Genomic DNA, 48,227 nt, shown 5'->3' with positions numbered 1-48,227 from the left:
AGCATTGGAACCACCTGATCCCATCCCGAACTCAGCAGTGAAACGATGCATCGCCGATGGTAGTGTGGGGTTTCCCCATGTGAGAGTAGGTCATCGTCAAGATTAAATTCCAGAACCCCTGTTTGCTTACGCAGACAGGGGTTTTGTTTATGTAGAAGTCCATGAATTTCATCGGCACGTTGCTAACGCGACGGTTCGATACACAGAATTTCTTGACGACCATAGAGCATTGGAACCACCTGATCCCATCCCGAACTCAGCAGTGAAACGATGCATCGCCGATGGTAGTGTGGGGTTTCCCCATGTGAGAGTAGGTCATCGTCAAGATTGAATTCCAGAACCCCTGTTTGCTAACGCAAACAGGGGTTTTGTCGTTTAGAGGCGAACGATCACGTCATGTTTTCTCTCTCCGCGACAATTCACATTCGTAGACTCATCTGGACCGACCGAAGCAGGCTGCTGACTACCGCTGGTCTATTTCCTACGTAAAAAGCGACTTTTTCCCACAACTTCCTAAGTTTTGCGTCGATTTGGCCGAAAGCCTGATGAGCCATGCGTGCACCGAAACAGTGCGGACTGACAGTCCGCTCACATACCGTTCATGGAATGTTTCACCTTGCACGCTCATCCCCCTTTGGCAAAAGAAGTCGATGAAATGAATCTCAAGTTCAGTCATAAAATTCTGTTGGCCGCGTCAGGCGTTGTGGTTCTAGCCTTCGCGTTGTTCACCCTTTACAACGATTACCTGCAGCGCAGCACAATTAAACAGAACCTGGAGTCGTCCATCCAGCAATCCGGTGAACTCACCGCCAGCAGTGTGCAGAACTGGCTCAGTGGGCGAATACTGGTGCTTGAAAGCCTGACGCAAAACGTTGCCCACCAAGGCAGTGCCGCCGATCTTCCAGGCCTGGTCGATCAACCTGCGTTCACCTCGAACTTCCAGTTCACGTATGTCGGCCAAACCAACGGCGTGTTTACCCAGCGCCCGGATGCAAAAATGCCCGACGGTTATGACCCCCGTCAGCGCCCCTGGTACAAACAAGCCGTGGCGGCGGATAAACCCATGCTCACGCCGCCCTATATGGCTGCCGTAGGTGGGCAGATTGTCACTATCGCCATGCCGGTGAAAAAGAACGGCGAACTGCTTGGTGTCGTCGGCGGCGACCTAAGCCTGCAAACCCTGGTGAAAATTATCAACTCGGTGGATTTCGGCGGCATCGGCCATGCGTTCCTAGTCAGTGGCGACGGCCAGGTCATCGTCAGTCCTGACGAAGACCAAGTGATGAAAAACCTCAAGGACATCTACCCCGGGACCAGCGTTCGCATTGAAAAGCTCAACCAGGATGTCGTCCTCAAGGGCCAGGATCGTATTCTGTCATTCACTCCGATCAGCGGCCTGCCAGGCGCGGATTGGTACATCGGTCTGTCGATCGATAAAGACAAGGCCTACGCCCCTCTGGGGAAATTCCGAACTTCCGCATTGATCGCCATGTTGATTGCCGTCGTTGCGATTGCTGTGCTCTTGAGCTTGCTGATTCAAGTCTTGCTGCGCCCCCTGACCACCATGGGCGTTGCGATGCAGGACATTGCTCAGGGGGAGGGTGACCTGACTCGTCGTCTCGCCGTTACCAGCAAAGATGAGTTTGGCGAAGTGGGCAGTGCGTTCAACCGGTTCGTGGAGCGTATCCACGCCTCGATTTCCGAAGTATCGTCCGCAACACGCCAGGTTCATGACCTGTCGCAACGGGTAATGGCGTCGTCCAACGCCTCTATTATCGGTTCTGACGAGCAAAGCGCGCGCACCAACAGTGTGGCTGCGGCAATCAACGAACTGGGTGCTGCCACCCAGGAAATTGCGCGTAACGCCGCTGATGCTTCACAGCACGCCAGCGGTGCCAGCGAGCAAGCTGACGACGGACGCAAAGTGGTGGAGCAAACCATTCTGGCAATGTCGGAGCTGTCGCAAAAAATCAGTTTGTCCTGTACTCAGATCGAAACCCTAAACGCCAGCACGGACAACATTGGTCACATCCTCGATGTGATTAAAGGTATCTCCCAGCAAACCAACCTGTTGGCACTGAACGCCGCGATTGAAGCCGCACGTGCGGGTGAGGCAGGACGAGGCTTTGCCGTGGTCGCTGACGAAGTGCGCAACTTGGCTCACCGTACCCAGGAGTCCGCCGAAGAGATTCATAAGATGATCACTTCTCTGCAAGTGGGCTCGCGTGAGGCGGTGACCACCATGAACGCCAGCCAGGCCTCCAGCGAGGAAAGCGTCGAGGTCGCCAACCAGGCCGGTGAGCGCCTGGTCAGCGTGACGCAGCGGATCGTCGAGATCGACGGCATGAATCAGTCCGTCGCGGCCGCCACCGAGGAGCAGACTGCCGTGGTGGAAACCCTCAACGTAGACATCAACCAGATCAATCTGCTGAACCAGCAGGGCGTGGCCAACCTCAACGAAACGCTGAAAGATTGCGATGCGTTGTCGCAGCAGGCTAATCGGTTGAAGCAACTGGTCGACAGTTTCAAGATCTGACCCATCACCTGTGTGCGTAGGAGCGAGCCGTCGCGCTCCTACGGCCTGCTCAGCAAACGACGTACATTGTCCAGCGCGCTGTCTGCGAAGTCCTGCACAAACTGTTCAAACCCCTTCTGTGCCGCCTCTACGGGCTCGGCAATGATGGTCCAGGTGACTCTGGAACAACGCGTTCCCAGAGCCTCGACGTTAATGGCTGCCCACAATCTGGCCACACCCAGGGTGTTGTAGATCGTGGTCCATGTCATGTGCATGCCGTGCTCATCCCGGCTGTTGAGCTGTTCAACCACACGGTTGCCATCTCGGAAGAACTTCGTGCGCAATGCACCTACGCCGGTACCGGTCATTTCAATATGCGTCAGGTCGGTGATGAATACATCGAACCTGGAAAATTCCCCCACCATGTCCCACAAACGGCAGGCCTGGCAGTCGACCACTACAGAGGCCACTATCGGCCGGCCAGTCGGGTTGTGGATTAACGTATCGGGTTGCAGCAGATTCATGAGGTTGTCCTGGGGCCGTTCATAGAAAGCCGATAGCCTTGAGGTAATTGCAGCCTTTGCTCAATAGCGTGGGTTCTTTGTCGGGATACCTCTCGCCCATCTGCTGAACGCCATGGCGCGCGTTGTCGTGAAGGATCATCCCGGTGTCGCCGATGTCTTCATCCAGGCCATCAAGATAAAACCCGAGTACGCCGAACAGCGCGTTGTCCTGGTCCACAGTCCTTAGCGCCTCCTGCCATCGCGCGAGGCTCACTCGCTCGAACGTGTGACCCGACCGGCTGAACGCATCCAGATAGTCCTCCCAGCTCAAAGGTTGTGGGTTATGTAGGTTGAACACGTTTCTATCGGCTTGGAAACGACCACTGTGGAAGGCAATGAAGCGAGCCAGGAAATCCACCGGCATCAGGTCGAAATTCAGATCGAGTCGTGGAAGCAGGCCCAATTGCAAAGAGCCTTTGAGCATCAGCAACAGGCGATTTTTTTGCGGCTGACAGACCCCGTTACGGCTGTTGAAACTGACGTTTCCAGGACGATGAATATTCACCCAGGCTCCCTGTTTGAGTGCATGTCCCAGACGCCGCTCCGCCACCCACTTGGACAGGTTGTAGCCATTCTTGATGTACACCGGCAATGTGGCTGCGGCGGGGGTTTCAAGTACATGACCAAGCGTGTCGACGCTACTGCAGGCTGATAACGTCGATACAAAATTGAAGACCTTCTTGCTGCCTGTCTCGCACAAACGCAGGCATTCGAATATAGGGTCGACGTTGTCGCTGGCCAGTGAGGCATAGTCCATTACGTGGTTGACCTGTGCCGCATTGTGCACCAGCACGCCGAAGCCTTCGACGAGGTAGTCGTAGACGTTACTCGCCAAGCCCAATCGAGGCCGGCTGATGTCCGCGGCAAATACCTGCACCCTGCTCAGGTCCAGGTGTTCCAAACGGTGATCACGCAGCGCCTGGTTAAAACGCGCCATCGCTGACTGTCCCGGTCGCTCTCGCACCAGGCACGCCACCGAAGTTGCGCCATTGGTAACCAGGGCTTGGACGATATGTACGCCGACAAAACTGTTGGCACCGGTGACGATCACTTTGTCTGGATCGCCGGCGAAGTCCTCGTGCAGCGTGTTGAGCGTCCACTTGCGTTGGGCATCCCGGACCGCCTGGCCGAAGCAGGCGTCGGGGCGCTCACTTTCCTCGATCAGCGCCGCGAGTGTACGGACCGTTGGTGCTTCAATGAACGGGCTCAGCGCAAAACTGCGGCCACATTGCTCGCGAACACGTAGCAACAACGTCGACAGCAAAATCGAATGGCCGCCGAGGTCGAAGAAGCTGTCATCGAGCGCGACGTTCTCCACCGGCAGCGCCAAAAGCTCGCCCCAAAGGTCGCGCAGCCGAGTTTGCAGCGGGGTGTGAGCAGGACAGGAGGCCAGCTGCACCAGGGGAGGTGGCGGCAGAGCCAGCAGCGCCTGGCGGTCGACTTTACCGTTTGCCGAGTGGGGCATGCGGGGCACCTCAAGCCAGGATCCCGGTTGCAGATAATCCGGTAGCCACTGCCGTGCATGTCTGCGCAGCGCCGCTACGGTGGCGCCTGGTTCAGGCTGGGCGGCAAAGGCGTGGATCCGGCGGTCACGGTCAATCACCACGGCCAGCTCGCGATATAGCCGGCTGTTGCGCAGACATTGTTCAATCTCTTGGGGTTCGACCCGAAAGCCGCGAATTTTGACCTGATCATCACGCCGCCCGCCCAACATAATGCCCTCTGCGGTCCACTGTGCAAGGTCGCCGCTGCGGTACGCCTGAACGACGTGGCCACCTGTCTGCAATTGGACAAACGCGCTGGCGGGCTGCGACGTCGCGCTCACATACCCCAGGCTTACCCCAGGGCCAACGATGTAGATTTCGCCCGTTACCTGTTCTTCCACGGGCTGCAGTTTTTCATCGAGGATCAGCACTTGGCTGTTGGCAATGGGGTAGCCAATGTTGCGACAGTTATCGCCGGGAGCCAGCGTTCGGTGTGTGACCAACACTGTGGTCTCGGTGGGACCGTAGAGGTTGTGAAGCTGGCATTGCCCGGCCAGTTGCTCTATCACATGGGGCTCGCAGGCATCGCCACCGGTCAGCAGGTGCGTCACCCCCAGCGGCTGATCCAATGGCAAGGTACTGAGCAGCGCGGGCGGGATGAATGCATGGGTAACGCGCTGCCGGCGCAGTAACGCCACCAGTTGCAGAGGATCGCGTCGTTGCTCCTCGCTCGGGACAACCAACATGGCGCCTGAGATCAAGGAGGGAAAGATATCGATCAACGATGAATCGAAACTCAAGGGCGAAAACTGCAACACCCGACTGTGTTTATCCAGTGCCATCCGGGCCTCGAACCAGGCTGTGAAATGCGCCAGGTTGCGTTCGCTGAGCAGCACGCCCTTGGGCTGGCCAGTGGTTCCCGATGTGTAGAGCATGATGCACGGCGCATTCAGGCGATCGCCGGTGTCTGTTGGCTGGAACAGCGGCCCGGTGTTGCCCGTGCCGACCGCGCTGACATCCAGTGAAGGGAACCGCTCCCGCAAAGGGTGCTGACCGGTATCCAGCAATGCCCGGGCCCCAGCGTTTTCAAGCATGACCTCATGCCGTTGAGCAGGCTGCTCCGGTCCCAGCGGCAAGTACACCGCACCACAGCCCAGTACCGCGAGTATGCCGGCATACAAATCGACGGATTTTTCGAGGCAGACGCCGACCACTGGCGGCGCAGTGCGCGTCTCCAGCAACGGGTGCAGGCGCTGCTGGATTGCCGCGGCGCGGGCATGCAACTGGCGGTACGTCACCTCCCGCCCGTCGATGCTCAGTGCTGGCCGGTCGGCGAAAGCGTACAGGCTCGCGTGAATTCGTTCGATCACCGGCACCCTGGCCGTTTGCATCAGCGCGAGGTTTTGGGTGCGATTGAACCGATGCATAAAGGCCAGCGTTTCGAGTGCCTGCAAACCCTGTTCGGGCCAGTCCGTAGCGATCGCACTCATAGAAAAGTAATCAGGGTCTCTTGAAAAACCACTGACGTGCAGCGTCACCCAATCGACCAATGCGCTGGTCACCTGCCGACACAGCCGTTGCCCGTTGCCGCTGGGCTCCTCGGCAATGTTCAGAACAGCCGACAACCGTCGATCACGGTCGTAGGCACGCACTTGCAGCGCAGGCAGCCCGCACTCGGTTATCGGGCCAATCCCCGCGCGCAGGCTTAAGCAGGGGGCGTTGCCCGCGTCATCCGGGAACGGCAGGCTACCGTCTTCAATGCATAGGTCGAAGGCTTCTTGCGTCGACACATGGCCGTACTGTTCCAGCACCGGCCTGATAGCGGCTAGTGCATTGCTGGTACCTCTCCAGCCGATTGCCAGGCGCCTCATACAGGCACCGGCAGGTAGTCGTGCATTGCCTGCGCCACGCTGGGTGTTTGCAGCAGGCCGCTGTGGCGCAGGAAGCTCACGATATTGCCCATCAACGGGTGCCGGTGGGTGATGGGAAACGCCATCGCGAGGATTTCAGCGCGCAGTGTGCTGCGCAGGTCGCTGCCGATATTCAGCTGCTCTATCAGGTGCAGATCGAAGTTTTTCTGCAACTCGTTGGTCAGGTAGCGCGCCAGGAATATCGGCAATACCTGGGCGATGACGTCGCGATCGTCCGGGCTGGCCGTGCGCCAATAGCGTTGTACCAGGCGAGTCCAGAATTGCGCGTGGCGGCCTTCGTCAAACAGATGGTCGGCCATCAAGCCACGGATGGAGGCTTTTACAGTGAGGTCCTTGGAAAACGCGGCCACATCCTGGGTGACGGTATTTTCGGCGATGGCCACGGCAATCAGCTCTACCGCATCGTGCAGGTAGGCCGGCGCATGAGCCTTTGCCGCCGAGAGCGCTTTGCTCAGCTCGATTTGCTCTGGCAGTTCGAGCGGTTGTATGCCGGTCATCTCTACGGTTTGTTGCAGGAAGTCCAACGCGACGAGGGCGTGGTAGTCCTCGTCCACCACCACCGTCATCGCATCAATGCGGCAGGCGAGGGGAAAAGGCACCGAGAAGCGGTTCTTGGCGATGTCGCGCGCGGTCTTTTCGACAATTTCGGTCTCGAAGATCACCACATCATTGATGAATTTGTAGAAGCTCTGTGCCAGGACGAAGTCGCGACATTGCGGGCAGTGCTCCATAAAGCTTGCACTGAGTACCAGGGGCTGGCGGCACAGCGGATAGATCAGTTTGTCGTCGTTTTCCAACAGGCGGCGGGGCCGGGTGCGAATGGTTGCGCGGCGTTCCCAGTCGTCGGCAATCGAGGTGTAGGCGGCAACCTTCATGGCTGCACCTCTTGCAGCGCGGCCTGCACCTCGTCCCAGAGCGTGATCCGGTTTTGCATGGCACTCAGGGCTGCATCACTGGCGTGCCTGGGGTAAGCCGGGTCTTTAGCCACCAAGCGGTCGAGCAACTGGGCAGCTGCCGGCCCATGACTCTGCGCGTCCAACTCAATATGACGTTCAAGGTAGCCACGCAAGACGGGCGCCTGAAGCCGGATGAGCGGGTCTGACTGCAAGAGGCGCCTGAACATGCTCGGGATGACGTGCTCGCGTCCGTAAAAAAACGCCGCTGCCACACGGTGGGTGGGGGCGTGCCGCGCAACGTGCAACGTCTCGCTGACGAACCGGATTGCGCCAGCAGGCGCATCGATCATGTGCAGGGCGGTGCTTGCTTCCACGCCTTCGCGTTGCAGCGTAATGAAACGGTTGATCGCCCGCGTGTTGGCGCCGACTTCGGCCATGGCTTCCAAGTACCACTCGAAATGGCTGCAGTGGCCGTGCCTGGGGTGTTCGTCTGACTCTTCGCCCAGCACAATTTCATTGATCAAGCGGGCGGCCTGCGGGTCCGCGGGTGGCAGCCAGGGCAGGCGAGTGCAGGTCAGGTCCTGTTGCAGGCGTTTGGTGAGTGTCATGAAATCCCAAACAGCGAAGATATGGTGTTCCATGAAAACCTGTAACTTGCGCTGTGAGGTTATTTCCGAAAATAACGAATGGCCACATAACTGATGTTGTTTTTGTTCAATTAACGATGATTGCATGGATGATGCCTATTAGTTGTTGCGTCTGCCGACTGACAGCGTTGGGCCGTCGTGAGCAGCAAGGAGATAAACAGCTATAAACCAGGCTTTGCGCGCCCGAACGCTCACGGGGGTGAGGCGGCGCTATTGAATGAAGAGTCTGGTTTAGCCGTGAAAGATAATAGGCGGGATAAATAAGTCGACGAGCGTATGAGTGTATTAGATGTTTTTCTAAATAATATTAGCTGTCGGTAAGTTGCTTTGTGATAGTAGGAAGTTTCTTCGGCGCGGGGCACTATCCGTTAGATAGACGTCCCCGACACGCAGGCGGCGCAACACCAGTGTGTAGACACTTTGTTAAGTTTTTTGCTTGCGAGCGGCTTCGAGCCCGCTGAGGTATTGGGTAATCACCTCCATTCCTCGCATCAAGTGATTACGTAAAGTCAGGACGCTTTCCTCGACTTTCTTTTGTGCCACCAGGTTCAACAGTTCACGGTGGTCTGCCTGAGACATCTGGCCCAGCCCCATCGCTTCAAGGTTGAAACGCAGGAACCGCTCCTCCTCGTTCAATCCATGCTCCACCAATTTGAGCAGGCGCTGGTTAGGGGCCTTGCTGTAAAGGGCCATGTGAAACAAACGATTGAGGCGGCCGATCTCGGCGTAGTCTTTTTCCTGCTCCAGAGCGTTGATGAATGCATTGGCCTCGGCGATGTCGGTGTTGGTCAACAACGGAATCGATAAGCGCAAGGCTTCGGACTCCAGCAGCATTCGCAGTTCGTAGGTCTCTGCCGAATTGTCCTCGATCAAAGGGGCTACCACGGCTCCTTTATGGGTCACCACCTGCACCAGTGACTGCGCCTCCAACTGGCGCAAGGCTTCACGCACCGGCATACGGCTTACCCCGAACAGGCTGGCCAACTCCTGCTGACGCATGGCGGTACCGCAGGGCAATCGGCCATCGAGGATGGCATTGCGCAAGGTTTCTTCAATCACGGAGCGAGCAAGGTGGGCGGGAATGGGACCGCTGACCTTGATGCTGTTCAAAGGGGTCGGCTTCTGCGTCACGGTTACGTAATGCTCCTTGTTCGGAGGGTGCTGGCTAATTGGATCCAATGAACACTAGAGACTGCCCAGAGGCTTGTCAAACAGGCACGGTTTCGGCTTGTAAGCGTTTCAACACGCGGCTCCCACAGCCCACGAACGTGTTTTGGAAGGTCTTACACGCCGCGGGCACCGTGCGTCATTCCTCGCATATATATATTCTTTAACGGTATTTAAAATTAATTTCTTATACCTATAAAGTCATTTCCCTGTCCGACCGGGAGTGAACTCATGTCCGCCGCCTCTGCTGTTTTACCAGTGACCCCTACCGCCCAAGTCTTCGAGGTTCGCCCCTTGCCGGGCAGCGTGGGTGCCGAGATTATCGGCCTGGACGTGTCCCGGCCAGTCAATGATCAGGATTTTGCGCGTATTCACCGCGCGCATCTGGATTATCACGTGGTGGTCTTTCGCGACCAGCGCATCACCCCTGAGCAACAGATCGCGTTCAGCCGCCGCTTTGGCGTGTTGCAGATTCATGTGCTCAAACAGTTCCTGCTGGCAAACCACCCGGAAATCCTGATCGTCTCCAACATCATTGAAAACGGCCAAGCCATCGGCCTGGGTGATGCAGGCAAGTTCTGGCATTCGGACCTGTCTTATAAAGAACTGCCCAGCCTGGGCTCGATGCTGCACGCCCAGGAGTTGCCCTCTGAAGGCGGCGACACCTTGTTCGCTGACATGCACAAGGCTTGGGACCAACTGCCCGAGCACCTGCGTACCGCCGTCGAGGGCCGCAGCGCCGCGCACTCCTACACCGCGCGCTACAGCGAGACCAAATTCGAAGGCAACTGGCGCCCAACGCTCACTCCTGAACAATTGGCCCAAGTGGCCGAAGTGGTGCACCCCATTGTGCGCACCCACCCGGAAAACGGCCGCAAGGCGCTGTTTGTCAGTGAAGGCTTCACCACCCGCATCGTCGGCGTGCCGGAGGACGAGAGCCGCGACCTGCTCACCCAGCTCTATGCCCACAGCGTCTTGCCCCACAACATCTATCGCCACCAGTGGCAGCCCCACGACCTGGTGTTCTGGGACAACCGCTCGCTGATCCACCTGGCAGCCGGCTGCCCCAGCCACCTGCGCCGCAAGCTGTTTCGCACCACCATCCAGGGCGACGCGCCTTTCTGATTGGGAGCATGACCATGTCCAAGAACATTCCATTGGCACGCCTGGCCGCCACGTTCGGCCTGGGTCTGAGCCTGTTGGCCGGCAGCCTGGTAGCGCCGGCGGCGGCCCAGGCCGAAGGTGAGATTCGCATCGCCGAACAATTCGGCATCGTCTACCTGTTGCTCAACGTGGTGCGCGACCAGCACCTGATCGAGAAGTACGGCAAGCAGGAAGGCATCGACATTAAAGTCGACTGGACCCAACTCTCCGGTGGCGCGGCGGTCAACGACGCGCTGCTCTCAGGCTCCATTGATATCGCCGGCGCCGGCGTCGGCCCGCTGCTGACCATCTGGGACCGCACCCACGGCAAGCAGAACGTCAAGGCCGTGGCGTCCTTGGGCAACTTCCCCTACTACCTGGTCAGCAACAATCCCAAGGTCAAGACCATCGCCGATTTCACCGAAAAAGACCGCATCGCGGTACCGGCGGTGGGGGTGTCAGTGCAGTCGCGCTTTTTGCAATACGCGGCCGCCAAACAGTGGGGCGACAATGCGTTCAATCGCCTCGACAAGTACACCGTCGCCGTCCCGCATCCGGACGCCACCGCTGCCCTGATCGCTGGCGGCACCGAATTGACGGGGCATTTTTCCAACCCTCCGTTCCAGGACCAGGCCCTGGCTAACCCCAATGTGCACGTGGTGCTCAACACCTATGACCTGTTGGGGCCGAACTCGCCAACGGTGCTGTTCGCCACGGAAAAATTCCGCAACGACAACCCCAAAACCTACAAGGCGTTCGTCGAGGCACTGACCGAAGCTGCGCAGTTCGCCCAGAACGACAAAGGCGCTGCCGCCGACACCTATATCCGCGTGACCAAGGCCAGGATTGACCGCGCCGAACTGCTCAAAATCATCGATAACCCGCAGTTCGAATTCAGCGTGACACCAAAAAATACCTACCCGCTGGCCGAATTCCTCTATCGCGTCGGCGCCATCAAAAACAAGCCTGAATCGTGGAAGGACTACTTCTTCCAGGACGCCAAGCCCCTGCAAGGAAGTTGAGATGAACGCACCCTTGCAAGGCCTCGCGGCCAGCAACCTGTACACCGCCGAGCCCTTGCTGGCGGTGGATAACGTCAGCCTCGAATACCGTACGCCCGAGCGCGTGGTGCGTGCCACGCACCACGTCAGCTTCGAGATTGACCCGGCCGACCGCTACGTCTTGCTCGGCCCGTCGGGCTGTGGCAAATCAACGTTGCTCAAGTCCATCGCCGGGTTTATCAAACCCTGCGAAGGCGAGATCCGATTGCTGGGGCACAAGGTCGAGCAGCCGGGCCCGGACCGCATCGTGGTGTTCCAGGAGTTCGACCAGTTGCCGCCGTGGAAAACGGTCAAGCAGAACGTGATGTTTCCCTTGCTGGCATCCAACACGCTCAAGCGTCGCGAAGCCGAAGAACGTGCGTTGCATTGTCTGGACAAAGTTGGCCTGAGCGCCTTCGCCGATGCCTACCCCCATACCCTGTCCGGCGGCATGAAGGCCCGCGTCGCGATCGCCCGTGCCCTGGCCATGCAGCCGAAAATCCTATTGATGGACGAGCCCTTCGCCGCGCTCGACGCCCTCACGCGACGCAAGATGCAGGAAGAGTTGCTGCTGCTCTGGGAGGAAGTGCGCTTCACCCTGTTGTTCGTCACCCACTCCATTGAGGAGGCGCTGGTGGTGGGCAATCGCATCCTGTTGCTGTCGCCACATCCGGGGCGGGTGCGCGCGGAAATCCACAGTCATCAATACGACTTGCACAGCCTTGGCGGTATGGACTTCCAAGCGTCGGCGCGACGGATTCATCGCCTGCTGTTCGATGAGGCCAGCGCCGCCGAACCCGAGTTGGGTTTTGCTGACATCCGCATCGCTTACTAACGGAGCAACCCATGCGCCAGGAATACGAAATCACCCTCGAACCGCTGCTCAGCGTGCCCGTGGAGCGCGAACTGCCGCTGCGCCAGCGCTTGTGGCAGCAAGGCTGGCTGCGCAAGGGCCTGATCCTGATCGTACTGGCGATCCTCTGGGAAGCCGTGGCGCGCTACCAGAATAACGACCTGTTGCTGCCGAGCTTTTTGCAGACCTTTCACGCGCTGTACGACGGCCTGCTCAGCGGCGAACTGTTGGGCAAGGTCAGCATCTCGCTGGTGGTGCTGGTCAAGGGTTACCTGATCGGCATTGTGCTGGCGTTTGCCCTGACCACTTTGGCGGTGTCGACCCAATTGGGCCGCGACCTGCTGAGCACCCTGACGTCTATGTTCAACCCGCTGCCGGCCATCGCCTTATTGCCGCTGGCGCTGCTGTGGTTCGGGCTGGGCCAGAACAGCCTGATTTTCGTGTTGGTGCATTCGGTGCTGTGGGCGCTGGCGCTCAATACCTATTCGGGGTTTCTAGGCGTGTCCGAAACCCTGCGCATGGCCGGTCGCAACTATGGGCTCAAGGGCATGCGCTTTGTGCTGTTCATCCTGATCCCGGCGGCCCTGCCGTCTATCCTCGCGGGCCTCAAAATCGGCTGGGCGTTTGCCTGGCGCACATTGATCGCCGCCGAACTGGTGTTCGGCGCCACCAGCGGCAAGGGCGGACTGGGCTGGTACATTTTCCAGAACCGTAACGAGCTGTACACCGACAAAGTATTCGCCGGGCTGGCCGTGGTGATCCTGATCGGCCTGCTGGTCGAAAACCTGGTGTTTGATACCTTCGAGCGGCTCACCGTGAAGCGGTGGGGCATGCAGCGCTGACACGGCCTTCCCGGCGCGGGGCAAGCCCGCTCACCACGACAGCGCGTTTCGCGCAATGGATATGAGCCGTCAGGGGCGTGTGTGCGGTGCCGGGTTCTGCAGAAACACCACATACCCCCGAAACCACTCACTCCCCTTCAAATACCCCGGCTCTTGCCACTCGCCACCCTGGATCAAGCCAATCTTGAACGGCAACCCCAGCCGATTCAGGCGCGGTAAATACGCAGCGTAGTCCGGGATGCTGTGGCGCCCCTGATAGGTCTGCACCACCACCTCATCCACCACCCCCTTGAGCTGGGCGATGGCGGCCGGGTCGGCGTTGCTGCTCCAATCCATCAGGCCGGTGATGCTCAGACGCAGCTCAAAGGGCAGACGTCGGCGCAGGTCACGCAGGAAGTCGGCGTAGTCGTGCAGGTACTGGGTGCGTGCGTCGAAGTCGATCTGGATGCCCACCACCGGGTTGCCGGCCTCGCGCCAGCGTTGTACCTGGCTGAGCAGTTGGCTGTAGACCCGCTCCGGCCAATGCAGCGTATGGGCGCGGTACACCACCCAGACTTCACCTTGGGTGATGCGCGGCACGCCGGTGCCTTGGGCAATCATCCGCACACCACGCTGTGGCGCGCGGCGGGTGGAGTTGATCTGGCCCTGAAGGATGTACAGGGTTTTGGCCTGCTTGAGCACCGGCTGGGGCGTGACGCCGCTCCACAGCCAGAAAGCGTCATAGTCGCGGGCGTCGACGGCGGCGAAAGCCGGGCTCGCCAGCAGCAGCAAGCCCAGCCATAGGTGTTTCACCAGTAGTACTGCAGCGATTTGCCCCACTGGGTGTCGGCAAAGCCGCTCTTGAGTTGGCGGAACCAGGCCTTGCGCACCGCAGGTTCGACATCCTGGCCGCCGCAGCTGTTGTAGCCGGCCGGGGCGTAGCAGTTGATGGCGCGGAACAAGGCGTAAGCCTTGTCGTTCTTCGGCGCCTTGGCGTTACCGATCACCTGTTTGTAACCGTCGAGGCGCGAGAAGGTTTCACCCTTGAAGTCCGAGGCGGTGCTGCCCAGGCTGCCGGCGGCGCGCGCCTGCTCCAGGGGCATGCCATCCAGGCCGTTACGCAGGATGAATTCGCCGAAGCAGTTCAGGGCTTGCGGGTTTTTCGCGTCGCCTTGCAAGGTGGCGGCGGTTTGCACGATGCTCGGGCAGGTGTAGCCGGATTCGGCTTTCTCGCCGTTCCACTGGAACAGCTTCAAGGTCTGGCCGCCGCTGTACACATAACCCAGGCTGGTGCCCAACTTATCCTCCGAGGGCGAGGCCGGCAGTTGTTTGAGGTCTTCGGCGAAGGTGGCGAACTGGCCGCGCAGCAGGTCTTTGTAGAGCAACACGAATTGCGCGGTCTGGCGCTCCAGCGGGTCGCTGGCCTGGGCGCTCTGCTGACGCAGTAATTCAGGCCCGGCGACGTTGCGCAGCAGGATGTAACGCACCTGTTTGGCGCTGATCGGTGAGTCGTCGGCAAACACCTTGGCCAGTTGGCCGCTGCGCTCGTAGTTCATGGCCAGGGCCAGTTCCAGTTGGTCGCGTTGCAGCGGCAACTTGGCCTGGGCGAGCAGCGTCAGCCACAGGGCTTCTGCGCCTTTCCAATCTTTTTTGTCTTCCAGTGCCAACGCGCGCAGGGTCTGTTGGCTGAAGGCGAAGTAGTCCAGGTGCGACGGCACGTCCTGTGGCAGGTGCTTCAGGGCGTTGTCGGGTTGGTGCTCGACGTACAGGGCGTAGGCGGCCTGCAGGTAGTCGAACAGCGCGGGCTCGTTGGCAAAGGTGGCTTTCTGCTTGTCGAGGGCTTCGCGGGTCAAGCTCGGCGGGGTGTGAGCACGCATCAACATCAGGTCGGTGACCACTTGCAGCATCGGGTTCTTGAGGCTGCCACCGCTGACCATCAGCAATTTAAGGTCGGCTTCTTCCACCAATTCGTCCAGTGACACATTGCGCTGAGCCTCGGTGGCTTCGGTCATCTGCCAGGCGAAGTCTTCGGAGAGCTTGTCGGCATCACCTGCCAGCCAATGCACGCGACGCAGCAGGCCATGGGCGGACGTGGCGTAGTCGCCCTGTGGATAAGTCTTAAGGTACTCAAGGAAGCCTTTTTCGGCCCGGCCCACTGCCGACTTATCCACATGCTCAAGCTGCGGCATGCCGTACTCGTCGAAGGCCTGGGCCTGCGCCTGGTTCAGGGCGGTGCGCGCGGTCATATACAGCGCCGTCTCTTTCAGCCAGGGCTGGTCGCTGCTGCCGGCAGCGGCAAACCCGCGTTCGGCTTCGCTGAAACGCCCGCTGTAGAAGTCGGCGGCGGCTTGCAGGTAAGTGCGCAGCAGGCGGCCATTGGACGACTCGATCGGCTCGGCGACCACCGGACCATCCCAAGTGCAGGCGGTGAGCAATTGCAGGCGCGCGTTCGCCAGCAACTGGCGCTCGGCGCTCGGCATGTCGGCCTTCACCACTTGGCGGACAAACGCCGTGGCGCTGTCATCGTCATTGCTGCGGCAGCGGCTGCCTTCGCCATCGACGAACGCTTCACCGGCGGTTTCGTAGGCTTCGCGCTTGATCCCCAGGGAGGTCAGCAGAGTGTCGAGTTCGGCGGTAGACGAGTCGTCCGAGTCGGGCTCGGTTTCTGCGCTGGACGCGGCAGTCAGGCGATACACCGCAAACGGCACCGGGCCAAAACCCTGGGCCAGGTCATCTTCGCTCAAGGCATTCGGGGTCAGCGGCGCGTTTTTCTTGTCCGCCAGCAACAGGCGCAGGTTGGCGCGGCTGTCATTGCCGGGGCTGAGGAACGGCAGGTTATTGCACGGGTCGAGGCTGTCACGCGACACCCGCCAATCCGGGTAGCATGAATCATCCGAGCTGGCGTGGGCCTGCAGGGAAATACCGGCCAGCAGAGCCAATGTCAGGGGTGACAGAAAACCGATGCGCATGACGTGTCCTTGATCCTGGGTCCTTGGAGGGCGCCAATAGTAGCCTGATCCGACCTTGGCTTTGGTGAAGGCCTACACAAATCGCAGAATTGTCCGACTGGGAAAGTAGCTATTTGATCTCGCTGGCCTAGACTGCGCTTATGCTCAGGGAGAGACGTTTATGAAGTTGTTGCATGGATGGCTGTTGAGTGTTTGCTGCCTGATGGGCGCTGTACCGACGGTGATGGCGGACGATCCGTTGCTGGATCAACCGGCCACGACCGCCGCGAGCACCGGCAGCGAAGCGCGAGGTGTATTGCGCGCTCGCGACCAAGCGATGCTGGCCAGCGAGTTGTCCGGGCGCATTGTCGATCTGCCGTTCAGCGAGGGTGAGTCCTTCAAGAAGGGCGACACCCTGGCGCGTTTCGACTGTTCGGCCTATCAAGCGCAACTCAATGCCGCATCGGCGGCCAGTCGCGGCGCCGGTGAAGAGCTGGCCCACAATAAACAGTTGGCGGCGCTCAATTCCGTCGGCCGCTTCGAAGTGGCACGCGCGCAAGCCAAACTCACTGAAACCCAGGCCCAGTCCCAGGTCTATCAGGTGCAGGTCAAGCGTTGCAGCGTGCTGGCGCCGTATGACGGCCAAGTGGTGCAGCGCAAAGTGCAACGCTATGAAAGCGTCTCGGCGGGCTCGCCGTTGCTGGAAATCGTCGACAACCGCAGCCTGGAGATCCACTTACTGGTGCCGTCGCGCTGGATGGGCAAACTCAAGCCAGGGCAGGCGTTCACCTTCACCCCCGATGAAACCGGCCAAGCGTTCAACGCCACAGTCAAACGTCTGGGCGCACGCATTGACGAGGGCAGCCAGACCCTGTTGCTGGTGGCCACGGTGTCCAATGCCAGCGGGCTGATGTCCGGCATGAGCGGCACCGCCCACTTCGCACAACTGCAATGAACGCACCGTTGCCAGGCAATACCGAGCGGGTGTTCGCCCAATTTCTTGAGCTTGAACGCCAGACCCGTGCCGCGCGCAGCACCGAGCAACTGGCCTACAGCCTGGTTAATGACGGCCAGCCGCTGTTCGGCTACCGCCATGCGGCGCTGATAATCGCCGGCAAGGTGCAGGCGGTGACTGCCGTGAGCAGCGTCGATCCGAACGCGCCGTTTGTGGCGTTCGTCGAGCAGGCCGTGGCGCAATTGCACAAGCAGGCGCTGGGCCAGACCGCCCGTGTGGTGCCCGCCGATCTATTGAGTGCGCAGGTGCAGGCCGACTGGCAGAGTTTGTCGGCAGGGCATGTGTTCTGGTTGCCGTTGATTGGCCCCCAAGGCCGCGTGTTCGGCGGCGTGTGGCTGGCGCGGGATACGCCGTGGAACCCGGCCGAGCAGGTGCTGCTGGCGCAATTGGGCGACACCTACAGTCATGCCTGGCTCGCGTTGCAACCCCGCCAGCCATGGCGCTTGCGCCTGACCCGTAAGCGTCGGGCCTTGATAGTGGTGGCGTTGCTGCTGTTGTTGTCGATCCCGGTACGCCAGTCGGTGCTGGCGCCCGCCGAAGTGGTGCCGCTGGCCGGGCAAGTGGTGGCGGCGCCATTGGACGGCGTGATTGCTGAATTTCTGGTCAAACCCAACCAACCGGTCAAGCGCGGTGACCTGCTGCTGCGCTTTGAAAGCACCACCCTCACGGCCCAGGCCGACGTGGCTGCGCGTGCGCTGGGCGTGGCCGAAGCGGAGCTTAAGGCCAATGCCCAGCGGGCGTTTGCCGACGCCGAATCCAGCTCGCGCATTGACTTGCTCGCCGCGCGCGTCGAGCAAAAGCGTGCCGAACGTGACTATGCCCGCGAGTTGCTCAAGCGCAGCGAAGTGCGCGCCGAGCGCGATGGTATCGCGGTGTTCGCCGATGCCGAGCGCTGGCTCGGCAAACCGGTGCAGACCGGCGAGCGCCTGTTGCAGATCGCCGATCCCGGCCAGGCCGAGCTGCGCATCGAACTGGCGGTGGGCGATGCGATTGCCCTGGCGCCGAACGCCCAAGTCGCGCTGTTTCTCGACAGCGACCCGTTGCACCGCCATCTGGCGACCCTGCAACGCGCCGCCTACGAAGCCCAGCCCACCCCTGGCGGGCAACTGGCCTATCGCCTGGACGCGCTGTTCGACGACGCACCGCCGCGTATCGGCCTGCGCGGCACCGCGAAAATCTTTGGCGAGCGCGCGCCGCTGGCCTTGTACCTGTTGCGTCGACCATTGGCGGGCCTGCGCCAGAGCGTGGGGCTTTGATGAACCTGCCCAAACTGCGTGAGGACCTGCAACTGTCCAGCGCCGGTGCGGCTCTGGATGGCTCGCCGCGCTGGACTCTGGCCGACCCGGTGCGTGGGCGCTACTTCAAGCTGGGGGCGACCGCCATTCGGCTGCTACGCCACTGGTCGTTGGGAGATGCGCAAAAAGTCTTGCAAGCCGCCAACCGCGAGCCGGGCTTGCCGCTGGGTGGCCGCGAAGTGGACGAATTACTGAGTTTTTTGCGGGCCCATGACCTGATCGCCGCGCTGGACCCCGAACAGCGCGCCAGTTACCTGTACAAAGCCGCTGCGCGCAAGCAAAGCCTGTGGCAAGTGCTGCTGCACCAATACCTGTTTTTCCGCATCCCGCTGTGGCGCCCGGACGCTTTTCTCAACCGCGCCTGGCCGTGGCTGGCGCGCTTTGGGCCGGGCCTGCTGCGCTACGGTTTGCCCATCGTGCTGGGCCTGGGGGTGTTTCTGGTTGCGCGGGACTGGCAGCGATTCCTGGCGACGTTCCCGCACCTGTTCAGCCTGGGCGGCGCGCTGTCGTTCGGGGTGGCGCTGTTTTTTGCCAAGCTGTGCCACGAGTTCGGGCATGCGTTCATGGCCAAGCGCGCCGGATGTCGGGTGCAGAGCATGGGTGTGGCGTTCATGGTGTTGCTGCCAATGTTTTACACCGACGTCAGCGACGCCTGGCGCGTGAATGATCGCCGCTCGCGCTTGATGATCGGTGCCGGTGGCGTGATGGCGGAGTTGCTGCTTGCCTGCGTTGCCCTGCTGGCCTGGTCGCTGCTGCCCGACGGCCCCGCGCGCACTGCCGCGTTCATGCTGGCCAGCGCCACGTGGCTGACCACCCTGGCGATCAACCTCAACCCGTTCATGCGTTTTGATGGTTACTTTTTGATCAGTGATCTGTGGGGCGTGGATAACCTGCAAGGTCGTGCCTTCGCCCTGTGCCGCTGGCGCTTGCGCGAGCTGTTGTTCGGTTACGGTGAACCGGCGCCGGAGCCCTGGTCGCTGACGATGCAACGGCGCCTGTTGTGGTGGGGCTACCTGGCCTGGCTGTGGCGGGCGGCGTTGTTCCTGGGGATTGCGCTGGCGGTGTATCACCTGTTTTTCAAGCTGCTCGGGATCTTCCTGATGCTGGTGGAGCTGGTGTGGTTCATCTTCCTGCCGGTGTTCAAGGAGTGGCGTGAATGGTGGAGCCGACGCAGCCAGGCCCATGCACCGAGGGTTGTCGTCACCGGGCTGGGTTTGCTGCTGATCGTGCTGGCGTTGGTGGTGCCGTGGCGCAGTGCAGTCGAGCTGCCGACGATGCTCGAAGCTGGCCGCGCCAGCGCCTTGCATGCGCCGGTGGCCGCGCGGGTCAAGGCGTTGCACGTGGTGGATGGTCAGGTGGTGAGCCAGGGTCAGGTGCTGATCGAATTGGAGTCTGCCGACCTGGACGCCCGGCAAAGCATCGTACGTCGTGAAGTGGAGATCCTGCAGTTGCAGATGCGTCGCCAGGCGGGACGCAGCGAAACCGCGGCGGATGCCGGCATTAACGATCAGCGGCTGTCCCAGGCCCTGGCCGAATACCGGGGCCTGGCCGCCCAGCGTGAGCGCCTGTTGTTACGCGCGCCCCATGCCGGGACCGTGCGCGATGTGTTACCGCAATTGAGCACAGGCCGCTGGCTGTCGCCCAAGGACGCGTTGGCGCAAGTGGTGGAGGACGGCGCGCGCCTGCGCGGTTACCTCGCTGAGGCCGAGTTGTGGCGCGTGCTGCCGGGGGCGACTGGGCGGTTTATCGCCGATGACCCAATGCACGCTGCAATTACGGTGGAGTTGACCGACATTGATGCCAACGGCGTGGCGTACCTGGATCAGGAGGCATTGGCTTCCGATCACCATGGGCCGATTGCCGTGCGTCGCGATGAAAACAGACGCCCGGAACCGGTACAGGCGCAATACGGTGCGCGATTTAAAAGTGTGCAGCCGATCCCCACGCCCCACCAGCCGCTGCGCGGTGTGGTGGTGCTGCAAGGGCGCAGTGAGTCGGTGCTGGGCTCAGCCTGGCGCCGGGCGGCAGCGTTAGGGGTCAGGGAAAGCGGTTTTTGACAGGAGTGACACACGATGCTGAACAAGGAGGGCGCGTTGGCGCAGGGTTTGGTAGTGCGCCCGTCGCACACGCGCGACGGGCCGTTTTTACAGGGGCTATACCGCTCGGCGCGGGCTGATCTGCAATGGATCGACGGCGAGCAGGCGCTGGTGGAAGAGGTGATTGCCCAGCAATTTCAGGTCCAGGAAAAGGGCATGGACGAGCATTTTCCCGGCGCGCTGCATTACGTGGTCGAGAAGCTCGGTACGCCGATCGGCGCACTGAGTGCCGACTTTGGGGCGAATGAAATCCGCGTGTTGTACCTGGCGTTTATCCCCGCCGCCCGTGGCCAGGGTTTTGGTCGCGCGGTGTTGCAGGGGGTGCAGCAGGCCGCGGCCCAGGTGTGTTGCCCGGTGGCCACGGTGGTGTGGGCGAGCAACCCCCAAGCGCGCCAGCATTACCTGGCGCTGGGGTTTCGGGTGGAGGAAGCGACACCCGCCGCGCAGCGGCTGGTGTGGTACCCGTCTCAGTTGAACACGATGCAGAAATAGCCGCGTTCGGCGTCTCGGCCCATGGCGGGCTCGCGGGACACGAACACCGGGTCCAGGTTCGTCTCCGGCAGTGGCAGATGGCATAAACCGTCAACGAAATCCGTGGGTCCAAGGCTGTTGAGCAGCACGCTGAAGGCCCCGCGCGCACTGCCCGGCAACGTGGCGCGGGGCGCTTCGCGCACGCTCTGGACCTGAATCGGCAGCGCCGAGCCATCCGGCAGATAAAGCACACTGTTATGCCCCAGCAACGGGCGAAAGTGTTCAGGGGTGATCAGGTTCAACATAAGGCGACTCCGTGTCGGAACGGCCGAGGCTTGTAAACCTCGGCCAAGGGATGGCATCAGTCGCGTGTTGGGAAGAGCCCGTTGAGGGCGATGCTGAAGTTGATCACCAGGAACGGGTTCATGGTGCCCATGGGCTGGCCTTGGCCGGCGGGGTCAATTGTGCCGGTCACGGTGGTGCTCACACCGTTGAGCGGCACCGGGCTGGCGCCCTGTTGGTCCGAGTAAATGGTGGCACTGCCTGGCCCGGTGCCGGACGCGCCAATGAACGAGTTGGTGGTGGTTGGCGCGTTGGCAGGATTGCTGGCAGCATTCGCCAGTTGCACCGAGGTGCTGGCCTTGAGCGCTGTGGTGCCATGAGTGTGGGCGGGCAGGTTGGCCAGTGTGGCAGTGACGCTTTCGGTGCCGGAGACTTGGCCAATAACCCGCGGCGTCAAGCCAGCGCCAGCACCCTGGCCGACCGGCAGGCGACCTTGCAGGTTGGGCAGCATGAAATTTGTTGTGCCGGTGCCGCCGTAGGTGGTGCCGATCAGGGCGAACAGCGCCTGGTATTGGCTGAGGGGCAGGGTTTGACCGGCGCACAAGGCCCAGTCTCGGGGGGCGAAATTAAACGCGAAGGGCTGGATAGTGCCGATGAATACTTCCATGGATCGTTCATCCTTGTAGAGGCTCTATAGGGTGTGACGCCACTCGAGTGGGCGTCATCGCAGAGCGTAGACGCAGGATTGACGTACTGCCCGAGCCTTGCGAAACAGCAAGCGCAGGCGGCCCGTTTAACCTAGAGTGGCGCGAGTTTGCGCATGTACGGTTGTTGAGGAATTTGAGGTGCGACGGTCTGTGGTAGAGCAAAACGAAAAGGCTCACGTCGTTGCCCCGTTCAACGGCGCCTGGGCGGGGGCTGGCTGGCTCAGCCGGTTGTGGTGGCTGCCGATCCTGGGGCTGGCCATGGCCCTGCGATTCTATGGCCTGACCGCTGCGGCGATCTGGGGCGACGAAGGCTCCAGCCTGCTGCTCAGCGAATACGCCTTGGACGACTTGTGGTTTCACGCCGCCCATGATGTGCACCCGCCGCTGTATTTTTTCATGCTGCGCGGCTGGATCGAGCTGTTTGGCGACGGGATCTGGTCGATTCGCGGAATGAGCGCGACCCCAGGCGTGGTGGTCGTTGGCCTGGGGATCTGGCTCACCCGCCAGCTGTCGACCCAGCGCGCGGCGGTGTTGGCCGGCGTGTTGCTGGCGCTGCTGCCCACAGCGGTGCGCTACAGCCAGGAAGTGCGCATGTATGCCCTGCTGGGGGTGTGGCTGCTGGGCGCCACGCTGGCGCTGGTGTACTGGGTGCGTCAACCGGCTCGCATGCGCTATCTGGCCACCTATGTGCTGCTGATGTGCGCGGGTTTCTACACCCACTATTTCACTGCGCTGTGCGTGCTGGTGCACTGGGCCTGGCTGGCTGTGCTGTGTAACGCCCAGCAGCCCGGCGAACGCTTGATTGCGCGTCGACAGTGGTGGCTGGCCAACGTCGCCATCGTGCTGCTTTACCTGCCCTGGCTGCCGAACCTGTTGGATCTGGTGCAGCACGTCGACCAACTCAAGGTCGGTGGCGATATCGGCTGGGAAGAACCGGTTGGCCTGCTCTCCGTGCCGTCGATGATCTGGCAATTCGTGCTTCAGGACGAAGGCCTGGACTTCTGGAGGCCGCTGTTCTGGCTGTTCCCATTGCTGTTGATCGCGGCAGTGGGCATGACCGCCTGGCGGGACCGCGAGCCGGACCGTCCGGCCGTGCTATTGGCGCTGTTTTTCCTCCTGCCGCTACTGCTGGTGTACGGGGTGTCGTTTATCTCGCCGGTGTTTATCGAGCGTTACCTCACCGTGTATGCCCTGGCTTTGCCAATGCTGGTGGCGGTGCTCATCGACCGCTTACCGTCGCGCCTGTCATTGCTGGGGGCTGCGCTGTTCGTGCTGTTCGTCGGCGTTGAGGTGTTGGGGTTGAAGAACAACTTCACCGTGGATGAGCACGACCAGTTCAACGTGCCTGTGGAGTTCGTCAATCGCAATTACCAGGAAGGCGACCGCATCGTCCTCAGCGACATGATGTGGTACCTGAGCTACGTCTATTACGACCAGACCGACGCCCAACTGCAGCTCTACACCCCGCCTAAACCCAATGGCACGCCGACCCGACCGAATGCCTATGGCTTCGGCACCCTGGTGGACCAGGATGGCGGACGCATCTACCTCGACCGCTTATCGGAATTGCCGGCCAATACGCGTCGCGTCTGGCTGATCAGCGGCAACGAAGCACCCGACGATTTTGCGCCCTTGCCCGAGGGCTGGCGCTTGATCAGCCAACAGGACGGCGGCGGGGCGAGGGCGCGGCTCTATGTGCTGTGCCGAGGGCCAGGTGCATCGCAACCTGCAGGCTGCGACTAATATCCGTTTGGCATTAACGGCATACCAAAATAATGGCAAATGACCACTAGTTGATACGGTAATCCTCGGCTACGCTCTCACCACAAATGGAATTTTGTCCTACGAAAGTGGTGAAAGGATGCAGTATCACTTTATCTCCGGACTGCCGCGTTCGGGTTCAACGCTGCTCTCCGCGATTCTGCTGCAGAACCCGCGTTTTCACGCCGGCATGAGCAGCCCGGTCAGCCCCTTGTTCAATGGGGTGCTGGCGCAGTGCAGCGCCGGCAGTGAGTTCGGCTCGGTGATCGACGCCGACACCCGCCGCCGTCTGCTGCGCGGGTTATTCGACGCCTATTACGCCGACAAGGCTTCCACCCCGGTGGTGTTCGACACCAACCGCCAGTGGTGCGCGCGCATGCCCGCGCTGCGTGACCTGTTTCCCCAGGCCAAAGTGATCGCCTGCGTGCGCAACGTCGCGTGGGTCCTGGACAGTCTTGAGCGCCTGTACCGCGCCAATCCGTTCGAGAACACCAAGCTGTTCAACGACGATGACGAGCGCAACACCGTCTACAGCCGCTGCGAAACCCTGGCCCAGCGCAATCGCCTGGTGGGGTTTGCCTGGACCGCGCTCAAAGAGGCGTATTACGGCGAGAACGCCGAGTCGTTGCTGGTGGTCGATTACGACTTGTTGAGCCAGGCGCCGGAGCGGGTGATGCGGCTGGTGTACGAGTTCATCGGCGAGCCGTGGTTCGAACATGACTTCAACCACCTGACCTACGACGCGCCGGCCTTCGACCAGGCGTTGGGGCTTGCCGGCCTGCACAAGGTCAAACCCAAGGTTGCGCCACAGGCCCGGCGCACCCTGTTACCGCCGGACCTGTTTGAAAAGTACGCTGCGCTGTCGTTCTGGCGCGATGGGGCTGCCAGTGCGGCCAATGTCATTCGTATGAAAACCGACGCCGCCGTCAACTGACGGTGGCGTTTCTTTTTTCTGTGTTCAAAGCGTTCGAGTCCAGGTGATCGTCATGTGGTGGAGCAAAGGCAAATCGCGGGTAACCGAGGGTACACAGGCCCTGGCATCGCCAATGATCATGTTCCTGGAGCCGCGAATGCTGTTCGACGGCGCGGTGGCGGCAACGGTGGCCGATGCCGCGCAGCCGGATGCCCAACCCACGGCCGAAGCGGCCAAGCCTGCCACCACCGACCAGCCGGCAGACACGCACGCGCCCCAGGGCCAGGTCGATGCGACCCAGGCGGCGGTACCGGGCAAGAGCGTGTTGTTCATCGATTCCAGAGTCAAGGATTCCGCCAGCCTGCTCGAAGGCGTGGCGCCCGGTACCCAGGTGGTACAACTGGATGCGACCAGGGACGGTTTGCAGCAGATCGCCGATTACCTGGACAGCCACCAGGGCGTGAGCTCGGTGCAGATCATCGCCCACGGTAATGCCGGCGATCTGTGGCTGGGCAACAGTTACCTGTCGGCGGATAACGTGCAGGCTCGCGGCGATGTGCTGGCGCGGATCGGTCAGGACATGAACGTCGGCGGCGATATCCTGATCTATGGCTGCTACACCGCCGAAGGCGAGCGTGGCCAGAGCCTGGTGGATTCATTGGCGCACTTGACCGGCCGCGATGTGGCAGCGTCAACCGACCGCACCGGCCTGGGCGGCGACTGGGATCTGGAAATCGCCACTGGCAACATCGAAAGCGCCAACGTGCTGTCGGCCAGTGCCATGAGCGAGTATCAATGGGGCCTGGCCACCTGGACCGCCACCAACAACCTCAACAGCGGCGTGGGCTCCCTGCGTGCGGCGCTGTTGTCCGCGCAGAACGGCGACATTGTCACGTTCAATAGCACCATGACCGTCGCCTTGACCCAGGTGCTGGTGGTCGACAAGAACATCACCATCGACGGCGACCTCAATAACGACAACGTGGCCGACGTGACGCTCGACGGCCAGTACCGCACCCAGATCCTGCAAGTGACATCCGGCACCACGGCCACCCTCGATGGCCTGGTGATTACTCGAGGCATGGCGGCCGGCAATGGCGGTAATGGCGGCGACGATGCGCTGGTGTCCCAGGGCGGCGGTATCTACAACGCGGGCACCTTGACCCTGAGAAACGTCACGGTGACCGCCAACGCCGCGTCGGGCGGTGGTGGTGGCGGCGGCGTAACGCCGCAATACGCCGGTGGTGGCGGTGGTGGCGGCGGCGCGATCACAGGCGGTACCGGTGGCAAGGGCGGCGATACGCTCAACTCCACGGGCGGCAATGGTACTGCGGGGCAGGGCGGCGCGGGTGGCGGCTTCTTCAACATTGGCGGGCGTGGCGGTTCCACCACGGGTGGCGCGGGCGGTGCGGCGTATCCGGGCTACAGCACCGGTTCGGCGGGGGGGACGGCCAGCAGTGGCGGATTGTCCATCGGCGGTGGCGGCGGCGGTGACGGGTATGACGACATCGGCGGTGCCGGTGGCGGCGCCGTGGGGGGTATCTACAACGATACCGGCGCGACCCTGCGGATCATCGGCAACTCGACCATTTCCAACAACGTCGGCGCCGGCGGTGGTGGTGGCGGCGGCGGGGCTGGCGGCAGCTATCTTCAGGCGGGCGGTGCGGGTGGTGTCGGTGTCGGCGCCATCTGGAACAAAGGCTCGATCCTGATGACCGCCGCCAACTTCGCCGCACTGGCCGGCAACGTTGGCGGCAGTGGTGTGGGGGGGACCAGTGCGGGCACCGCAGGTGTTTCGCCTGCGTCGGTGGCCAACATCTACGGCAACGGCGGCACCCTCAACACTAATTATGTGCCGGACGAGACGCCGCCCACGGCTACCGTTGTGGTGGCCAATACCAACCTCAACTCCGGCGGCACCTCGGCGGTGACCATCACCTTTTCCGAAGCCGTGACCGGCCTTACTGCGGCCGACCTGACCGTGCAGAACGGCAGCGTCGGCACCTTGACCAGTGGCGACGGTGGCATCACCTGGACCGGCACGTTGACGGCAGCCAGCAACATCGCCGACACCACCAACATCATCACCCTGAACAACACCGGCGTTGCCGACCTGGCCGGTAATGCCGGCGTGGGCAGCACCGACTCGAACAACTACATCGTCAACGATACCGTGGCGCCCACGGCGTCCATCGTGGTCAGCGACACTGCCCTCAGGATCGGCGAAACTTCGACGGTGACCATCACCTTCTCCGAGGCCGTTTCCGGCTTTACCGCGGCAGACCTGAACGTCGCCAACGGCTTGATCAGCGGTCTGAGCAGCAGCGACGGCGGCATCACCTGGACGGCCACGTTGACACCGGATGCGACGATCGCCGACGCCACCAATCTGATTGTCCTGAATAACACGGGCGTGGCGGACCTCAATGGCAATGCTGGCGTGGGGACGACCAGTTCCAACAACTACGCCGTTGACACGCAGCGCCCGACCGCCACCATCGTGGTGTCCGACACCGCGCTGCGCGTGGGTGAAACCTCTGGGGTGACCATCACCTTCACCGAGGCTGTGAGTGGTTTCACCACCGCCGACCTGACGGTCGCCAATGGCACGGTCACCGGCCTGAGCAGCAGCGACGGAGGTATCACCTGGACCGGGACGCTCACACCAAGTGCCAGCGTCAGCGACACCAGCAACCTGATCACCCTGGATAACACCGGCATTGCGGACTTGGCGGGCAATGCCGGCAGCGGCACCACCGACTCCAACAACTATGCCGTCGACACCCAGCGCCCGACCGCCTCCATCGTGGTGGCCGATACCGCGCTGCGCATCGGCGAAACATCGCAGGTGACCATCACCTTCAGCGAGGCCGTCACCGGTTTCACCCTGGCCGACCTGACGGTAGCCAATGGGATCCTGAGCGGGCTGAGCAGCAGCGACGGCGGTATCACCTGGACCGCGACGCTCACCCCGAGCGCCAGCGTCAGCGATGCCACCAACCTGATCATCCTGGCTAATACCGGCGTGGCTGACGCGGCGGGTAACAGCGGCAGCGGCACCACCAGCTCCAACAACTATGCGGTCGACACGCAGCGGCCGACCGCGAGCATCGTGGTGGCCGATAACGCGCTGAGCATCGGCGAAACCTCGCTGGTGACCATCACCTTCAACGAAGCGGTGACAGGCTTTACCATCGCCGACCTGACGGTCGCCAACGGCACGGTCACCGGTCTGAGCAGCGGCGACGGCGGCATTACCTGGACCGGAACGCTCACGCCAAGTGCCAGCATCAGCGACACCAGCAACCTGATCACCCTGGACAACACCGGCTTGACTGACGCGGCGGGCAACGCCGGCAGCGGCACCACCGATTCCAATAACTACGCCATCGACACCGGGCGCCCCACCGCTACCATCGTGGTTGCCGATACCGCCATTGCTGTTGGCGAAACATCGGTGGTGACCATCACCTTCAGCGAGCCTGTGACCGGTTTCAGCCTGGCCGACCTGAGCGTCACCAACGGCAGCCTGAGCGGCCTAAGCACCAGCGACAACATCACGTACACCGCGACCTTCACGCCATCGGCGGGCGTCAACGCTGCCACCAACCTGATCACCCTCAATAACACCGGCGTGATGGATGGTGCAGGCAACGTCGGCAGCGGCACCACCGACTCCAACAACTATGCCATCGACACGCAGCGCCCGACCGCCACCATCGTGGTCGCCGATACGGCGTTGAGCGTCGGTGAAACCTCACTGGTCACCATTACCTTCAGCGAAGCCGTGACCGGTTTCACCAACGCCGACCTGAGCATCGCCAACGGCACCTTGAGCGCGGTCAGCAGCAGCGACGGCGGCCTCACCTGGACGGCCACCTTCACGCCAGCCCTCGGGGTCAGCGACACGTCCAACGTCATCACCCTGAACAACACCGGCGTCAGCGATGCGGCGGGCAACACCGGGACCGGCACCACAGCCTCCAACAACTACCAGGTCGACACCAACGTGCCGACGGCGACCATTGTGATTGCCGACACCACGTTGAGCATCGGCGAGACGTCGTTGGTCACCGTGACCTTCAACTCGGCGGTCAGCGGGTTCGACAATTCGGATCTGACCGTCGTCAACGGCACACTCAGCACCCTGAGCAGCACCGACGGCGGCGTCACCTGGACAGCCACGTTCACCCCGAGCGTGAGCATCAGCGACACCACCAATGTGATCACCCTGGACAACACTGGCGTCGTCAACGGTGCGGGTAACGTCGGCGTGGGCACCACCGATTCGAACAACTACACCGTCGACACCGTACGCCCGACCGCGACCATCGTCGTGGCCGACACGGCCATTGCCGCCGGTGAGACCTCGCTGGTCACCATCACCTTCAGCGAGGCCGTGACGGCGTTCACCAGTGCCGACCTGACGGTGGCCAACGGCGTGATCTCGGCGCTGAGCAGCAGCGATGGCGGCATCACCTGGACCGCGACGTTCACGCCGGCCACGGGCGTCACGAACGCCAGCAATCTCATCACCCTCAACAGTGGCGGCATCACTGACCTGGGCGGCAACGCCAACATCGGCAGCACCGACTCCAACAATTACGCAGTGGACACCGAACGCCCTGCCGCAACGATCGTGCTGGCCGATTCCAGCCTCAGTGTCGGCGAAACCTCGTTGGTGACCATCACCTTCAGCGAAGCGGTGACCGGTTTCACCAACGCCGACCTGAGCGTGGCCAACGGCACCCTCAGCGCCGTCAGCAGCAGCGACGGCGGCCTGACCTGGACCGCGACCTTCACGCCGACTCTTGGCGTGCGCGACGCGACCAACCTGATCACCCTGGACAACGCCGGTGTGAGTGACGCGGCGGGCAACACTGGCGCCGGCACCACCAACTCGGCCAACTACGCCATCGACACGCGGGTGCCGACGGCGACCATCGTGGTGGCCGATACGTCCCTGAGCCTCGGCGAAACGTCCCTGGTGACCATCACCTTTAACGAGGCGGTGAGCGGTTTCGACAACGCCGACCTGAGCGTCAGCAACGGCACGTTGAGCAATGTTTCTTCCTCCGACGGCGGCCTGACCTGGACGGCCACCTTCACGCCGAGCGCGAGCATTGCCGACACCACCAACGTGATCAGCCTGGACAACACTGGTGTCGTCAATGTCTCGGGCAATAGCGGCGTGGGCACCACCGATTCGAACAACTACGCGGTCGATACCCAGCGTCCGACCGCGACGATCTCCGTGGCGGACAACAACTTGGGCATCGGGCAGACCACCACCGTGACCATCGCCTTCAGCGAGGCGGTCAGCGGTTTCGATCTGTCCGACCTGAGCGTGGCCAATGGCGTGTTGTCGTCCCTGGCCAGCAACGATGGCGGGAAGACCTGGACGGCCACGTTGACGCCGACGGCGGCCATCAGCGATGCCACCAACCTGATCGTGCTGGACGCCAGCCTGGTGAGTGATGCGGCGGGTAACGTCGGCGGCGGCATTGTGATCTCCAACAACTTTGCGATTGATGGTGATCAGCCGACCGCCACCATCAGCGTGGCCAACCCCAACCTGACGGTTGGACAGACCACCACGGTGACCTTCAGCTTCAGCGAAAAAGTCAGCGGCTTTGAGCTCGATGACCTCAGTGTGGCCAATGGCAGCTTGTCCAACCTGGCCAGCAGCGACGGCGGCAAAACCTGGACCGCAACACTCACGCCGACGGCGAATATCAACGACCCGAGCAACTTCATCACGCTGGACGCCAGCCTGGTCACGGACCTGGCGGGTAACACCGGCAGTGGTTTTGCCAACTCCAACAATTTTGCGATCAACACCATCGCGCTCACCGGCGATCCGTTGTTCCGCGTTCCCGTACCGGCTGCGCCCCTGGACGCGCCGAACCAGCCGTTGCAGCCGATCATCTTCGGCCCGCCGGGTGGCGACCTGGGCTCGCCCATTGGTTTCCCGCCCTTGTTCGAGCAGCGGGAAATGGGCGGGGGCTTGCCGCCTATCGGCAGCATCTTCATCAACAACGGCGTGTCGTCTCCGAGCTTTATCGCCCAAGTGTTCAGCACCGACGGCACCGACGGCAGCGGGGACGGCAGTGGCAATGGCTTCCTCGGCTTTGGTGGCGGGGATGGCGGGGTGTTTGGCTCAAGCACCCTGTCGGAGTTGTTCAACCGCGAAAACAGCGGCAGCGACAGCGGCTTCAAGGCGTTCGACAGCAAATCGATCAAGGGCAACGGCGATGCGAGCCAAGGCTTGCGTGGCGTGTTTGGCGCCCCGACCCTAGGCCAGCAACTGCAACAGATCAAGGACATGGAACAGCGTCAGGTCATGGACCTGGCAATCGCACTGAAGCAGGTCGGCATCAGCGAAATGCAGGCTTGAACGGATATTAATTTTGGCGCAGGAACAGGGGCAGTACAGGGATGAAGACAGGTCAAAAGTTGTTCGGCGCCAGCCTGCTGGCGCTGGCGATCAGCGGTTGTGCGGTCACCAGCGAACCGATTGAACGCAGCGTCAGTGAGCAGCGAGCCCGCAGCGATCTGCACGGCATGTACACGGATCAAGAGCCCCTCAGCGGCCCACTGACCCTGCACCAGGCCATGGCCCGAGCGGTGAAATACAACCTCGAAGGCCGCTTGAAGTTGATGGAGGAAGCGTTGGCCAAGCGGCAATCGGACCTTTCCAGCTTCGACATGCTGCCGCGCATGGCGCTGTCGGCAGGCTATGCCGGGCGTAACAACACCAATGCCTCCAGCAGCCAGAGCGTGCTCACCGGCACCCAGTCCCTGGAGCCGTCCACCTCCCAGGACCGCGACCGCCGCGTGGCGGACCTGACCATGGTGTGGAACGTGCTCGACTTCGGCGTCAGCTACATCAGCGCCAAGCAGCAGGGCGACCAGCGCCTGATCATTCAGGAACGCCGACGCAAAGTGATCAACACCATCGTCCAGGACGTGCGCTCGGCCTATTGGCGCGCCGTGGCGGCCGAACGTCTGCTGACCCAGATCGACAGCCTGATGGCGCGGGTCGACAAGGCACAGGTCGACAGCCAAAGCATGAGTGAGCAGCGTATCGGCGACCCGGTCCAGGCCCTCGGTTACCAGCGCTCGCTGATCGAAGCCACGCGCCAATTGCAGGAGCAACGCCGTGCGCTGTCCCTGGCCAAGACCGAGCTGGCCACCCTGATCAACCTGCCCATGGGCACCGACCTGAAACTGGCCACCCCGGACGACTACACGGTGCCGCAACTGAAGGTCAATTTGAGCAGCCTGGAACAGGAAGCCCTGGCCAACCGCCCGGAACTGCGTGAGCAGGACTACCAGACCCGCATCAGTGCTGCCGAAACCCGCAAAGCCATGCTGCGCCTGTTGCCGGGCCTGGAGTTTTCCGCCGGCGGGCACTACGACAGCAACTCGTTTCTGGTGGACAACCGTTGGGCTGACTACGGCGCCAAGATCACCTGGAACCTGTTCAACGTGATCTCCGCTCCGGCGGCCATCGACGTGGCCAAGGCCGGTGAAGAGGTCGCCACCGCGCGGCGCCAGGCCATGTCGATTGCCGTGCTGGCGCAAGTCTACGTCGCCAACGCCAACTATCAGGACGCCGTGCGCCAGTTCAAGACCAACGAACAACTGGCCAACATCGATGGGCAGATCCTCACCCAACTGCGCAACCGGCACCGAGCGGCGGGCCTGGGCGAACTGGACCTGATCCAGGGTGAACTCAACACCCTGCAAGCCGACCTGCGCCGCGACCTGGCCTACGCCGACCTGCGCAATGCCTACGGCCAAATCTTCGCCAGTGCCGGGCTCGACCCGTTGCCGGAGCAATTGGATTCTGACCGCGTGCAGACCATCGCCACGGCGCTGGCCAGCCGCGAATCGGCGTGGGCCGCGGGCAATATCGCCGCACCGGTGCCGCGTGTCGTTGCCCCCTAACCTGGTGGCGCCGACGGCGAGCATCACGCGCCTCAAGCGTGAGGCGCGTAATGGCCATCGCGGCATGGCGATCCTGCTTACCGGTTTGCCTGCCTCGGGTAAATCGACCCTGGCCCAGGGGCTGCACGCCGCACTGTTCGAACAAGGCCGGCAAAGCATCGTGCTCGACGGCGATGCCTTGCGTGGCGGGCTCAATAAAGACCTGGGCTTTGCCGACGGCGACCGCGAGGAAAACATCCGTCGCGCCAGCGAACTGGCGGCGCTGCTGGTGGCGAACGGGCAAATCGTGATCCTGGCGATGATTGCGCCCCTGGTGGAACTGCGTGCGGTGTTTGCCGATCGCCTGGGCACTGACTACCGCGAAGTGTGGTGCAACGCCTCCTTGGCGGTGTGCGAAGGGCGCGACCCCAAAGGACACTACGCCCGTGCGCGAAGGGGCGACTTGCCGGGATTCACCGGCGTCGGCTCACCCTACGAGCCGCCTGCAGATGCAGCGTTGATGCTGGACACCGGTGTGCTGTCGGCGCAGCAATGCGTCGAGCGCTTGCTGGCCTGGCTGGCGCCTGGGCTAGACTGCGCGGAATCGTCTTCTTAGGAGTCCGCCATGGAATCGCCTGTGCATAGCTTGCCGTCACTGTTCAAACAGCTGGGTTTGCCGGATGACCCGGTCAGCATCGAGCAGTTCGTCTCGGCCCATTCGCCGCTCAAGCCGGAGCTGCACCTGGCGGACGCGTTTTTCTGGACGAAAAGCCAGCAAGCGTTTTTGCGTGAGGAAGTCCTGGAGGATGCGGATTGGGCCGAAGTGGTCGATGAGTTGAATCTGATGTTGCGGGGTGGGCGAGGAGTGTAAAAAAATCTGTTGGAAATTGTGGTTTTGTAAAAAAAATGGTGAGCAGTAAAAAACATCTGGGCTCTAATCGGCTGAGTGATTTTTTTCTTGGGTACTGCGCCACCGTGGCGCGAACGCCTGAGTTGGAGGCGTTGTTGGCGCTCAATGTGCTGGTAGTGCCGGGCGGCGCAGCCGCCTCAATAAGACCTCCGCCGTGTGTCAGGATTAACCGAGGCGCAGGTTTACGGCTGCTGCGCAGCCCGGCGCTACCGGGAGCAAGCCCCTCCCACATTGGCCCTGCGCGGTCACCATTGAACCGTCCCACCCATCGCTAAATTGTTTCAAAACTTGACGCAATTCGATCTCTCCACCATATTGATAGTTAGCAAACTAACTGTATGCAAGCTATCCAATGCCCCAATCCCTCGAACAACTCCAGATGAACCTCAGCAGCAGCATGGTGGTGGGCGCCCGTCATTGGCGCAAAATCTGCCAGAACACGCTGGTGAGCTATGGCATCTCTGAAGCCTGCGCCGTGCCGCTGTTGATGATCGGCCGCCTGGGCGACGGGGTGCACCAAGTCAAAGTGGCCCAGGCCTCCGGCATGGAAAGCCCGTCACTGGTGCGCCTGTTGGATCAACTGTGCAGCGGCGGCTATGTGTGCCGCACCGAAGACGCCCACGACCGCCGCGCCAAGGCCTTGAGCCTCACCGAGCGTGGCCGTGAGCTGGTGCAGGCGGTGGAAGCGCAACTGGTGCGCCTGCGTCGTGAAGTGCTGGCCGATGTGGCGTACGCCGATATGGAAGCCGCGCTGCGTGTGCTGCGCGCTTTCGAGGCGGCAACGCTGTGAGCGGATTTTTTACCGGCTTCCCACCCGCCCGTGACTGGTTTTACGGTGTGCGCACCTTCGCCGCGTCGATGATCGCGTTGTACATCGCCATGCTCATGCAAATGCCGCGTCCGTACTGGGCGATGGCCACGGTGTATATCGTTTCCAGCCCGTTTGTCGGTCCCACCAGTTCCAAAGCGCTGTACCGCGCCATCGGTACCCTGATGGGCGCGGCGGCGGCGGTATTGTTTGTGCCGATGTTCGTGCAGTCGCCCTACATTTTGGTGGTGGTAATTGCGTTGTGGACCGGCACGTTGCTGTTCCTTTCCATGCACCTGCGCACCGCCAACAACTACGCGCTGATGCTGGCCGGGTATACCTTGCCGCTGATCGCCCTGCCGGTGGTGGATAACCCCCTGGCGGTGTGGGACGTGGCCGAAGCACGCACCGAAGAGATCTTCCTCGGCATCGCGGTGGCCGCCGTGGTGGGCGCGATGTTCTGGCCGCGCCGCCTGATGCCGGTGTTCGACGGCTCGGTGGCCAAGTGGTTTGCCGATGCCCAGGTCTACAGCCAGCGCTTTTTGACCCGCAACGTGCAGCCCGAAGAAGTCAGCACCCTGCGCAGCGGTATGGTTGCGACCTTCAACACCCTCGAATTGATGATCGGCCAGTTGCCCCACGAAGGCGCGCGGCCGCAGACAGTGCGCAACACCAAGGAACTGCGCGGACGGATGATTCACCTGCTGCCAGTGGTGGATGCCCTCGACGATGCGCTGTACGCCATCGAACACCGGGCGCCGCAGTTTCTCGAGCAGCTCACGCCGCTGCTGGACGCCACCCGGCAGTGGCTGGAAAGCACGACCGAAAGCGCGCCGCTGGAACGTTGGCGTGCCCTGCGTGACCAGGTCGACGCGCTCCAGCCCCACGGCGACGCGCTGGACGACCGCCACACTTTGCTGTTTTCCAACGCGCTGTACCGCCTGGGCGAGTGGATCGATTTGTGGCAAGACTGCCGCAGCCTGCAAGCGGCCATTCAGTGCGAGAGCCAGGACACCTGGCGCGCGGTCTACCGTCACTGGCGCCTGGGCCGGCTTACGCCGTTCCTCGACCGTGGCCTGATGTTCTACTCGGCGTTCTCCACCGTCACGGCGATCATCGTCGCCTCCGTGCTGTGGATTCTGCTGGGCTGGACCGACGGCGGCAGCGCAGTGATTCTGGCGGCGGTGGCGTGCAGCTTTTTCGCATCGATGGACGACCCGGCGCCGCAGATCTACCGGTTCTTTTTCTGGACCGCGATGTCGGTGCTGTTCGCCAGCCTGTACCTGTTTCTGGTCCTGCCCAACCTGCACGATTTCCCGATGCTGGTGCTGGCGTTCGCCGTGCCGTTCATCTGCATCGGCACCCTCACCGTGCAGCCGCGGTTCTACCTGGGCATGTTGCTGACGCTGGTGAACACGTCGTCATTCATCAGCATCCAGGGTGCCTACGACGCGGACTTCCTCAACTTCGCCAACGTCAACCTGGCCGGCCCGGTGGGTCTGCTGTTTGCGTTTGTGTGGACGCTGGTCGCGCGGCCTTTCGGCGCCGAATTCGCCGCCAGGCGCCTGACCCGCTTCAGTTGGCGCGACATCGTCGGGCTCAGCGAGCCCGCCACCCTGGCCGAGCACCGGCACCTGGCTGTGCAAATGCTCGACCGTTTGATGCAGCACCTGCCGCGCCTGGCCCTCACCGGCCAGGACACCGGCAGCGCACTGCGCGACTTGCGCGTGGCGCTGAACCTGCTCGACCTGTTGGCCTACTCGCCGCGCATCCTCGGCGTGCCTCGGGTGTTGCTCAACCAAGTGGTCGAAGGCGTCGGCGCTTACTACAAGGCCTGCCTTAAGGCCGGTGAACGCCTGCCCGCGCCCAGCGGTCTGCTGATGACCCTCGACCGCACGCGCCGCGCCCTCAACGGCCAGGGCTTGCAGGACGAAGACGATACCCGCCTGCACCTGTTGCACGCCCTGGCCGGCCTGCGCCTGGCGCTGTTGCCTGGCGTCGAATTTATTGGCGGCAGCGAACTGCAGGCGCCGCTGCCTGATGGAGCGCCTTTATGATCGGTGATCTGGATATCAGCGGGGTGTTCCTGCCCACGCTGCTGGTGCTGATGGGCATTACGTATGTGTTGTTTCTGGTGGTGCACGGGTTGTTGACGCGCATGCACTTCTATCGCCTGGTCTGGCACCGGGCATTGTTCAATGTGGGGCTCTACGCGCTGTTGCTGGGTGCGGTGGACTCACTCAGTCGATACCTGATGACATGAAAAAACCTTTTTTGACCATCGGCCGTGTAGTCCTGACGTTGTTGATCGTGAGCTTCGCGGTCGTCGTTGTGTGGCGCATGGTCATGTACTACATGTTTGCGCCCTGGACCCGCGACGGGCACATCCGTGCCGATATCGTGCAGATCGCCCCGGACGTGTCCGGGCTGATCCAGCGAGTGGACGTGCGCGACAACCAGTTGGTGAGCAAGGGTCAGGTGCTGTTTGCCGTCGACCAGGACCGCTTCAAGCTGGCCCTGCGTCAAGCCCAGGCCGCCGTGGCCGACCGCCAGGAAACCCTGGCCCAGGCCCAGCGCGAGTACAAGCGCAACCGTGGCCTGGGTAACCTGGTGCCCAGTGAGCAACTGGAAGAAAGCCAGTCCCGCGTGGCCCGCGCCCAGTCCGCGCTGGCCGAGGCCCAAGTGACGGTGGATGCGGCGCAATTGAACCTGGACCGCTCGGTGATCCGCAGCCCGGTGGACGGCTACGTCAACGACCGTGCGCCGCGCACCCAGGAGTTCGTGACCGCAGGTCGCCCGGTGCTGTCGGTAGTGGACAGCAACTCCTTCCACATTGACGGTTACTTCGAGGAGACCAAGCTCGACGGTATCCACGTCGGCATGGCGGTGGACATCCGCGTGATCGGCGACAACGCCCGCCTGCGCGGCCATGTGCAGAGCATCGTCGCCGGCATCGAAGACCGCGACCGCAGCAGCGGCTCCAACCTGCTGCCCAACGTCAACCCGGCGTTCAGCTGGGTGCGTCTGGCCCAGCGAATTCCGGTGCGCATTGCCTTTGACGACGTGCCGGCGGATTTCCGCATGATCGCCGGGCGCACGGCCACGGTGTCGATCATTGGCGATAAACCCGATCACGGAGCCCGGCCATGAAGCAGCTGTTGACCACGGTCGCACTGGGGTTGCTGCTGTCGGCGTGTCAAGTGGTCGGCCCGGATTACCAGGTGCCGGACAAGGCCGCCGTCAACCGTAGCGACCTGCAAGGCCAACTGCCCGTGGACGGCAAAAACGTGGTGTCCGCGCCCGTGCCTGGCGACTGGTGGAAGTTGTACCAAGACCCGCGCCTGGATGAGCTGGTGCGCCAGGCCATGGCCTCCAACACCGACCTGCGCGTGGCCGCCGCCAACCTGCAGCGCGCGCGTTACCAGACCCAACAGGCGCAATCCGCCGGTGGCTGGAGTGCGGGCGTCAAGGCCGAGGCGCAGCGCCTGCAGGAGTCCGGCGAAGCGTTCCTGCTGGCGGACAAAGTCCCGGTCGACAACATCGGCAGTGTGGGCATCACCACCTCGTATCAATTTGACCTGTTCGGTACCCTGCAACGCGGCATCGAAAGCGCCCAGGCCAGCGCCGATGCGGCCCAGGCTGCGGCCGATATCGCGCGCATCACCCTGGTGGCGGATGTGGTGCGCTCCTACACCCAGGTCTGCGCAGCCAACGAAGAGCTGGCGATTGCCAATGAGTCTCTGGAACTGCAAGCCCAAAGCACCCGGCTGACCCAGCGCCTGCGCGACGCCGGGCGGGGTGATGAAACCCAGGTCACCCGCTCGCAGACCCAATACAAATCCTTGCGCGCCGACATGCCGCGCTACCAGGCGGCGCGCCAGGCGGGACTGTTCCGCCTGTCGATGCTGCTGGCCAAGCCGGTGGACCAACTGCCGGCGGGCACCGGCAACTGCGCCGAGCTGCCGCACATCGCCCAACTGTTGCCGGTGGGCGATGGCGCGGCGCTGCTCAAGCGCCGCCCCGACGTGCGCCAGGCCGAACGCCAATTGGCGGCCGCCACCGCACGGATCGGCGTCGCCACCGGCGCCTTGTACCCGGACATCGCCATCGGCGCCACGGTGGGCACCGTCGGCCTGCTCGACAACCTCGGCCAGCCGGCCACCAACCGCTGGGGCTTTGGCCCGATGATCAGCTGGACCGTGCCGACCAATGGCGCCCGTGCGCGCATCCACGAAGCCGAGGCCGCGACCCAGGGCGCCCTGGCGCATTTTGACGGGGTGGTGCTCAACGCCATCCGCGAAACCCAGACCGGCCTTGCCCAGTACACCGCCATGTTGCAGCGCCGTGACGCACTGGCCGACGCCGAGCAATCGGCCCAACAAGCGGCGGACCAGACCCACCGGTTCTTCCAGGCCGGGCGCGAATCGTTCCTGGCCGACCTGCAAGCCACGCGCACCTACACCGCGATGCGCGCGCAATTGGCGGCGGCCAACACCCAGGTCGCCATGAGCCAGATCGACCTGTTCCTGGCCCTTGGCGGCGGTTGGGAAAGCGGACGAACGCACGCTGCGCCAGCCAGCAAACCCTGAGCGAATAGCTATGCTTTGACAGGCGGACCCGTGGTGGCCCGCCTGACACTGCTCGCGTTTGCTCATGGGGATTCCAATAATGAAAAACCCTTATGCTCCCGCTTTCTGGTGCGTGCTCTTCGCACTGGTGTTGTTATCGGCCGCGTATTTCTATGGCGTCATGCTCGCCCACCAGCTCGACAAGGCCATGGTGTTTCTCGACAGCGCCTGCCTGGTGATCGGCACCTTGTCCATCGGCGTCGTGGCGTGGGCCTCTTACCAAAATCAACGGGTCAAGAAAAAGCTCCTCGAGCAAGGCAAGACCCGTGTGGCGATCTGGGACACCAAGGTCGCGCTGCGCCGCGTCGAAACCGTGTTCGACCGGTATTTCTGGGGCAGCTACTGGCAGCCGGGGCGCACATTCCAGGAAGTGATGGGCGACCTGACCGGCACCCCCCTGGAAAAAAGCCTCGAAGTCCTGAAAAAACAGTGTGTCGTGCTCGATAAGCAGGTCGCCGATGGTAGGCATTGGCTGAATAACGCGCGGGAATTGTCCGACGTCGCCACCCAAATGGCCCGCGAACGCTACCAGCTGGATTTTTGCGATCCCAAGACGGACACCCCCGGCAACGCGGTGATCCACCGCGAGTTTGAGGTGCTGGTGTACACCTGGACGGCGCGCTTGAAGAGCTTTGATCACCAGCTCGATGAAATCGAGTTGGAGTATTCGTGAACTACTCCTGAACGGATCCCTCTGAAAGGCTGGGCCGTTTGTGGCCGCCAGTGCTAATCTTCCCCCCGCTTTCGGCGGGCTTGAGCCAACCCCTACAGGGTTCAAGGAAGAAAGCCCACTTCTCACAGGATTTGATCAGGTCACTTCATGAATAAGCCAGCAGTCGTTCTTTTGGGTTTTGTTGTCGCCGTTGGCGTCGTCAGTGCAGGCGGCGCCTGGTACACCGGTAAACAACTGGAACCGGTGCTGCAAACCGCGATCCAGAACGCCAACAAGGAACTGCAGACCTCCATGGCCGGCGTCGATGGCACCGTGGCCCTGGAGCTGGTCTCCCTGGACCGTGGCGTGTTCAGCAGCACCGCGCACTATCGCCTGAAGGGCCAAGGCTCGGTGTTCGGCGCAGAAAACCCCAATCCCGAACTGCTGTTCGTCGACCATATCGAGCACGGCCCGCTGCCGTTCTCGCGTCTGGTGACGCTCAAATGGCTGCCGGTCATGGCCACCAGTCACTACGAACTGGAAAAGAACCCCACCACCGAGAAGTGGTTCGCCGCCGCCAAAGACGTGTCGCCGCTCAAAGGCGTGGCCAATATCGGTTACACCCGTTCGGTCAGCGGCAACGTCGAGCTGTTGCCGCTGGAGTTCAAGGACGACACCTCGTCGGTGAGCTTCTCCGGCGCCAACATGAATTTCGACGGCACCGCCGAAGGCCAGAAGGTCAAGGCCGATGGCTTTATGAACAGCCTCAAGGTCGCGGCAGTGGATGCAAAGGGTGAACACTTCGAAGCCGAACTGGCTGGCCTGACCATCGCCAGCAACCTGGAAAAATCCACCTTCGGGTTTTACACCGGGCAAAACACCATTGAGCTGACCAACAGCAAGTTCACGTTCGGCCCGCAGAAAGCCGTGCTGACCGTCAAAGGCTTCGAGCAAAAAGACACCAGCGAAACCAAGGACAACAACCTGGCCGGCCGTGTCGACTACAAAATCGACGAGATCGGTTACCAGGGCAAACCCGTTGGGTCGGCCGCCATGGCCCTGAGCATGAAGAACGTCGACATCCCGGCCATGCTGGTGCTGACCAAGCTCTATCAGGACAAGATGCAGCCGGTGCAAGCCGCCGCTGCGGCAGGCGAACCGGTTCCTGAACTGCAATTGACCGAAGCCGAGCAAGCCCTGGCCGAAGCCAACGTCAACCAGGTACTGGCGGCCAAGCCGCAGGTGGCATTGGAAAACCTCTCGCTGAAAACCACCCACGGCGAAAGCAAATTCAACCTGCTGGTGGACCTGGCCAAGCCGGCGTCCATGGAACTGCCCCCGGTTGAACTGGGCAAGCAGATGATCGCGCTGCTGGATGCCAACCTGACGCTGTCCAAACCGATGATTGCCGATGTGTCCGCGCTGCAAGCGCAACTGGGTGGTGTGACCGACCCTAAAGCGATCGAGCAGCAGTCGCAGATGGCCGCCGAGATGGTCAGCGGCATGGCGGTGGGTACTCAGTTGGCGACCTTGGTCGGCAGCGACGTGGTGTCCAAACTGCACTACGCCAACAATGAAGTGACGTTCAACGGCCAGAAGATGACGGTTGAGCAGTTCATTGGATTTGTCATGGCCAAAGTGGGAGCGGTGAGCGGCGCGCAGTAACTATTTTGCCATCAAGCAAAAATAAATAGTGTGGGAGCGGGCGGGGCCCGCGACAGAGGTCAAACGGCTGGCGTTGAAGCCGCCGGATACCGCGCTGTCGCAGGCAAGTCCGCTCCCACATTCACCTTTCCAGAATCTGCCGCAATTCTGAACAATTGTTCTGAATCGGACTTCTTCCTACTCTCCTAAGGGATAGTTCCTACAGGAAAGCTAGGTCGGGTCATTAGACGCCGGCACCCTGCAGCCATTCGCTCAGGACCACCTATCGTTACAGCTTTCCTTGTGTAAGGAAGCTCACGATATGTTGCGAAACCTACCACTCAGTGCATCAGGCCGGTTGCGACTGCTTATCGGCGCAGCCTTATGCGGCCAATTGCTGATGCCCACTTTCGCCATGGCCGATCCGGCCTATGACGCGCTGATTATTCAGGCGCGCAACGGCAACTTCACCCCTGCACTGACCCAATTGCGCCAGCTGTCCGACGAACGCCAGACGCCAGGCCAGGTCAGCGATCACCTGGTGATTGCCGGTTGGGCCGGCCAGGACGCCGAAGTGCTGAAGGTGTACGAGGCCCAGGGTAAACATCGCAACCTCAGTACCCAGGCGCTCGCCACGGTGGCGCGTACCTATCGCAACGGCAAGCAGTGGGCCCAGGCCGAGGCGGTCTATCGCCAGGCACTGCTGCGTGAGCCCAACAACATCGACCTGCAACTGGGCCTGGCCCTGACCCAGGCCGACGGCGGCAAGGCCAGCGAAGCCGTGCAACGCACCCGCGCGCTGGTCGCCGCCAAGCCTGATGACCCCAACCGACGCATGGCCCTGGGCTACGCCCTGACCCGTGCCGGCTTGAACTACGACGCGCTGTTTGAGTTCGACCAGGCGTTTATCCGCGCCGGCGACAAACCGGAGGTCGCCCGCGAATACATCATCGCCCTGCAAAAGGCGCGGATGCCGGAACCCGCGTTGCGCCTGTCGGCCCAGCGTCCCGGCCTGCTCGACCCGGTGACCCAGCGCCGCCTGGAAGGCGACCTCGCCGCCGAGCGCGTGCGCATGGCCGAGTTCGCCACGCGCAGCGAGAAAGACCGCTATGTGATTGCCGACCGGGCCCTGACCGATTACGACAGGCTGATCGCCCACTGGACCCCCGACGCCACCGCCCATGATGACGTGGTGCGCTGGCGCATCGACCGCCTCGGCGCGCTCAAGGCACGGGCGCGTACCGCCGAGGTGATCCGCGAATACGAAACCCTCAAAGGCGAAGGCGTGCAGTTGCCGACCTACGCCGTGCGTTGGGTGGCTGCGTCTTACCTCGACCAGCGTCAGCCGGAAAAAGCCGAGCCGCTGTATCGCCAGGCCCTGAGCGCCACCGACGCCGAGCCGGATGATCGGGTCGAAGACACCACCGCCTTGTTCTACACCTTGCAGGAAAGCGACAAAGGCGAGGACGCCAACGACGTTGCCAAGGGCCTGGCCAACAGTCAGAAACCTCGGGTCGAGCTCAAGGGTTTGCCCGTCGGCAACCCCAACGATGCCTGGATGGACGCGCAACAACTGTCGGCCCAGGCCGGCGTATACGGCGGCGACCTGCCGGGCAGCGAAGCGGGCCTGGAAGCCTTGGTAGCAAAAGCCCCAGGCAACGTCGGCCTGCGCCTGGCCCAGGCCGATATGTACCGCGCCCGCGACCTGCCACGGCGTGCCGAAGGCATTCTCAAGGAAACCGAAGCCCAGGCCCCGCGTGACATCGGCCTGGAAGTCAGCCAGGCCTACACCGCCATGGACCTGCAGGAGTGGCGCCAGCTCGACGTGCTCACCGATGACGTGGTCGCCCGCAACCCCGACAGCCGCCAGGTGCAGCGCCTGAACCGCCTGCGCGATGTGCATGACATGGCCGAGCTGCGCGTCGAAGCCTACACCGGTAAAAGCTTCGGTGGCGGCAGTGACAACGAGGCCGGCGCCGTTTCCGGCAGCCGCGACTGGGGCATCGAAAGCCGTCTCTACACGCCGCCCATCGACGAAGACTGGCGCCTGTTCGCCGGTGCTGGCTATGCCACCGCCGACTTCGAGGAAGGTACCGGCCACCATCGTTGGCAGGTTGTCGGCGTGGAGCGGCGCACCCGTGACATGACCCTCGAAGCCGAGGTGTCCAACCATGCCTACGGCAATGGCACCAAGCAAGGCGCCGCCGTATCGATCGCCCGCGACATCAACGACAACTGGCAATACGGCGGCAGCCTCGGCTACCTGCTGAGCACCACGCCGTTGCGCGCGCTGAATGCCGACATCACGGCCAACGGCGGCAGCGGTTTTATCCGCTGGCGCGCCAACGAAAGCCGCGAATGGAAACTGACCCTCAGCCCCTCCCACTTCAGCGACGGCAACGACCGCCTCGAAGCCTTGCTCAGCGGCCGCGAAGGCCTCTACAGCTCGCCGAAAGTGCAAGTGGACCTGGGCCTGGAAGTCGGCGCCAGCCGCAACAGCAAGGAAGACGCGGTGTACTTCAATCCGAAGTCGGATTTCACCGTGTTGCCGGTGCTCAACATCAACCACGTGCTCTATCACCGCTACGAGACCCAGTGGAGTCAGCAGTTCCAGGTCGGTGCCGGTACCTACAGCCAGCGCGATTACTCCACCGGCGGCATGGCGTTGGTCGGCTACGGCCAGCGCTTTCGCTGGAACGATGTACTGGACGCCGGCGCCAACCTGAGCCTGATCAGCCGACCTTATGACGGTGATCGCGAACGCGATCTGCGCCTGCTCGTCGACCTCACTTACCGTTTCTAAAAGAGCCTGACCATGACCTTCCTCAGCCGTTGCTTGTTGGTTCTGGGTGTATTGCTGGCCAGTGCCTGCGCCCAGCAACCCGCCCCTTTCACTCCACCCGCCGAGCGGCCGACCCCGGCCAGCGAACAGGCGTGGCCAAACAATCATTTCCTGGGCATTGCCTACCACGACGTCTCGGACCGCGACCCCGACCAGGCGGTGGTGGCGGTGCGCACCGAACGGTTGATCGAACAACTGGCCTGGCTGCGCGAGAACGGCTACCAGGCGGTCAGCGTCGACCAGATCCTCGCCGCGCGCAGTGGCGGACCCGCGCTGCCGCCCAAGGCCGTCATGCTCAGCTTTGACGACGGCTATTCGAGCTTCTACACCCGTGTGATGCCGATCCTGCGCGCCTATCGCTGGCCGGCCTTGCTGGCGCCGGTGGGCAGCTGGATCGACACGCCGCTTAACCAACCGGTGGACTTTGCCGGCTCACCACGGCCGCGTGGCGAGTTCCTGACCTGGCAGCAGATCCGCGAAGTGTCGCAGTCGGGCCTGGTGGAAATCGCCGCGCACACCGATGCCAATCACAAAGGCATCCTGGCCAACCCCCAGGGCAATCTCGAGCCGGCCGCCACGTCCCTGCGCTTTGACCCGGCCACCGGGCGTTACGAAACCCAGGCGCAGTTCGATGCGCGGCTGCGTGCCGATGTCGCGGCCATCTCCAACAAGATCCAAACCGTGACCGGCAAAAAACCCCGGGTGTGGGTATGGCCCTACGGCGCTGCCAAAGGCACTTCGTTGGCGATCGTCGGCGAGCAGGGCTACCAAATGGCCCTGACCCTGGAGGACGGCCTCGACAGCTCCACGGACTTGATGAACAGCCCACGCTTCCTGGTGGCCTCCGACCCGGACGGCGAGCATTTCGCCAACAGCATCGTCGCCGTGCAAACCCCGGTGCCGATGCGCGTGCTGCATGTGGACCTGGACAACGTGTACGACCCGGACCCTGCCCAACAGGCGCGCAACCTCGACCAATTGGTACAGCGCGTGGTGGACATGGGCGCCGGTACGGTGTTCCTGCAAGCCTTCGCCGACCCCAAGGGCGACGGCCTGGTGCACTCGCTGTACTTCCCCAACCGCCACTTGCCGGTGCGCGCCGACCTGTTCAACCGCGTCGCCTGGCAGTTGCACACCCGTGCCCATGCATCGGTGTATGCGTGGATGCCGGTGCTGAGCTTCGCCCTCGACCCCAAGCTGCCTCGCGTCACGCGCTGGGACCCGGAAACCGGAAAGGTGGGCATCGACCCGGATCAATACAAACGCCTGTCGCCGTTCGACCCGCAGGTGCGCAAAATCATTGGCGAGCTCTATGAGGACCTGGCGCGCAACAGTGCGATCGACGGTGTGCTGTACCACGATGACGCGGTGTTCTCCGACTTCGAAGACGCCAGCCCCGCGGCGCTCAAGGCCTACGCGGCCAACGGCCTGCCGAACAGCATCGAAGCCCTGCGCGCCGACCCTGCGGTGATGCAGCGTTGGACGCGCTTCAAGAGCCGCTACCTGATCGACTTCACCAACGAGCTGACCGCCAAGGTCCGCGCCATCGCCGGGCCGCAGGTGCTGACCGCGCGCAACATCTTCGCCCAGCCGATGCTCAACCCGCAGAGCGAAGCCTGGTTCGCGCAGAACCTCGATGACTTCCTCCAGACCTACGACTGGACCGCGCCCATGGCCATGCCGCTGATGGAAGGCGAGACGTTCAAGAACTCCAATGCCTGGCTGGAAAAACTGGTGGCCACGGTCAAGGCCCGCCCCGGTGCCCTGCAGCGAACGGTGTTCGAGCTGCAAGCCAAGGACTGGCGTACCCCGGCAGCCCCCGACTTGTCCGCCGAGCAAATGGCTGAGTGGATGGGTGTGCTCAAGCGCCAGGGTGTCACGAGTTTTGGCTACTACCCGGACAACTTCCTGGAAAACTCCCCGGACCTGAAGACAGTGCGTCCGGCCCTTTCCAACCAATGGAATCCTTGACCATGTTTGACAGAATCCTGGCTTTATTCGTGCTGGCACTGGTATTGGGCGTGCCCCTGGGCCTGATCTTTCTGGTCACCGGGCAGTTCCTGATGGACTTCGTGTTTTTCTACCCACTGTTCATGTCGGCGTTGTGGATCGCGGGCGGCTTGTACTTCTGGCTGCACTGGGAGCGCCACTGGCCCTGGGAAGAAGACACCCCGGCGCCGACCCTGGCCGGCAACCCGCTGATCTCGATCATCATCCCTTGCTACAACGAAGGCGATAACGCCGCCGACACCATCCATGCGGCGCTGGGCCAGTTGTACCCGAACATCGAAGTGATCGCGGTCAACGACGGCTCCAAGGACAATACCGCTGCGGTGCTCGACGCCCTGGCACTGCAACACCCGCGTCTGCGCGTGCTGCATCTGGCGCAGAACCAGGGCAAGGCCGTGGCCTTGCGCATGGGCGCCGTGGCGTCGCGCAGCGAGTACCTGGTGTGCATCGACGGTGATGCGTTGCTCGACAAAAACGCGGCGGCCTATCTGGTCGCGCCGATGCTCGACAACCCACGTCTGGGCGCCGTCACCGGCAACCCCCGGATCCGCACACGCTCGACCTTGATTGGTCGGGTGCAGGTGGGTGAGTTCTCCTCGATCATCGGCCTGATCAAGCGCACCCAGCGCGTGTTCGGGCGGATCTTCACGGTGTCGGGTGTGGTGGTGGCGTTCCGTAAAAAGGCGCTGGACCGCATCGACTACTGGAGCACCGACATGATCACCGAGGACATCGACGTCAGTTGGAAGCTGCAGCTCGACCACTGGAGCATCTTCTACGAGCCGCGCGCGCTGTGCTGGATCCTTATGCCCGAAACGGTTGGTGGCCTGTGGAAACAACGTCTGCGTTGGGCCCAGGGCGGCGCCGAAGTGCTGTTCAAGAACATCCGCGGCATCTGGCAGTGGCGCCATCGCTACCTGTGGCCGCTGCTGTTCGAGTATTGCCTGTCCACCGGTTGGGCCTTCACGTTCATGCTCTCGGTGATTTTCTGGGGCGTGGGGAAATTCATCCCGCTGCCTCAAGCCATTGCCGTTGACTCTCTGATGCCGCCGGCGTTTACCGGGCTGGTACTGGCGATGGTGTGCCTGGTGCAGTTTGCGGTGAGCATCCTGATCGACCGTCGCTACGAGAAGGACCTGTGGAAAACCCTGTTCTGGACGGTGTGGTACCCGATGGTGTTCTGGCTGGTCAGCCTGTTTACCACGCTGGTGAGCTTCCCCAAGGTGCTGTTCAACCAGCACCAGAAACGCGCGCGTTGGGTCAGCCCGGATCGCGGTATCAAACCTGTTGAAGAGGAGGCGTGATCATGAAACTGGTCAGAACTCGCCAAAGTACCGTGATGTGGGTCATCGACGTGATCCTGACCTTGATGGCCTGGGCCGGACTGGTCTGGCTGTTGTGGCGCGGCATCTCCTCAATGCTCGGCACTCACGGTGGCCCGCGCCTCGACGCGCCGATCTTCGCGGCGCTCAACACCTTGCAGATCTACCTGTGGATCGCCGTGTTCAACGCCGTGATCCTCGTCTCCTGGGCGCGCTACCAGCAACGCAAAGGGCGCAAGTTCGCCCAGCGCCGCGCCGAGGCCAAGGCCCTCACCGACAAGAACCTGAGCGAGAGCTTCAGCCTCGCCGAGGGCGACCTTGAGCAACTGCGCCGTCCGGGCGTTCTGGTGATCCACAACGACGAAGACGGCGGCGTGTCGGAAGTCAAAGCCCATGTCTCGCGCGACGTGGAAAAGCCCGGCTTGAGCCTCGTGCCGGGCAAGGATCAGAGCAAAGACGCCAGCTAAGGAAATCCTGAAAAAGACTTCCTGATTTGGCAAAATTTCCGGACACCAATCGCCGAGCTTTTCAATGAAGCAAATGACCTTCGCCGATGCCGAGTACGCCGGTAAGCGCAAGCAGACCCGCAAGGAATTGTTTCTGATCGAGATGGATCGGGTCGTACCCTGGAAGGGTTTGATTGCCCTGATCGAACCTCATTACCCGACGGGCGAAGGGGGGCGTCCGGCCAATCCTTTGATGGCGATGCTGCGGGTTCATCTCATGCAGAACTGGTTCGGTTACAGCGATCCTGCGATGGAAGAAGCGCTGTACGAGACGACGATCTTGCGCCAGTTTTCAGGTCTGAGCCTGGAGCGGATCCCAGATGAAACTACCATCCTCAACTTCCGTCGCCTGCTGGAAAAGCACGAGTTGGCCGCTGGTATTCTCGGCGTGATCAATGGCTATCTGGGCGACCGTGGCTTGTCGC

General features: G+C 62.2%; 36 protein-coding genes and 2 rRNA genes. 29 read left to right on the top strand and 9 right to left on the bottom strand.

The window, feature by feature from the left end; genetic code table 11:
* From rrf (KZX66_RS25960) to KZX66_RS25950, 3 genes are all read left to right on the top strand, one after another.
* A 5S ribosomal RNA gene (rrf, locus tag KZX66_RS25960) occupies nucleotides 1–102 on the top strand; the annotation flags it as partial.
* A 109-nt stretch (nucleotides 103–211) separates the two neighbouring features.
* Nucleotides 212–327, top strand: a 5S ribosomal RNA gene (gene rrf / locus KZX66_RS25955).
* 328 nt (nucleotides 328–655) lie between these two features.
* Nucleotides 656–2,536 (top strand): methyl-accepting chemotaxis protein, encoded by a 1,881-nt coding sequence (locus KZX66_RS25950; protein WP_248084058.1) that lies wholly within the window; start codon nucleotides 656–658, stop codon nucleotides 2,534–2,536.
* A gap of 38 nt (nucleotides 2,537–2,574) precedes the next feature.
* Here KZX66_RS25950 and KZX66_RS25945 read toward each other — a convergent pair whose 3' ends face one another.
* The 5 genes from KZX66_RS25945 to KZX66_RS25925 form a co-directional block, all read right to left on the bottom strand.
* Nucleotides 2,575–3,039 (bottom strand): SRPBCC family protein, encoded by a 465-nt coding sequence (locus KZX66_RS25945; RefSeq protein ID WP_248084057.1) that lies wholly within the window; start codon nucleotides 3,037–3,039, stop codon nucleotides 2,575–2,577.
* 19 nt (nucleotides 3,040–3,058) lie between these two features.
* On the bottom strand, nucleotides 3,059–6,433 hold the full coding sequence (locus KZX66_RS25940; protein ID WP_248084056.1) for an amino acid adenylation domain-containing protein: 3,375 nt from the start codon (nucleotides 6,431–6,433) through the stop codon (nucleotides 3,059–3,061).
* Nucleotides 6,430–7,368, bottom strand: a complete 939-nt coding sequence (locus KZX66_RS25935; RefSeq protein WP_248084055.1) for a diiron oxygenase — start codon at nucleotides 7,366–7,368, stop codon at nucleotides 6,430–6,432. Before KZX66_RS25935 ends, KZX66_RS25940 begins: the two co-directional genes overlap by 4 nt.
* Nucleotides 7,365–8,123, bottom strand: coding sequence for a DUF3050 domain-containing protein (locus tag KZX66_RS25930; RefSeq protein WP_248084054.1), 759 nt, complete (start codon nucleotides 8,121–8,123; stop codon nucleotides 7,365–7,367). Before KZX66_RS25930 ends, KZX66_RS25935 begins: the two co-directional genes overlap by 4 nt.
* A gap of 336 nt (nucleotides 8,124–8,459) precedes the next feature.
* Entirely contained in the window at nucleotides 8,460–9,167 is a 708-nt protein-coding gene (locus KZX66_RS25925; RefSeq protein ID WP_248084053.1) for a GntR family transcriptional regulator, read from the bottom strand.
* A 267-nt stretch (nucleotides 9,168–9,434) separates the two neighbouring features.
* On the opposite strand from KZX66_RS25925, the gene KZX66_RS25920 reads away from it, so the two are divergent.
* From KZX66_RS25920 to KZX66_RS25905, 4 genes are read left to right on the top strand one after another with little or no spacing between them, the layout of a single operon-like run.
* Nucleotides 9,435–10,328: a TauD/TfdA family dioxygenase gene (locus tag KZX66_RS25920; protein WP_248084052.1), complete on the top strand. Its 894-nt coding sequence runs from the start codon at nucleotides 9,435–9,437 to the stop codon at nucleotides 10,326–10,328.
* A gap of 14 nt (nucleotides 10,329–10,342) precedes the next feature.
* Complete coding sequence (locus KZX66_RS25915; RefSeq protein ID WP_248084051.1) at nucleotides 10,343–11,368, top strand: ABC transporter substrate-binding protein; 1,026 nt, start codon at nucleotides 10,343–10,345, stop codon at nucleotides 11,366–11,368.
* A gap of 1 nt (nucleotide 11,369) precedes the next feature.
* Entirely contained in the window at nucleotides 11,370–12,221 is an 852-nt protein-coding gene (locus KZX66_RS25910) for an ABC transporter ATP-binding protein (protein ID WP_248084050.1), read from the top strand.
* Nucleotides 12,222–12,232: 11 nt separating this feature from the next.
* Nucleotides 12,233–13,081: an ABC transporter permease gene (locus KZX66_RS25905; RefSeq protein ID WP_248084049.1), complete on the top strand. Its 849-nt coding sequence runs from the start codon at nucleotides 12,233–12,235 to the stop codon at nucleotides 13,079–13,081.
* A gap of 69 nt (nucleotides 13,082–13,150) precedes the next feature.
* Here the strand turns inward: KZX66_RS25905 and KZX66_RS25900 are convergent, their stop codons facing one another.
* Nucleotides 13,151–13,873 carry a DUF3142 domain-containing protein gene (locus KZX66_RS25900; protein ID WP_248084048.1) on the bottom strand — a complete coding sequence of 241 codons (723 nt, stop codon included), beginning with the start codon at nucleotides 13,871–13,873 and terminating at the stop codon, nucleotides 13,151–13,153.
* A complete protein-coding gene (locus KZX66_RS25895; RefSeq protein WP_248084047.1) occupies nucleotides 13,870–16,029 on the bottom strand; it encodes an outer membrane assembly lipoprotein YfiO in 2,160 nt (719 codons plus the stop codon). Before KZX66_RS25895 ends, KZX66_RS25900 begins: the two co-directional genes overlap by 4 nt.
* Before the next feature lie 160 nt (nucleotides 16,030–16,189).
* Between KZX66_RS25895 and KZX66_RS25890 the strand changes: the two genes are divergently transcribed.
* From KZX66_RS25890 to KZX66_RS25875, 4 genes are read left to right on the top strand one after another with little or no spacing between them, the layout of a single operon-like run.
* The gene (locus KZX66_RS25890) at nucleotides 16,190–16,963 is read left to right on the top strand and encodes an efflux RND transporter periplasmic adaptor subunit (RefSeq protein WP_248084046.1); all 774 of its coding nucleotides are present in this window, start codon (nucleotides 16,190–16,192) and stop codon (nucleotides 16,961–16,963) included.
* On the top strand, nucleotides 16,960–18,279 hold the full coding sequence (locus KZX66_RS25885; RefSeq protein ID WP_248084045.1) for an HlyD family efflux transporter periplasmic adaptor subunit: 1,320 nt from the start codon (nucleotides 16,960–16,962) through the stop codon (nucleotides 18,277–18,279). The genes KZX66_RS25890 and KZX66_RS25885 overlap by 4 nt, the downstream gene beginning before the upstream one ends.
* Nucleotides 18,279–20,375, top strand: a complete 2,097-nt coding sequence (locus KZX66_RS25880; protein ID WP_248084044.1) for a biotin/lipoyl-binding protein — start codon at nucleotides 18,279–18,281, stop codon at nucleotides 20,373–20,375. The genes KZX66_RS25885 and KZX66_RS25880 overlap by 1 nt, the downstream gene beginning before the upstream one ends.
* Before the next feature lie 15 nt (nucleotides 20,376–20,390).
* Nucleotides 20,391–20,906 carry a GNAT family N-acetyltransferase gene (locus KZX66_RS25875; RefSeq protein ID WP_248084043.1) on the top strand — a complete coding sequence of 172 codons (516 nt, stop codon included), beginning with the start codon at nucleotides 20,391–20,393 and terminating at the stop codon, nucleotides 20,904–20,906.
* Here the strand turns inward: KZX66_RS25875 and KZX66_RS25870 are convergent.
* Nucleotides 20,882–21,190 carry a hypothetical protein gene (locus tag KZX66_RS25870; protein ID WP_248084042.1) on the bottom strand — a complete coding sequence of 103 codons (309 nt, stop codon included), beginning with the start codon at nucleotides 21,188–21,190 and terminating at the stop codon, nucleotides 20,882–20,884. The genes KZX66_RS25875 and KZX66_RS25870 overlap by 25 nt on opposite strands.
* A gap of 56 nt (nucleotides 21,191–21,246) precedes the next feature.
* Nucleotides 21,247–21,834 (bottom strand): tail fiber protein, encoded by a 588-nt coding sequence (locus tag KZX66_RS25865; protein ID WP_248084041.1) that lies wholly within the window; start codon nucleotides 21,832–21,834, stop codon nucleotides 21,247–21,249.
* Between the two features lie 178 nt (nucleotides 21,835–22,012).
* Here KZX66_RS25865 and KZX66_RS25860 point away from each other — a divergent pair, with 178 nt between their 5' ends.
* The 18 genes from KZX66_RS25860 to KZX66_RS25775 all read left to right on the top strand — a co-directional run.
* On the top strand, nucleotides 22,013–23,617 hold the full coding sequence (locus KZX66_RS25860) for a glycosyltransferase family 39 protein (RefSeq protein WP_248084040.1): 1,605 nt from the start codon (nucleotides 22,013–22,015) through the stop codon (nucleotides 23,615–23,617).
* 118 nt (nucleotides 23,618–23,735) lie between these two features.
* Complete coding sequence (locus KZX66_RS25855; RefSeq protein ID WP_248084039.1) at nucleotides 23,736–24,569, top strand: sulfotransferase; 834 nt, start codon at nucleotides 23,736–23,738, stop codon at nucleotides 24,567–24,569.
* 52 nt (nucleotides 24,570–24,621) lie between these two features.
* Entirely contained in the window at nucleotides 24,622–30,945 is a 6,324-nt protein-coding gene (locus tag KZX66_RS25850) for an Ig-like domain-containing protein (protein ID WP_248084038.1), read from the top strand.
* A 41-nt stretch (nucleotides 30,946–30,986) separates the two neighbouring features.
* A complete protein-coding gene (locus KZX66_RS25845; protein WP_248084037.1) occupies nucleotides 30,987–32,501 on the top strand; it encodes a TolC family protein in 1,515 nt (504 codons plus the stop codon).
* Nucleotides 32,485–33,096 carry an adenylyl-sulfate kinase gene (gene cysC, locus KZX66_RS25840; RefSeq protein WP_248084036.1) on the top strand — a complete coding sequence of 204 codons (612 nt, stop codon included), beginning with the start codon at nucleotides 32,485–32,487 and terminating at the stop codon, nucleotides 33,094–33,096. The genes KZX66_RS25845 and cysC overlap by 17 nt, the downstream gene beginning before the upstream one ends.
* A 9-nt stretch (nucleotides 33,097–33,105) precedes the next feature.
* Entirely contained in the window at nucleotides 33,106–33,351 is a 246-nt protein-coding gene (locus tag KZX66_RS25835) for a DUF2789 domain-containing protein (RefSeq protein WP_248084035.1), read from the top strand.
* Between the two features lie 418 nt (nucleotides 33,352–33,769).
* Entirely contained in the window at nucleotides 33,770–34,180 is a 411-nt protein-coding gene (locus tag KZX66_RS25830) for a MarR family transcriptional regulator (protein WP_248084059.1), read from the top strand.
* Entirely contained in the window at nucleotides 34,177–36,255 is a 2,079-nt protein-coding gene (locus KZX66_RS25825; RefSeq protein ID WP_248084034.1) for an FUSC family protein, read from the top strand. The genes KZX66_RS25830 and KZX66_RS25825 overlap by 4 nt, the downstream gene beginning before the upstream one ends.
* The gene (locus KZX66_RS25820; RefSeq protein ID WP_003187469.1) at nucleotides 36,252–36,461 is read left to right on the top strand and encodes a DUF1656 domain-containing protein; all 210 of its coding nucleotides are present in this window, start codon (nucleotides 36,252–36,254) and stop codon (nucleotides 36,459–36,461) included. The genes KZX66_RS25825 and KZX66_RS25820 overlap by 4 nt, the downstream gene beginning before the upstream one ends.
* The gene (locus KZX66_RS25815) at nucleotides 36,458–37,348 is read left to right on the top strand and encodes an efflux RND transporter periplasmic adaptor subunit (RefSeq protein WP_248084033.1); all 891 of its coding nucleotides are present in this window, start codon (nucleotides 36,458–36,460) and stop codon (nucleotides 37,346–37,348) included. The genes KZX66_RS25820 and KZX66_RS25815 overlap by 4 nt, the downstream gene beginning before the upstream one ends.
* Nucleotides 37,345–38,787 (top strand): efflux transporter outer membrane subunit, encoded by a 1,443-nt coding sequence (locus tag KZX66_RS25810; protein ID WP_248084032.1) that lies wholly within the window; start codon nucleotides 37,345–37,347, stop codon nucleotides 38,785–38,787. The genes KZX66_RS25815 and KZX66_RS25810 overlap by 4 nt, the downstream gene beginning before the upstream one ends.
* A gap of 79 nt (nucleotides 38,788–38,866) precedes the next feature.
* A complete protein-coding gene (locus KZX66_RS25805) occupies nucleotides 38,867–39,499 on the top strand; it encodes an NADH:ubiquinone oxidoreductase subunit N (RefSeq protein WP_248084031.1) in 633 nt (210 codons plus the stop codon).
* A gap of 147 nt (nucleotides 39,500–39,646) precedes the next feature.
* A complete protein-coding gene (locus KZX66_RS25800; RefSeq protein WP_248084030.1) occupies nucleotides 39,647–41,143 on the top strand; it encodes a YdgA family protein in 1,497 nt (498 codons plus the stop codon).
* A 301-nt stretch (nucleotides 41,144–41,444) separates the two neighbouring features.
* Entirely contained in the window at nucleotides 41,445–43,925 is a 2,481-nt protein-coding gene (gene pgaA / locus KZX66_RS25795; RefSeq protein WP_248084029.1) for a poly-beta-1,6 N-acetyl-D-glucosamine export porin PgaA, read from the top strand.
* Between the two features lie 12 nt (nucleotides 43,926–43,937).
* On the top strand, nucleotides 43,938–45,935 hold the full coding sequence (gene pgaB / locus KZX66_RS25790; protein WP_248084028.1) for a poly-beta-1,6-N-acetyl-D-glucosamine N-deacetylase PgaB: 1,998 nt from the start codon (nucleotides 43,938–43,940) through the stop codon (nucleotides 45,933–45,935).
* A 2-nt stretch (nucleotides 45,936–45,937) separates the two neighbouring features.
* Nucleotides 45,938–47,278, top strand: coding sequence for a poly-beta-1,6-N-acetyl-D-glucosamine synthase (gene pgaC / locus KZX66_RS25785; protein ID WP_248084027.1), 1,341 nt, complete (start codon nucleotides 45,938–45,940; stop codon nucleotides 47,276–47,278).
* Between the two features lie 2 nt (nucleotides 47,279–47,280).
* The gene (gene pgaD, locus KZX66_RS25780; protein ID WP_248084026.1) at nucleotides 47,281–47,763 is read left to right on the top strand and encodes a poly-beta-1,6-N-acetyl-D-glucosamine biosynthesis protein PgaD; all 483 of its coding nucleotides are present in this window, start codon (nucleotides 47,281–47,283) and stop codon (nucleotides 47,761–47,763) included.
* Nucleotides 47,764–47,827: 64 nt separating this feature from the next.
* On the top strand, nucleotides 47,828–48,227 hold a 400-nt coding region (locus KZX66_RS25775), incomplete at its 3' end, for a transposase (RefSeq protein WP_248084025.1).

This window comes from Pseudomonas sp. EYE_354 (assembly GCF_023148575.1).
Classification (GTDB): Bacteria; Pseudomonadota; Gammaproteobacteria; order Pseudomonadales; family Pseudomonadaceae; genus Aquipseudomonas.
The sequence above is the reverse complement of the archived record's forward strand: the minus strand, read 5'-3'. Positions and strand labels throughout refer to the sequence as shown.

What these genes read in the sequence shown, in the direction of transcription:
- KZX66_RS25855 (WP_248084039.1), top strand. Translation starts at nt 23,736, where the DNA reads ATGCAGTATCACTTTATCTCCGGACTGCCGCGTTCGGGTTCAACGCTG.
- KZX66_RS25820 (WP_003187469.1), top strand. Translation starts at nt 36,252, where the DNA reads ATGATCGGTGATCTGGATATCAGCGGGGTGTTCCTGCCCACGCTGCTG.
- KZX66_RS25845 (WP_248084037.1), top strand. Translation starts at nt 30,987, where the DNA reads ATGAAGACAGGTCAAAAGTTGTTCGGCGCCAGCCTGCTGGCGCTGGCG.
- KZX66_RS25850 (WP_248084038.1), top strand. Translation starts at nt 24,622, where the DNA reads ATGTGGTGGAGCAAAGGCAAATCGCGGGTAACCGAGGGTACACAGGCC.
- KZX66_RS25905 (WP_248084049.1), top strand. Translation starts at nt 12,233, where the DNA reads ATGCGCCAGGAATACGAAATCACCCTCGAACCGCTGCTCAGCGTGCCC.
- KZX66_RS25950 (WP_248084058.1), top strand. Translation starts at nt 656, where the DNA reads ATGAATCTCAAGTTCAGTCATAAAATTCTGTTGGCCGCGTCAGGCGTT.
- KZX66_RS25835 (WP_248084035.1), top strand. Translation starts at nt 33,106, where the DNA reads ATGGAATCGCCTGTGCATAGCTTGCCGTCACTGTTCAAACAGCTGGGT.
- KZX66_RS25895 (WP_248084047.1), bottom strand. Translation starts at nt 16,029, where the DNA reads ATGCGCATCGGTTTTCTGTCACCCCTGACATTGGCTCTGCTGGCCGGT.
- KZX66_RS25935 (WP_248084055.1), bottom strand. Translation starts at nt 7,368, where the DNA reads ATGAAGGTTGCCGCCTACACCTCGATTGCCGACGACTGGGAACGCCGC.
- KZX66_RS25930 (WP_248084054.1), bottom strand. Translation starts at nt 8,123, where the DNA reads ATGCAATCATCGTTAATTGAACAAAAACAACATCAGTTATGTGGCCAT.
- pgaB (WP_248084028.1), top strand. Translation starts at nt 43,938, where the DNA reads ATGACCTTCCTCAGCCGTTGCTTGTTGGTTCTGGGTGTATTGCTGGCC.
- KZX66_RS25830 (WP_248084059.1), top strand. Translation starts at nt 33,770, where the DNA reads ATGAACCTCAGCAGCAGCATGGTGGTGGGCGCCCGTCATTGGCGCAAA.
- KZX66_RS25885 (WP_248084045.1), top strand. Translation starts at nt 16,960, where the DNA reads ATGAACGCACCGTTGCCAGGCAATACCGAGCGGGTGTTCGCCCAATTT.
- KZX66_RS25810 (WP_248084032.1), top strand. Translation starts at nt 37,345, where the DNA reads ATGAAGCAGCTGTTGACCACGGTCGCACTGGGGTTGCTGCTGTCGGCG.
- KZX66_RS25945 (WP_248084057.1), bottom strand. Translation starts at nt 3,039, where the DNA reads ATGAATCTGCTGCAACCCGATACGTTAATCCACAACCCGACTGGCCGG.
- pgaC (WP_248084027.1), top strand. Translation starts at nt 45,938, where the DNA reads ATGTTTGACAGAATCCTGGCTTTATTCGTGCTGGCACTGGTATTGGGC.
- pgaA (WP_248084029.1), top strand. Translation starts at nt 41,445, where the DNA reads ATGTTGCGAAACCTACCACTCAGTGCATCAGGCCGGTTGCGACTGCTT.
- KZX66_RS25875 (WP_248084043.1), top strand. Translation starts at nt 20,391, where the DNA reads ATGCTGAACAAGGAGGGCGCGTTGGCGCAGGGTTTGGTAGTGCGCCCG.
- KZX66_RS25890 (WP_248084046.1), top strand. Translation starts at nt 16,190, where the DNA reads ATGAAGTTGTTGCATGGATGGCTGTTGAGTGTTTGCTGCCTGATGGGC.
- KZX66_RS25870 (WP_248084042.1), bottom strand. Translation starts at nt 21,190, where the DNA reads ATGTTGAACCTGATCACCCCTGAACACTTTCGCCCGTTGCTGGGGCAT.
- KZX66_RS25915 (WP_248084051.1), top strand. Translation starts at nt 10,343, where the DNA reads ATGTCCAAGAACATTCCATTGGCACGCCTGGCCGCCACGTTCGGCCTG.
- KZX66_RS25910 (WP_248084050.1), top strand. Translation starts at nt 11,370, where the DNA reads ATGAACGCACCCTTGCAAGGCCTCGCGGCCAGCAACCTGTACACCGCC.
- KZX66_RS25880 (WP_248084044.1), top strand. Translation starts at nt 18,279, where the DNA reads ATGAACCTGCCCAAACTGCGTGAGGACCTGCAACTGTCCAGCGCCGGT.
- KZX66_RS25805 (WP_248084031.1), top strand. Translation starts at nt 38,867, where the DNA reads ATGAAAAACCCTTATGCTCCCGCTTTCTGGTGCGTGCTCTTCGCACTG.
- KZX66_RS25800 (WP_248084030.1), top strand. Translation starts at nt 39,647, where the DNA reads ATGAATAAGCCAGCAGTCGTTCTTTTGGGTTTTGTTGTCGCCGTTGGC.
- KZX66_RS25940 (WP_248084056.1), bottom strand. Translation starts at nt 6,433, where the DNA reads ATGAGGCGCCTGGCAATCGGCTGGAGAGGTACCAGCAATGCACTAGCC.
- KZX66_RS25920 (WP_248084052.1), top strand. Translation starts at nt 9,435, where the DNA reads ATGTCCGCCGCCTCTGCTGTTTTACCAGTGACCCCTACCGCCCAAGTC.
- KZX66_RS25815 (WP_248084033.1), top strand. Translation starts at nt 36,458, where the DNA reads ATGAAAAAACCTTTTTTGACCATCGGCCGTGTAGTCCTGACGTTGTTG.
- pgaD (WP_248084026.1), top strand. Translation starts at nt 47,281, where the DNA reads ATGAAACTGGTCAGAACTCGCCAAAGTACCGTGATGTGGGTCATCGAC.
- KZX66_RS25865 (WP_248084041.1), bottom strand. Translation starts at nt 21,834, where the DNA reads ATGGAAGTATTCATCGGCACTATCCAGCCCTTCGCGTTTAATTTCGCC.